38 protein-coding genes, 1 tRNA gene and 5 pseudogenes are annotated in these 42,150 nt (G+C 63.1%); 23 read left to right on the top strand and 21 right to left on the bottom strand.

Translation table 11 applies throughout. The features are described from left to right. Nucleotides 1-498: 498 nt before the first annotated feature. The 4 genes and pseudogenes from AC0L2Z_RS21030 to AC0L2Z_RS21045 all read right to left on the bottom strand — a co-directional run. Nucleotides 499-651, bottom strand: a pseudogene (locus AC0L2Z_RS21030) (IS5/IS1182 family transposase); the annotation flags it as partial. A gap of 110 nt (nucleotides 652-761) precedes the next feature. Beyond that, nucleotides 762-2,662, bottom strand: a pseudogene (locus tag AC0L2Z_RS21035) (tetratricopeptide repeat protein). Nucleotides 2,663-2,972: 310 nt separating this feature from the next. Then, complete coding sequence (locus tag AC0L2Z_RS21040) at nucleotides 2,973-3,791, bottom strand: alpha/beta fold hydrolase (protein ID WP_473629197.1); 819 nt, start codon at nucleotides 3,789-3,791, stop codon at nucleotides 2,973-2,975. 1,105 nt (nucleotides 3,792-4,896) lie between these two features. Further along, a tRNA-Ser gene (locus AC0L2Z_RS21045) sits at nucleotides 4,897-4,986 on the bottom strand. A gap of 416 nt (nucleotides 4,987-5,402) precedes the next feature. Here AC0L2Z_RS21045 and AC0L2Z_RS21050 point away from each other — a divergent pair. The 3 genes from AC0L2Z_RS21050 (at nucleotide 5,403) to AC0L2Z_RS21060 (ending at nucleotide 7,637) form a co-directional block, all read left to right on the top strand. Next, the gene (locus AC0L2Z_RS21050; protein WP_128173521.1) at nucleotides 5,403-5,720 is read left to right on the top strand and encodes a hypothetical protein; all 318 of its coding nucleotides are present in this window, start codon (nucleotides 5,403-5,405) and stop codon (nucleotides 5,718-5,720) included. Nucleotides 5,721-5,798: 78 nt separating this feature from the next. Beyond that, nucleotides 5,799-6,461, top strand: a complete 663-nt coding sequence (msrA, locus tag AC0L2Z_RS21055) for a peptide-methionine (S)-S-oxide reductase MsrA (RefSeq protein WP_473629198.1) — start codon at nucleotides 5,799-5,801, stop codon at nucleotides 6,459-6,461. Nucleotides 6,462-6,647: 186 nt separating this feature from the next. Then, a complete protein-coding gene (locus tag AC0L2Z_RS21060) occupies nucleotides 6,648-7,637 on the top strand; it encodes a BMP family lipoprotein (protein ID WP_128169914.1) in 990 nt (329 codons plus the stop codon). A 67-nt stretch (nucleotides 7,638-7,704) separates the two neighbouring features. Here the strand turns inward: AC0L2Z_RS21060 and AC0L2Z_RS21065 are convergent, their stop codons facing one another. Continuing rightward, nucleotides 7,705-7,914 (bottom strand): SlyX family protein, encoded by a 210-nt coding sequence (locus AC0L2Z_RS21065; RefSeq protein ID WP_473629199.1) that lies wholly within the window; start codon nucleotides 7,912-7,914, stop codon nucleotides 7,705-7,707. 163 nt (nucleotides 7,915-8,077) lie between these two features. On the opposite strand from AC0L2Z_RS21065, the gene AC0L2Z_RS21070 reads away from it, so the two are divergent. The 6 genes from AC0L2Z_RS21070 (at nucleotide 8,078) to deoA (ending at nucleotide 14,359) form a co-directional block, all read left to right on the top strand. After that, nucleotides 8,078-9,610 carry an ABC transporter ATP-binding protein gene (locus AC0L2Z_RS21070; protein ID WP_473629200.1) on the top strand — a complete coding sequence of 511 codons (1,533 nt, stop codon included), beginning with the start codon at nucleotides 8,078-8,080 and terminating at the stop codon, nucleotides 9,608-9,610. Beyond that, the gene (locus AC0L2Z_RS21075) at nucleotides 9,607-10,746 is read left to right on the top strand and encodes an ABC transporter permease (protein ID WP_287064698.1); all 1,140 of its coding nucleotides are present in this window, start codon (nucleotides 9,607-9,609) and stop codon (nucleotides 10,744-10,746) included. Before AC0L2Z_RS21070 ends, AC0L2Z_RS21075 begins: the two co-directional genes overlap by 4 nt. A 1-nt stretch (nucleotide 10,747) precedes the next feature. Next, a complete protein-coding gene (locus tag AC0L2Z_RS21080; protein WP_023797500.1) occupies nucleotides 10,748-11,719 on the top strand; it encodes an ABC transporter permease in 972 nt (323 codons plus the stop codon). Between the two features lie 78 nt (nucleotides 11,720-11,797). Further along, the gene (gene cdd / locus AC0L2Z_RS21085; RefSeq protein ID WP_128173524.1) at nucleotides 11,798-12,190 is read left to right on the top strand and encodes a cytidine deaminase; all 393 of its coding nucleotides are present in this window, start codon (nucleotides 11,798-11,800) and stop codon (nucleotides 12,188-12,190) included. A gap of 31 nt (nucleotides 12,191-12,221) precedes the next feature. After that, entirely contained in the window at nucleotides 12,222-13,040 is an 819-nt protein-coding gene (locus AC0L2Z_RS21090) for a purine-nucleoside phosphorylase (protein WP_128173525.1), read from the top strand. Further along, nucleotides 13,040-14,359: a thymidine phosphorylase gene (gene deoA / locus AC0L2Z_RS21095; protein ID WP_473629201.1), complete on the top strand. Its 1,320-nt coding sequence runs from the start codon at nucleotides 13,040-13,042 to the stop codon at nucleotides 14,357-14,359. The genes AC0L2Z_RS21090 and deoA overlap by 1 nt, the downstream gene beginning before the upstream one ends. 60 nt (nucleotides 14,360-14,419) lie before the next feature. Here deoA and AC0L2Z_RS21100 read toward each other — a convergent pair whose 3' ends face one another. The 3 genes from AC0L2Z_RS21100 to AC0L2Z_RS21110 all read right to left on the bottom strand — a co-directional run bounded on the left by AC0L2Z_RS21100 (nucleotide 14,420) and on the right by AC0L2Z_RS21110 (nucleotide 16,886). After that, a complete protein-coding gene (locus AC0L2Z_RS21100) occupies nucleotides 14,420-14,971 on the bottom strand; it encodes a TIGR02281 family clan AA aspartic protease (protein ID WP_473629202.1) in 552 nt (183 codons plus the stop codon). Nucleotides 14,972-15,081: 110 nt separating this feature from the next. Further along, the gene (upp, locus tag AC0L2Z_RS21105; RefSeq protein ID WP_029348092.1) at nucleotides 15,082-15,711 is read right to left on the bottom strand and encodes a uracil phosphoribosyltransferase; all 630 of its coding nucleotides are present in this window, start codon (nucleotides 15,709-15,711) and stop codon (nucleotides 15,082-15,084) included. A gap of 200 nt (nucleotides 15,712-15,911) precedes the next feature. Continuing rightward, complete coding sequence (locus tag AC0L2Z_RS21110) at nucleotides 15,912-16,886, bottom strand: adenosine deaminase (protein ID WP_473629203.1); 975 nt, start codon at nucleotides 16,884-16,886, stop codon at nucleotides 15,912-15,914. Between the two features lie 148 nt (nucleotides 16,887-17,034). Between AC0L2Z_RS21110 and ubiE the strand changes: the two genes are divergently transcribed. The 6 genes from ubiE to coaBC all read left to right on the top strand — a co-directional run bounded on the left by ubiE (nucleotide 17,035) and on the right by coaBC (nucleotide 21,636). After that, nucleotides 17,035-17,811, top strand: a complete 777-nt coding sequence (gene ubiE / locus AC0L2Z_RS21115; RefSeq protein WP_473629204.1) for a bifunctional demethylmenaquinone methyltransferase/2-methoxy-6-polyprenyl-1,4-benzoquinol methylase UbiE — start codon at nucleotides 17,035-17,037, stop codon at nucleotides 17,809-17,811. Nucleotides 17,812-17,881: 70 nt separating this feature from the next. Next, nucleotides 17,882-19,456, top strand: coding sequence for a 2-polyprenylphenol 6-hydroxylase (gene ubiB / locus AC0L2Z_RS21120; RefSeq protein WP_287123322.1), 1,575 nt, complete (start codon nucleotides 17,882-17,884; stop codon nucleotides 19,454-19,456). Between the two features lie 72 nt (nucleotides 19,457-19,528). Next, a complete protein-coding gene (locus AC0L2Z_RS21125; RefSeq protein WP_473629205.1) occupies nucleotides 19,529-19,738 on the top strand; it encodes a FitA-like ribbon-helix-helix domain-containing protein in 210 nt (69 codons plus the stop codon). Nucleotides 19,739-19,740: 2 nt separating this feature from the next. Then, complete coding sequence (locus AC0L2Z_RS21130) at nucleotides 19,741-19,995, top strand: FitA-like ribbon-helix-helix domain-containing protein (RefSeq protein ID WP_023797510.1); 255 nt, start codon at nucleotides 19,741-19,743, stop codon at nucleotides 19,993-19,995. Continuing rightward, entirely contained in the window at nucleotides 19,992-20,399 is a 408-nt protein-coding gene (locus AC0L2Z_RS21135; protein WP_473629206.1) for a type II toxin-antitoxin system VapC family toxin, read from the top strand. The genes AC0L2Z_RS21130 and AC0L2Z_RS21135 overlap by 4 nt, the downstream gene beginning before the upstream one ends. 19 nt (nucleotides 20,400-20,418) lie before the next feature. Next, the gene (coaBC, locus tag AC0L2Z_RS21140) at nucleotides 20,419-21,636 is read left to right on the top strand and encodes a bifunctional phosphopantothenoylcysteine decarboxylase/phosphopantothenate--cysteine ligase CoaBC (protein ID WP_473629207.1); all 1,218 of its coding nucleotides are present in this window, start codon (nucleotides 20,419-20,421) and stop codon (nucleotides 21,634-21,636) included. A 217-nt stretch (nucleotides 21,637-21,853) separates the two neighbouring features. Here coaBC and AC0L2Z_RS21145 read toward each other — a convergent pair. The 5 genes and pseudogenes from AC0L2Z_RS21145 to rpsU form a co-directional block, all read right to left on the bottom strand. Beyond that, a pseudogene (locus tag AC0L2Z_RS21145) lies at nucleotides 21,854-23,276 on the bottom strand (MFS transporter); the annotation flags it as partial. Nucleotides 23,277-23,554: 278 nt separating this feature from the next. Then, nucleotides 23,555-23,749: a DUF992 domain-containing protein gene (locus AC0L2Z_RS21150; protein ID WP_473629216.1), complete on the bottom strand. Its 195-nt coding sequence runs from the start codon at nucleotides 23,747-23,749 to the stop codon at nucleotides 23,555-23,557. Nucleotides 23,750-23,783: 34 nt separating this feature from the next. Beyond that, nucleotides 23,784-24,028 (bottom strand): annotated as a pseudogene (locus tag AC0L2Z_RS21155) (DUF992 domain-containing protein); the annotation flags it as partial. A 164-nt stretch (nucleotides 24,029-24,192) separates the two neighbouring features. Further along, a complete protein-coding gene (locus AC0L2Z_RS21160; RefSeq protein ID WP_473629208.1) occupies nucleotides 24,193-25,041 on the bottom strand; it encodes a tetratricopeptide repeat protein in 849 nt (282 codons plus the stop codon). Nucleotides 25,042-25,194: 153 nt separating this feature from the next. Then, complete coding sequence (gene rpsU, locus AC0L2Z_RS21165) at nucleotides 25,195-25,461, bottom strand: 30S ribosomal protein S21 (RefSeq protein WP_023797519.1); 267 nt, start codon at nucleotides 25,459-25,461, stop codon at nucleotides 25,195-25,197. Between the two features lie 406 nt (nucleotides 25,462-25,867). Between rpsU and AC0L2Z_RS21170 the strand changes: the two genes are divergently transcribed. Both AC0L2Z_RS21170 and AC0L2Z_RS21175 read left to right on the top strand, forming a co-directional pair. Further along, nucleotides 25,868-26,377 (top strand): ferritin-like domain-containing protein, encoded by a 510-nt coding sequence (locus AC0L2Z_RS21170; RefSeq protein WP_023797520.1) that lies wholly within the window; start codon nucleotides 25,868-25,870, stop codon nucleotides 26,375-26,377. Then, nucleotides 26,364-26,807 carry a DUF6766 family protein gene (locus tag AC0L2Z_RS21175; protein ID WP_023797521.1) on the top strand — a complete coding sequence of 148 codons (444 nt, stop codon included), beginning with the start codon at nucleotides 26,364-26,366 and terminating at the stop codon, nucleotides 26,805-26,807. Before AC0L2Z_RS21170 ends, AC0L2Z_RS21175 begins: the two co-directional genes overlap by 14 nt. Nucleotides 26,808-26,895: 88 nt before the next feature. Here AC0L2Z_RS21175 and AC0L2Z_RS21180 read toward each other — a convergent pair whose 3' ends face one another. Then, nucleotides 26,896-27,282, bottom strand: coding sequence for an SET domain-containing protein (locus AC0L2Z_RS21180; protein ID WP_128169930.1), 387 nt, complete (start codon nucleotides 27,280-27,282; stop codon nucleotides 26,896-26,898). 83 nt (nucleotides 27,283-27,365) lie between these two features. Further along, nucleotides 27,366-28,124, bottom strand: a complete 759-nt coding sequence (locus tag AC0L2Z_RS21185) for an SDR family oxidoreductase (RefSeq protein ID WP_287230340.1) — start codon at nucleotides 28,122-28,124, stop codon at nucleotides 27,366-27,368. Nucleotides 28,125-28,383: 259 nt separating this feature from the next. Here AC0L2Z_RS21185 and AC0L2Z_RS21190 point away from each other — a divergent pair, with 259 nt between their 5' ends. From AC0L2Z_RS21190 to AC0L2Z_RS21210, 5 genes are all read left to right on the top strand, one after another. Further along, nucleotides 28,384-29,637, top strand: a complete 1,254-nt coding sequence (locus AC0L2Z_RS21190) for a sarcosine oxidase subunit beta (protein ID WP_473629209.1) — start codon at nucleotides 28,384-28,386, stop codon at nucleotides 29,635-29,637. Nucleotides 29,638-29,725: 88 nt separating this feature from the next. After that, the gene (locus AC0L2Z_RS21195) at nucleotides 29,726-30,022 is read left to right on the top strand and encodes a sarcosine oxidase subunit delta (protein ID WP_023797525.1); all 297 of its coding nucleotides are present in this window, start codon (nucleotides 29,726-29,728) and stop codon (nucleotides 30,020-30,022) included. Then, on the top strand, nucleotides 30,019-33,009 hold the full coding sequence (locus tag AC0L2Z_RS21200) for a sarcosine oxidase subunit alpha (RefSeq protein ID WP_128173537.1): 2,991 nt from the start codon (nucleotides 30,019-30,021) through the stop codon (nucleotides 33,007-33,009). Before AC0L2Z_RS21195 ends, AC0L2Z_RS21200 begins: the two co-directional genes overlap by 4 nt. Then, entirely contained in the window at nucleotides 33,002-33,583 is a 582-nt protein-coding gene (locus tag AC0L2Z_RS21205) for a sarcosine oxidase subunit gamma (protein ID WP_473535379.1), read from the top strand. The genes AC0L2Z_RS21200 and AC0L2Z_RS21205 overlap by 8 nt, the downstream gene beginning before the upstream one ends. A gap of 51 nt (nucleotides 33,584-33,634) precedes the next feature. Continuing rightward, on the top strand, nucleotides 33,635-33,865 hold the full coding sequence (locus AC0L2Z_RS21210) for a hypothetical protein (protein WP_473629210.1): 231 nt from the start codon (nucleotides 33,635-33,637) through the stop codon (nucleotides 33,863-33,865). A gap of 36 nt (nucleotides 33,866-33,901) precedes the next feature. Here the strand turns inward: AC0L2Z_RS21210 and AC0L2Z_RS21215 are convergent. Beyond that, a pseudogene (locus AC0L2Z_RS21215) lies at nucleotides 33,902-34,027 on the bottom strand (TetR/AcrR family transcriptional regulator); the annotation flags it as partial. A gap of 206 nt (nucleotides 34,028-34,233) precedes the next feature. Between AC0L2Z_RS21215 and AC0L2Z_RS21220 the strand changes: the two are divergent. Beyond that, complete coding sequence (locus tag AC0L2Z_RS21220) at nucleotides 34,234-34,773, top strand: hypothetical protein (protein WP_473629211.1); 540 nt, start codon at nucleotides 34,234-34,236, stop codon at nucleotides 34,771-34,773. A gap of 167 nt (nucleotides 34,774-34,940) precedes the next feature. On the opposite strand, the gene AC0L2Z_RS21225 is transcribed toward AC0L2Z_RS21220, so the two are convergent. From AC0L2Z_RS21225 to AC0L2Z_RS21245, 5 genes are all read right to left on the bottom strand, one after another. Beyond that, nucleotides 34,941-35,435, bottom strand: coding sequence for a MaoC family dehydratase (locus AC0L2Z_RS21225; protein ID WP_268929563.1), 495 nt, complete (start codon nucleotides 35,433-35,435; stop codon nucleotides 34,941-34,943). A 26-nt stretch (nucleotides 35,436-35,461) separates the two neighbouring features. Further along, a complete protein-coding gene (locus AC0L2Z_RS21230) occupies nucleotides 35,462-36,277 on the bottom strand; it encodes an SDR family oxidoreductase (protein ID WP_023797533.1) in 816 nt (271 codons plus the stop codon). Between the two features lie 346 nt (nucleotides 36,278-36,623). After that, nucleotides 36,624-39,755 (bottom strand): efflux RND transporter permease subunit, encoded by a 3,132-nt coding sequence (locus tag AC0L2Z_RS21235; RefSeq protein ID WP_473629212.1) that lies wholly within the window; start codon nucleotides 39,753-39,755, stop codon nucleotides 36,624-36,626. Further along, a complete protein-coding gene (locus AC0L2Z_RS21240; protein ID WP_128171160.1) occupies nucleotides 39,755-40,915 on the bottom strand; it encodes an efflux RND transporter periplasmic adaptor subunit in 1,161 nt (386 codons plus the stop codon). The genes AC0L2Z_RS21235 and AC0L2Z_RS21240 overlap by 1 nt, the downstream gene beginning before the upstream one ends. A 299-nt stretch (nucleotides 40,916-41,214) precedes the next feature. Continuing rightward, the gene (locus AC0L2Z_RS21245; RefSeq protein ID WP_473629213.1) at nucleotides 41,215-41,643 is read right to left on the bottom strand and encodes a CBS domain-containing protein; all 429 of its coding nucleotides are present in this window, start codon (nucleotides 41,641-41,643) and stop codon (nucleotides 41,215-41,217) included. Between the last annotated feature and the right edge of the window lie 507 nt (nucleotides 41,644-42,150).

A 42,150-nucleotide genomic window follows, 5' to 3' on the forward strand; every position in this document is an offset into this window, starting at 1 on the left:
GGGCATCGTCTAAGGAATCTACGAGCCCCCCGCCCGAATTATTCCGAGTGACCACATTCCGACGCTCGACATTCGTTAGAAGGCGAAAACCGCGGATGCTCCCCAAGCGTTGCGGACTTTAGATGGGCCCGCCGGCCCGCTCCAGTTCATGGGCGACAACCTCAGGCTGACGTTTCATGTCAAACAGTGCTCGACTTATGACGGCGGCACAGAAAACGCCGCAGGGTGACGGAAAAAAATAACGTCAACCTCATGAACCTAGCGCCTCGGTGTCATGCTCAGTCGAAGCGGACGGGTTGCCAGTCTCGATCGCCAGCGGTGAGGGGCTGCGCAGTCTGTCGCATGCACGGTGCCGGCGGTGGCGCACCTGAAGGCAAGCGGAACGGCAACTATCGCAACGGAGGCAGGACCAAACGCACAATCGCAGCCTTGGCGGTTGTCCAGGCAATGGCCCGGATATGCGGCAGACGATCGATGATCTATCGGATTAACTGGGAACTAGGGCGTGGACTCGTTAACGCGCAGCCATACCCGGATTGACGCAAGTTGAATGAAGGCAAGGTAGTTGGCCGCGAGCTTGTCGTAGCGTGTTGCCACTCGCCGACACTGCTTGATCTTGTTGAAGAACCTTTCGACCAGATTTCGAGCCCGTTAGAGCTACGGGCTGAAGCTGAGCGCGTCTTTCCGATTGCTCTTTGGAGGGATATTCGCCCAGGCTCCATGCTGGAGGACAAGATCCAATCGGCGTCTGGGAAGCACGACTATCCTGCTTCGCATTCCGGCAGCCGCACAGGTTTGGCGGGCTTCGCAAGCACCTCCGGTTTGGCGCAGGGAGGGAAACCAGCTAGCGGCATTGTCTCTATGAACCGACTGCGCTCCATTGTGCTCAGGCCGGATTCATTGATCATGCTCTCGACAGTCAGGTCCGGGTGCTGCTCGAGAGTTTCCACAACCGAAGCATTTGCCTCATCGGTTCGACCCAGTGCCGCGAGGGAGCTGCTACGCACCACCCAATTCCACTTTTGGTAGTTGTTACGCGTCATGCGCTCCAGCGTCTTCAGCGCGTCCTCATACCGGCCCACCATAAAATAGGCATTGGAGAAGAAGTTGGACGTCCACATCGGGTAGTTCGGGTCGAGCCGGATGACTTGGTCGACCATTTGAGCGCCGCGTTCGGGTTCACCGAAATGCGCTGCAAAGCCGGAATAGAAAGTCAGGATTTCGGACGAACCAGAAGCTAGGCGAAGGGCCGTATCCATCTCAGCCTTGGCGCGGGCGATGTCGCCCTGATCTGCAAGGCTCATACCAAACACCGCGTGTGCTTCAGCGTCGCTCGGGTCAAGCCGCACCGCGCGTTCGGCCACCTCGGCAGCCGCCTTGAAGTTGCTCTCGGGATTGAAACCAAACACAGCCAATAGAGCATGAGCATGGTAAAGTTCTACCCAAGCCCGGGCCAGCCCCGGATCCAGCTCGACGGTTGAGAAACGTGATGGCCGCCTCCTCATCCGCTTTGGTGAGCTTTTCAATCTTCTCCGTCCCGAGCAGATAGTACTCATAGGCATTCAGGTTTTCAGGCCGTTTACGTTTGGCTGCAGCCCGCCCGGCTTCTTGAATTAGTCCCACTCCGCCGCCGAGGCGGTTGGTGACCTGCTCTGCGATTTCGGTCTGAACGGCGAAGACGTCCTCAGTGGGCCGATCCCAACGCTCCGACCAAAGATGGTTGCCAGTTTTCGCATCGATCAACTGCGCAGCGATCCGCACCCGGTCACCTTGGCGTTGAATCGAGCCTTCTAGTACATAGCCAACGTGGAGGACACTCGCGACCTGACGGGCATCAACCGCCTTTCCTTTGTAAACTTCCGTCGAATTCCGCGCGACGACCTCGAGTTCGGGAAACCGGGCTAGGTCGGTAATGATGTCTTCGGTCAAGCCGTCGGCCAGACGCCCGGTCGCATCGTCGCCGCCATAATTGGCGAAGGGCAGAACTGCGACCGAAGGCTTGGCCCTCAAGGGTGCGGGCTGAAAAAAAACGACCAAGCGCCGGTTAAACCCAGCACCAGGATCGCTACCGCTGCGATGGCAGCCCAGTGCGGCATGATCTGGCGAAACGGCCGGCGCACTCGTTTGCCGTCGAGTCTCAGTCGGTAGATCCGAACCGGGCGGCTGATGTTCTTTACCCGCTGCTCGCTCAGGAAATCGAGAGGGCGTCGAGCTTGCCCTGCAGATGATCGTAGGCTGTGCCGGACACCATCACGCCTCCCGGCTCGGCGAGTTGCTACAACCGCGCTGCGACATTGACGCCATCGCCATCGCCATAGACATCGTCATCCACCAGGGCGACATCGCCAAGATTGACGCCGATACGGAACACGGCGCGCTCAGCCTCGGGCAATCCGGCATTGCGCGTCCCCGACGCTGTCTGGATCTCCACGGCACATGCAACCGCATCGACGACACTATCGAACGCGACCAGCGCGCCGTCGCCCATCAGCTTGATGATACGGCCATGATGCCGGGCAATGGCGGGATCGATGACCTCGGTGCGAACCGCCCTTAACCGCGCAATCGTGCCGGCTTCGTCGGCCTCCATCGCTTTCGAATAGCCTGCCATGTCCGCAGCGAGGATCGCCAGCAGCTTCCGGTCGAGCGGGGGAACATTCATGAGCGCGCCCCTGCATGAACATGTAACGTGCGCGGAGTCTACACCCCTCGAAGTGCCATGGCGAGCACGCTGCCAAATGGGCATGACCGCTGTTGCACTTCGCGTCATTTTACGGCGACGCAGCAATTCGCGGCAACAGGGAGCGTCGCTTTTGACGGCAGGGCGCCGCTTCAGATCGGCCTTCGCAGTTAGCAGAGATAGCACCGTTTGCTCTGAAGACTACAGCGGCAATGCGGTAGCATGCTGGCCTCTCATCATGCGCATTGCCCGTCCCCTTGTCACCGACCGTCTTTCGTCGCGCGGTTCTGGCCTAGTTCAGCTCTGCCAGGAACGCGTTGATCGCGTCAGCACCTTGCTTTGGCTGCTGGCACATCCACCAATGACCCGCCCCTTCCAGAACGGCAACCTTTGCCCCGGCGCGCTCGGCAGAACGGCGCGCGAGCGTCTCGCCGCCGCAATAGGAATCTTCCGTCGCGATCAGCGCCAGGCCGGGTTTGGCGGCTGCCCGCGGCAAGCCGGTTCCGAGTTCGCGCATCACCGGTTGAGCGGCTGATCTGTACAGTCCCAGGATTGCCCTGCCCATCTCCGCGTTCGTACCCGCCGCCACCTTTTCAGCAATCGCCGAGGTCATACCCAAGCTATCGTACTGCTTGGCTCTGGCCTCGGCCGGCATGCCGACCATCTGCGCAACCGCCTGCTCGCCGATTTCCGGCGTCTGCCAGGCCTGCGCCAGGTCGTGCCAGACGTAATCCGGGTCGAGCACGCCCAGAACATCGGCCGTCCAAGACCGTATTAGGTCCGGGCGGTCCATTGCTATGCGCATGACATGTCCCCCACCCCAGTCATGCCCCACGAGATCGATCGGTTGCGCCAACTTCTCGAGTTCGCCGGCAAGCCAGTCGCGATAAGCATCAATGGAACAGTCGAAGCCGGCAGGGATGACGGACCCAAATCCGGGTGGAGACAGCCGAACAATGTCATCGTCGCGCAGATGCGGGACGAGATCGTCCCAGATCGCCTCCGTTTCCGGAATTCCATGAACGAGAACGATGGTCATCCCAAGCTTCTTCCCCAAAGAACATCTGTCGCCCAACCGCCTGCAGTCGAATACGCTGCCGCTGGCAAGCAAAGAATTGCGCTGCGGGCGAACACCTGCGAGCGCCTCGCGCTCGTCCGGCCTTCCCGCACTGTCCTGCCCACAAGGTCGATTGGACCCTACTATGGAACCAGAAAAAAATGTGCACAAGGGTCGAATGCCGCTTGGCAACTTTGGGTCAGGAGCGCTGGTCCCGGCCCAAAGTACGCTTTCCGGTAGCGTATTGGGTTCACAAAGGGCGGTTTAGGGCTTGATTAAGCCGTTCGTCGCGGTTGTCGGGAGTGGCGGCATCGGGTCAAATCCCCTGGTTCCGGTGAAGGTCCGCTTCCGGGAGCAAATTTGAGCCGGGAATGTCCGACTAGGGTCAATTCGCGACCTTCTCCCAGTAAGTTGAACGTCTGCAATCTTCGTTGCGGAGCCAGAAGCCGACCTTCCGCTGTCGGCCCAAAACGCGACGTCCGAGTGGTGGCTTGGCGATGTCAGGTGAGGGGCGGGCGCAAGCGACTTCTTCAGTCTCACGCCAGCGCCGCCGCCGTTCTCGGGGATGAACTCGACACCGGCCGAGACTAGCGCTCGTTCGATCGCAGCCAAAGCATCTTCCGAACCGCCGTATCGGCATGTCTCGAAGTTCGAATCGTGTTGCGGTGAACTCCGGCGGCCTTCGAAAGGTCAGACAGTGCTCGACAACTTCGTGGAGTTTCTTCGAAGGACCGGCAGAGCGTCACTGAACGGCGGCAAACTCTGCCGCTGCCTCACGGTGGCGGGCCTTTTAATGGCGCCATAGGAACAAGAGAGAGGCGATCCGGTTTCAGGAGGATGGAGGAAACTGGATATGCAAAACAAAATCAAAGAGCCACCACCGAGGCCCGACCCGAAGAAGAAGACACCTGTTCGTCGCCCCGACAAAAAAGCATCGCCAGAGCCTGAACATGTCGATCCGCCACCGCGAGATGTGCGAGAGGCACCGGCGCCAAATCCAAACGGGCGATAAGAATTCCTAACGGCCGGCACCCACGACCAAGTCGCCCCCTGCCTCACGGTGGCGGGCTTCATCGTTTGTGAACGTTAGGAACGGAGTTAGGAACTGTAAGTCTGCAACTTGCAAAGCGCAATGAAATCAATTTGATAGAGTATCATCTGGCGGAGAGAGCGGGATTCGAACCCGCGTTACGGTCTCCCGTAAACACACTTTCCAGGCGTGCGCCTTCAACCACTCGGCCACCTCTCCGTCCTGGCATTTTCGCTGCGGCCGGTTTCGCCGCGCGGGTTGGGGAGATGCCGTCTCCTTGTTGGGGGATTCCCGGTCCGGAACTTCGCACCGTAGGCGCCGTCAACCAGCGGACACCTTTTCCCCACACCTGAGCCGTCAAAGCAACAGGCGCGGGGCTCATCTAGTCGATCCGGTGCCGAATGCCAAGACATAACAGCACTGCATTCGCTTTGTCGGATGCTCTGTCCATACCGCCAGCGCTGCCTTGGCACGCCGATCGCCGCGATCGGCGTCGTCGTCTCAACCGACCGACGCTCAGCGGCGAAAACCGGCGGCGCAGGTTCAACTTCGCGTGTCGCGATTGCGGATAAAGCGCGCAGATCCTATTTATCAGTCCGATATAGATATTTCTGAAAAGCTTGCGGGGAGGTAGGATGTTCCGCTTCGTCTTCCGTCTTGCCGCAATGGTTGCGCTTTCGGTTTCGGTCATCATGGCGGTAGTCGACGCGACGCGCTCTGTGGCGGCCTCCGCCCTGGTCATGACCCCGCTCAACACGAGTTGGCTCGCCGTCGCGCCGGATACGCGAAGCGCCTTCGAAAGCTTCGTCCGCGACAGGCTTGGTCCGCTGCTGTGGGACGGTGCCATCGCCTGGGTGCTCAACCAGCCCGGTTTCGCGGTGTTCGCGGTGCTTGCCTTCGTTCTCTACATGATCGGCTACCGGCGGGAGCGGGCAACCGGGCGGTTCGCCTAGACTTGATAATTTGTTGTTAAGGATCTTCTGGCGTCCCCAACCAAGGCGTCCCCAACCAAAGAGAAAGGGAGACTGCACATGTTTCTCAGCGACATGCTGAACAAGAAGCTCAACCTGCCGAAACCTGCCGAGGCGCTGCCGGGCCGCGCCAATCCTATCCCGACGGCATCCAATCACTTTGTCTCGAAGCGGCCGCTGAAGGGTCCCTATCCAGGCGGGCTGGAGAAGGCGATGTTCGGGCTGGGCTGCTTCTGGGGCGCGGAACGCCTGTTCTGGCAGGTCGAGGGCGTCTGGGTCACGGCCGTCGGCTATGCCGGTGGCGTAACCCCCAATCCGACCTACCAGGAAACCTGCACCGGTTTGACCGGTCATGCCGAAGTCGTGCTGGTCGTCTACGACCCGAAGATCGTGTCCTATGCACAGCTTCTGAAGCTGTTTTGGGAAAGCCATGACCCGACGCAAGGCATGCGCCAGGGCAACGACGTCGGCACCACCTACCGCTCGACGATCTACACCTTCGCTGATGCGCAATACCAGGCGGCGATCGCCTCGCGCGACGGCTACGAGGCCTCGTTGCGCGGCGCTGGGTGCAGCAAGATCACCACCGAGATCGCGCCGGCGCCGGAATTCTACTTCGCCGAGGAAGACCACCAGCAATATCTGGCGAAGAATCCCTACGGCTATTGCAATCTGCAGGGCACTGGCGTCACCTGCGCCATCCCGGCTGGCGTCTCCGCCTGAGGCCTTGGCTGGACGATGATCCCGGCTTTTCCAACAGGTCAAAATTCCGCGTGAATTTTGCTTCGGGCCGTGCCAGATTGGCCCGAAGCGGGAGGAAGACACTCCTGTCTGATGTCGCATGCCTGCCGGAGAACCGGGCAGGCAGGCGGTGCATAACGGAAAAATAACCGACAGGGTGTGGATCACATGAAACGTATCGTTCTCGGCCTCCTGGCCGCAACTGCGATGGTTCTTCCGGCCTTCGCCGCGGACATCCAGCCAGCACTTCTCTACGATCTCGGCGGCAAGTTCGACAAGTCGTTCAACGAAGCGTCCTACAACGGCGCCGAAAAGTTCAAGGCCGAAACCGGCATCGCCTATGTGGAATTCGAGGTCTCGAACGCGACCCAGCGCGAGCAGGCGCTGCGCCGTTTCGCCGAGGATGGCCGCAATCCGATCGCCATGGCGGGCTTCTCCTGGGCAGATGCGCTGGAGAAGATCGCCGTCGAGTTTCCCGAGACCAAATTCGCCATCATCGACATGGTCGTCGACAAGCCCAACGTCCGCTCCGTCGTCTACAAGGAGCAGGAAGGCTCCTATCTCGTCGGCGTGATGGCGGCGATGGCCTCGAAGACCAAAAAGGTCGGCTTCATCGGCGGCATGGACATTCCGCTGATCCGCCGATTCGGCTGCGGTTATGTCGGTGGCGCCAAGGCGGCCGGCGCGACCGATGTCATCCAGAACATGACCGGCGACACGCCGGCAGCCTGGAACGATCCGGCCAAGGGCGGCGAGATCGCCAAGACGCAGATCGACCAGGGCGCCGACGTGATCTACGCAGCGGCAGGCGGCACCGGTGTCGGCGTGCTGCAGGCAGCAGCCGACGGCGGCAAGCTCGGCATCGGCGTCGATTCCAACCAGAACGGCCTGCAGCCCGGCAAGGTGCTGACCTCGATGGTCAAGCGCGTCGATGTTGCCGTCTACAACACGTTCATGGACGCCAAGAACGACAAGTTCACCGGCGGCATCAACGATCTCGGCCTCAAGGAAGGCGGCGTCGACTATGCCATGGATGACAACAACAAGGCACTTGTCGACGACGCGATGAAGGCCGCGGTCGAAAAGGCCAAGGCCGATATCATCGCCGGTACCATCAAGGTGCACGATTACATGTCGGACAATGCCTGCCCCTATTGACCGCGAGATTGCCGATCTGCTCGACGCCGCCGGGTGAAAACCCGGCGGCTTTTTCTTATCCGCAAGCTCACCAGTGCGGCGGCTTGGTCACCGGCACGTCGGGCCCGGCCTGATCCTCCAGCGCCAGGAAGCGGTCGGCCAGCGCATCGAGCTTGCGCTGCATTCGCTCGATCACCTTCCACTGCTCGGCGATCTGGCCGGACAGTTCCTCGATGGTCTTCTCCTGCTCGGCGGCGCGGATTTCCAGCGTCGTCAGCCGGTCGTCGGGCATGGTCATTTGAAATCCTCGATCCAGGCGATTGTGCAGGCTGCGGCCACGTTCGAAATTGACAAGCGCGCGGGGATTTGTCGAGAGTGAACGCTGCTCCGGCAATTGGCACGGGCGGGGCGTCATGCTAGGCGTTTTGACCAAGCGATAAAAATACGATGGGAAAGGCTGCATGGCGCAAGCCGCAATCGAGCTGATCGGCATCAACAAGAGTTTTGGCGCCGTGCGCGCCAATCGCGACATCAATCTGGAGATCGCGCGCGGCACCATCCACGGCATTGTCGGCGAGAACGGCGCCGGCAAGTCGACGCTGATGTCGATCCTTTATGGGTTCTACCAGGCCGACAGCGGCGAGATCCACGTCGGCGGCCAGCCGGCGTCGATCAAATCGCCCAACGACGCCATCGCGCTCGGCATCGGCATGGTGCATCAGCATTTCATGCTGGTCGACAATTTCACGGTGCTGGAAAACGTCATTCTCGGCGCTGAAAGCGATGCGCTGCTGAAGAAGAGCATCGCCAAGGCGCGGTCCGAGCTGGAACGGCTCGAGCGCGAATATGGGCTGGAGGTCGATCCCGATGCGATCATCGAGGAGTTGCCGGTCGGACTGCAGCAGCGTGTCGAAATCCTCAAGGCGCTGTATCGCGGCGCCGAGATCCTGATTCTCGACGAGCCGACGGGCGTGCTGACGCCCGCAGAAGCCGACCATCTGTTCCGCATCCTCAGGCAGTTGAAGGAGCAGGGTAAAACGATCGTGCTGATCACCCATAAGCTGCGCGAGATCATGGCGATCACCGATACGGTCTCGGTCATGCGCCAGGGCACGATGGTGGCGACACGGGAAACCACGAAGACCACGGTCGGGGAACTGGCCGAGCTGATGGTCGGGCGCCGCGTGCTGCTCAGGGTCGAGAAGGGCGAGGCTGAAGCCGGCGGGGTCAAGCTCGCGGTGAGGAACCTGACGGTGAAGGATTCGCGTGGCGTCACCATGGTCGACGACGTCTCCTTCGATGTGCGCGCCGGCGAGATCGTTGGCATCGCCGGCGTCGCCGGCAACGGGCAATCCGAAATGCTCGAGGCGATTTCCGGCATCAGGCGCGCCGTCTCGGGCTCCGTCATGCTCGACGGCAAGCCGATCGATCTGACCGGGGCCGCCGATCCCGGCGAACTGCGCGACCGCGGCCTCGCCCATGTCCCGGAAGACCGTCATCATGTCGGGCTGGTGCTGGCCTTCGAGGAGAACGAGAATTCGATACTCGGCTATCACGACGATCCGCGATACCTGAAGGGACCGTTCCTCGACATCGACGCGATCCGCGACGACGCGAGGGACAAGATCGCCAAATACGACATCCGCCCGGCGGACTGCCGTCTCAAGACCGCGAATTTCTCCGGCGGCAACCAGCAGAAGATCGTGCTGGCGCGGGAAATGGAACAGGACCCGGGCGTGCTGATCGTCGGCCAGCCGACGCGCGGCGTCGATGTCGGCGCCATCGAATTCATCCACAAGCGGCTCATCGCCATGCGCGATCAGGGCAAGGCGGTGCTGGTGGTGTCGGTCGAGCTCGACGAGATCCGTTCGCTCTCCGACCGCATCCTGGTGATGTTTGCCGGCCGCATCGTCGGCGAGCGCGGCCCCGAGGCCAGCGAAGGCGAGCTTGGACTGCTGATGGCCGGCGTCGAGCACCGGGAGGCGGCGGAATGAGCACGCCTTACGCCAAGCTGCCGGCCTGGGCGGATTACGGGCTGATCCCGGTGATCAATCTCGCCGTTGCCTTCGTCGTCGCCGGCCTCGTCGTGCTTCTGGTGGGCGAAAATCCGTTCCGCGCTGCCGCCGTCCTGATCGAGGGCGCCTTCGGCCGTGGGCAAGGCATTGCGTTCACGCTGTTCTACGCCACCACCTTCATCTTCAGCGGGCTGTCGGTGGCGGTTGCCGCGCATTGCGGCCTGTTCAACATCGGTGGCGAGGGCCAGGGCTATATCGCCGGTCTCGGCATCGGCATCGTCTGCCTGGCCTTCGACAGCGTGCTGCCATGGTGGCTCACCTTTCCGCTGGCGATCATTGCCGCTGCGGCGATGGGGGCGCTGTGGGCGCTGATCCCGGCCTATCTGCAGGCCAGGCGCGGCTCGCACATCGTCATCACCACCATCATGTTCAATTTCATTGCCGCCAGCGTCATGGTCTACGCGCTGGTCGGATTCTTGAAGCCGGCCAATTCGATGGCGCCGCAGACACGCACCTTCCTCGACGGCGCGCAACTGCCGAAGCTCAACTGGGTCATCGAATTGTTCGGCGCCAAGATCCGCTCGGCGCCGTTCAACATCAGCTTCCTGCTGGCGCTGGCCATGGCGTTTCTGGTCTGGATGCTGATCTGGCGCACCAGGCTCGGTTACGAGATGCGCACCTACGGCCACAGCGCGAAAGCGGCGCGCTATGCCGGCATTTCGGAAACCCGCATCATCATCGTCGCCATGATGATTTCGGGCGCGCTGGCCGGCATGATGGCGCTCAACCCAACGATGGGCGACCAGCACAATGTCGCGCTCGAATTCGTTTCGGGCGCCGGTTTCGTCGGCATCGCAGTAGCGCTGATGGGGCGCCTGCACCCGGTCGGCATCGTGCTCGCCGCAATATTGTTCGGCATGCTCTACCAGGGCGGCGCCGAGCTCGCCTTCGAAATGCCGGCGATCAGCCGCGACATGATCGTCATCATCCAGGGCCTGGTCATCCTGTTCGCCGGCGCGCTCGAGCATATGTTCCGGCCCTATGTCCAGGCGCTGTTCGCCTCGCTCAGCCCGAGATCTGTCGGCATCGAAGCGATCAAGGGGAAGGGTGCCTGAGATGGATCTGTTCAACGCCATCATCCAGGTTCTGGACTCGACTATCCGCCTGTCGGTGCCGTTGCTGCTCGCATGCCTCGCCGGTCTCTATTCGGAGCGGGCCGGCATTTTTGACATCGGGCTCGAGGGCAAGATGCTGGTCGGCGCCTTCGCCGGTGCTGCCTCCGCCTCCGTCTTCCATTCCGCCTATATCGGCCTCGGCATGGCCATCCTCATCTCGGTCGCTTTTGCGCTGGTCCACGGCTTTGCCTCGATCACCCATCGCGGCAACCAGATCGTCTCCGGCGTGGCGATCAATTTCATCGCCGCCGGATCGACGATCATGCTCGGCCAGGCCTGGTTCCAGCAAGGTGGACGTACGCCGGCTCTGGCATCGGATGAGCGGTTCGGGGCGATCGTCTGGCCCGGCGCGGACGCGCTCAGGGGCGTGCCGATCCTCGGACCGATATATTCGGAACTGATCTCCGGCCATTCCGTGCTGGTCTATGTCGCGTTCCTCGCCGTGCCGTTCACCTGGTGGGTGCTGTTCCGCACCCGTTTCGGCTTGCGCATGCGCGCGGTCGGCGAGAACCCGGCCGCGGTCGACACCGCCGGCATCTCGGTCGCCTGGCTGCGCTACCGGGCGTTGATCTGCACCGGCGTGCTCACCGGTATTGCCGGCGCCTATCTGTCGATGGTGCAGAATGGCGGCTTCGTTAAGGACATGACTGCCGGCAAGGGCTACATCGCCCTGGCCGCGCTGATCTTCGCCAAGTGGAAGCCGGTCAACGCCATGTTCGCCTGCCTGTTGTTCGGCTTCCTCGACGCGCTGTCGATCCGCCTGCAGGGCACGCCGCTGCCGCTGATCGGCAAGGTGCCGGTGCAGCTCATGCAGGCGCTGCCCTATATCCTCACCGTCATCCTGCTCGCCGGCTTCATCGGCAAGGCAATTCCGCCGCGCGCCGGCGGCGTGCCCTATGTCAAGGAACGCTAAGCGTGATTTCGAACCGCAGGTCAGCGTCAGCGAAATGTAGAAGCCGGTTTTCGGACAAGATCATGCAATGGAAAAACAATGTCGCATGATCTGTTCGAAGCGGCCAAGGCCGCCATGGCCAAGGCCTATGCGCCCTATTCGAAATTCCCGGTCGGGGCGGCACTGCGCACCGAGGACGGCCGCGTCTTTACCGGCGCCAACGTCGAGGTCGCGTCCTATCCGGAAGGTTGGTGCGCCGAAACCACCGCGCTCGGCCACTTCATCATGGCCGGCGGCGGCAGGATAACGGAGATCGCTGTCATCGCAGAGCGCATGGCTAAATGCTCGCCCTGCGGCGGCTGCCGGCAGCGGCTGGCCGAATTCTGCCGGCCGGAAACCAAACTCTATCTTTGCGACAATGCCGGCGTGGTCGAAACTGTGACCATGGGCGAGATGCTGCCCTACGGCTTTCAGGGCGAAATGTTGAAATGAAGAGCTTGGTTGAAATGAAGAGCTGGTTGACATGAAGGAAGCGCTTGATCGTCTGGTCGAAAGGCTGGACGGGCTGGCGCCCGCCACCGCGCTGGTGCTGGGTTCGGGCCTTGGCGGGCTTGTCGACCAGGTCGAGGATCCTGTCCGCATTTCCTATGGCGAATTGCCGGGCTTTCCCAGAAGCGGCGTCACCGGCCATGCCGGCGAGGTGGTGGCGGGACATTTTGCCGGCACGCCTGTGCTGATGCTGTCCGGCCGCGCTCACTACTACGAACACGGCAACGCGGCGGCGATGCGGCCGGCGCTTGAAGTGCTTGCCGGCCTCGGCATCTCGCAACTGATCCTCACCAATGCCGCCGGCTCGGTCGATCCGGGCATGGGGCCGGGCTCGGTGATGCTGATCACCGATCACATCAATTTCTCGGGTTCCAATCCGCTGATCGGCGAGCCGAGCGACCGCCGCTTCGTCGGCCTGACCGAAGCTTATGATGCCGGTCTTCGCTCAGCGATCGAGACGGCCGCGAAGGCGACGGACACCGCGCTGCACAAGGGCGTCTATATGTGGTTTTCGGGGCCGTGCTTCGAGACGCCCGCCGAGATCCGCATGGCGCGCGTCATGGGCGCCAATGCCGTCGGCATGTCGACCGTGCCGGAGGTCATTCTCGCCCGTTTTCTCGGCCTGCGCGTCGCCGCCTGCTCGGTCATCACCAATCTCGCCGCAGGGATGACAGGGGCGGAGCTTTCGCACCAGGAGACCAAGGACATGGCGCCGATTGGCGGCGCGCGGCTGGCGACGATCCTCCAGCGTGTGTTCCAGGATGGGTTGCCGGAGCGTAAGGTCCCGGCCTGATGCTTCCCCAGGAAATCATCCGCAGCAAGCGCGACGGCCACAAGCTGTCGACGCAGGAGATCGCCAGCTTCATCGAAGGCGTCACCGCCGGCACCGTCTCGGACGGGCAGGTCGGGGCCTTCGCCATGGCGGTGTTCTTCAACGGCATGAGCCGCGACGAGGCGGTGGCGCTGACCCTGGCGATGCGCGATTCCGGCGGCGTGCTCGATTGGTCGGACCTGCCAGGCCCGGTCACCGACAAGCATTCGACAGGCGGCGTCGGCGACAATGTCTCGCTGTTGGTGGCGCCGATCGTCGCTGCCTGCGGCGCTTATGTGCCGATGATTTCCGGCCGCGGCCTCGGCCATACCGGCGGCACTCTGGACAAGATGGACGCCATCCCGGGCTATACCAGCCAGCCGGATGTCGCGGGATTCCGCAAGGCAGTGCTCGAAGCCGGCTGCGCCATCATCGGCCAGACCGCCGATCTCGCGCCCGCCGACCGCCGGCTCTATGCGATCCGCGACGTGACGGGAACCGTCGAATCGGTGCCGCTGATCACCGCCTCGATCCTGTCGAAGAAACTGGCCGCCGGCCTGCAGTCGCTGGTGCTCGACGTAAAGGTCGGCAACGGCGCCTTCATGGAAAAGTCGCGCGACGCAACGACACTGGCGAACAGCCTGGTCGAAGTCGCCAACGGCGCCGGCCTGAAGACCTCGGCGCTGGTCACCGGCATGAACGAGCCGCTGGCGTCGGCAGCCGGCAACGCGGTCGAGGTGCGCAATGCCGTCGATTTCCTCACCGGCCGCTTCCGAGACCGGCGCCTGGAGGATGTGACGCTGGCACTGGCCGCAGACATGCTGCAGTCGGCCGGGCTGGTCTCGTCCAACCAGGACGGCATGCGGCGCGCCGCCGAGACGCTTGCCGGCGGCGGTGCCGCCGCCGTCTTCGCGCGCATGGTGGCGGCGCTCGGCGGTCCGGCCGACTTCGTCGAGAACCCGGAAAAACACCTGCCGAGGGCGGCGATGGAGTTTGCGGTCAAGGCGACCGAAAACGGCTTCGTCACCGGTATCTCCACCCGCGACATCGGGCTTGCCGTCGTCGGGCTGGGCGGCGGGCGCATCCGGCCGGACGACAGGATCGACCATGCGGTCGGCATCACCCGGCTGCTGCCTGTCGGCGCGGAGGTGCGGGCCGGCGAGGCGCTGGCGCTGGTCCATGCCCGCAATGCCGGAGATGCCGAGGCGGCCGCCGCCGCCGTGCTTTCGGCCTATACGATCGGCGCTTCGAAGCCGCCCGCGGAAAAAACCGTCATCCGGCGCATCCTGCCGCGCGGTTGAAGTTTTTTTATTGGACCATGATCTTTCCGAAAACCGGTTTCCACTTTTCGGGATCATGGTTCACTGGACGAGAAGCAGCGCGCCGTTCTCGACCTGGTATTTTTCCAACCTCTGGAGAAAGCTCAGGCCGATCAAATTGGTGCGCAGCGCCTTGTCGTCGAGCACGACCGCCTGGACGCCGTCGAGCGTGATCTTGCCGATCTGCAGCCGATCGACGGTCACCAGCGCAGCCTTGATCGCGCCGTTGGCGGTGTTGACCTGGTGCTTGAAATCCGACGCGTTCAGCGAAACGCCGATCCTGCGCGCCGTCGAACTGTTGATGGCGACCAGCGTTGCGCCGGTGTCGATCATGCCGTCGACCGTTCGACCGTTGAGCTTGAACGCCGACGTGAAATGCCCGCGCGAATCCGCCGGGATCACGACCTTGCGGCCGAGCGGCTGCGCCGGCCTGTCGGGAACCGTGGCCAGGTTCAGGTCCGTTTCGACCGCTGGGTTGGCGCCGACCGCCGATTTCAGCAGGCCTTCGAACATCTGCGGATTCGACTGGTAGAGCATCGGGAACGACGCCGATGCTACGGCGAGCACGCCAAGGATGAGAAGATTGCGCAGCATGGACCGGCCTTCGTGAAGACCCATGCTTATCGCGGCATGGTGTTTGCCGCTTTAACAGATGCGGAAAGCGGTCGTTTGCGTAAACGATCGGTAAACGAGCGGCGCCACGGTCATTTGGTCCCGTACATGCGGTCGCCAGCATCGCCGAGGCCTGGCATGATGTAGCCCTTCTCGTTGAGCTGGCGGTCGATGGAAGCGGTGAAGACCGGGACATCGGGATGCGCCTTGATGAAGCGCTCGAGGCCTTCTGGCGCCGCCAGCAAGCAGAGGAAGCGGATGTTGGTGGCGCCGCGCCCCTTCAACTTGTCGATCGCCGCGATCGCCGAATTGGCGGTCGCCAGCATCGGATCGACGACGATCACCAGCCGGTCGGCGAGATCGCTCGGCGCCTTGAAGAAATATTCGACCGCTTCCAGCGTTTCGTGGTCGCGGTAGAGACCGATATGGGCGACGCGCGCCGCTGGCACCAGGTCGAGCAAGCCTTCGAGCAAGCCGTTGCCGGCGCGCAGCACCGAGGCGAAAACCAGCTTCTTGCCCTCCAGCGTCGGCGCTTCCATCGTCTCGATTGGCGTTTCGATCGTCGTCGTCGTCAGTTCGAGGTTGCGGGTGACCTCGTAGCCGAGCAGCAGCGAGATCTCGCGCAGCAGCCGCCGGAAGCCGGCCGTCGAAGTTTCCTTCTTGCGCATGATGGTCAGCTTGTGCTGGACAAGCGGGTGGTCGACGACGGTGACGCCCTGCATGGTGGTCTCCTAGCTGCGCAGGTGAAAAGTGAGTAGTGAATAGTGAATAGTGAATAGTGAATAGGTTTGCGAGTCTTGGTTCCGACAGTCCTTGGTTCAGCGGAAAAACTCACGGTTGACGGACCGAAGCGCCGGGCGCACCATTCACCATTCACCATTCACCATTCACCATTCACCATTCACCATTCACCATTCACCATTCACCTGCCCTTGACGTCGAGCCGGCCTAGCAGCATTGCCTTGGTCTTCCTGTCGACGAAGGCGGCGTCGATGGCGGTTCTGGTGACGGCGGCGAGCGCCTTGTCGTTCATCGAAAAATGCTCGGCGGCAATGTCGTATTCGCGCTTCAGCGACGTCCGGAAATAGGGCGGATCGTCGGAGTTAAGCGTCACCTTGCAGCCTGCCGCCAACAGGGCCGGAAAAGGGTGATCGGCGAAACTGTCGAACACCCTTAGCGCGATGTTGGAGCTCGGACAGCATTCGAGCACGACGCCTTCATCGGCGATGCGACGGACAAGGTCGGGGTTTTCGATGGCGCGCACGCCATGGCCGATGCGAGCGGGGCGGATGTGATCGAGCGCGGCCTTGACGCTCTCCCAGCCCATCAGTTCGCCGGCATGGACGGTGATGCCAAGGCCGGCCTCGCGGGCGATTTCGAAGGCCCTGACATAGTCCTCCAGATCGCCCATCCGCTCGTCGCCGGCGACGCCGAAGCCGGTGACCAGCGGATGCCCGCAGCGGACGGCGAAGCGCGCCGCCTGCTCGATCGATTCGACGCCGGCATTGCGCACGCCGGTGACGATCATGCGGCCCTCGATGCCGGTCTTGGCCTTGGCGCGCGCCATGCCTTCGCCGAGCGCGTCCGTATAGGCCCTGGGCGACAGCCCGGCCTTCCCGGCGTGGTCCGGCGAGGTGAAGATCTCGGAATAGATGGCGCCGTCGCGGGCGAGGCTGGTCAGATAATGATCGGCCAGCCGCGCATAGTCCTCTTCGGTGCGGAACAGGTCGGAGGAGAAGTCATAGGCGGCGAGGAAGGAGCTGAAATCGTGCCAGACGAAAGAGCCGTCCTGAATGTAGGGCGAGGTGTCCTTGCCGTATTTCTGCGCCTGGCGGATGACGAGTTCGGGCGCCGCTGCCCCTTCGATATGGCAGTGCAGTTCCGCTTTCAAAGGCATGCAATCATCCCGTCAGGTCAGTCCAGGACATGGAGCCATAAGCATGATTCCACGACCGGGAAGCGCGGCCGAACACCGCGCCTTAAACAATAGCGTCGGCACCATCGATCGGCTATGGTCCCGCCGGTTTTATGGCGGATCAAAAATAATGTCGGTTGAGAGAACCACGGACGTTGGCGGCATGGAAACCTCCTATGGTTTCAAGCGCGTAGGGGCAGGCGAGAAGCAGTCCCTGGTCAACGACGTTTTCCACAAGGTGGCGAACCGCTACGATCTGATGAACGACCTGATGTCGGGCGGCCTGCATCGGCTGTGGAAGGACGCCATGGTCACATGGCTCAATCCACCGAAACGACCGGGCTGGAGCGTTCTCGACGTTGCCGGCGGCACCGGCGACATCGCCTTCCGCATCGTCGAGGCGAGCGGCAGGAACGCCCATGCCACGGTTCTCGACATCAACGGCTCGATGCTCGCCGTTGGCCGCGACCGGGCCGAGAAAAAGGGGCTGACGGCAAATACCGGTTTCGTCGAGGCCAATGCCGAGGAGCTGCCTTTCGCTGAGGCCAGTTTCGACGCCTACACGATCGCTTTCGGAATTCGCAACGTGCCGCGCATCGATGTGGCGCTTGCCGAAGCCTTTCGCGTGCTGAAACCCGGTGGGCGCTTTCTCTGCCTCGAATTTTCCGAGGTCGACATGCCGCTGCTCGACAGGGTCTACGAGGCGTGGTCGTTCAACGCCATCCCCAGGATCGGCAAGGCGGTGACCGGCGAAAACGAACCCTATTCCTATCTGGTCGAATCGATCCGCAAATTTCCCAATCAGCAGAATTTTGCCGCGATGATTTCCCGCGCCGGTTTTGAGCGCGTGTCTTTTCGCAATTATGCCGGCGGCATAGCTGCGCTTCATTCGGGCTGGAAGCTTTGAGGCTGGCCCGTATTTTTTATACGCGACCTGCCCTTCGCCGGTCTAGAAAACCGGCAGGACAAGCGCAGTCATGAGCAATGTCGGCGCTGGTTTCAGGCTCGTACGGGCCGGCTGGGTGCTGGTCCGCGAAGGCGTCGTCGCGGCGTTGCCGGGCGATGAGCTGTTCGGCCTGCCGAAATTCGGATGGCGGGTGGCACGGCTGTTCACCCGCCGCCGCGCGCTTGCCTATGAACGTGGCGATCGGCTGGCCAAGGCCGTCGTCCGGCTCGGCCCATCCTATGTCAAGCTCGGCCAGTTCCTGGCGACACGGCCCGATGTCGTCGGCAACGACATAGCGCTCGATCTCGCCATGCTGCAGGACAAGATGCAGACATTTCCGCAGGCCGAGGCCATTACGGCGATAGAGGCCTCGCTCGGGCGCAAGGTCGGCGAGCTCTACGCCAGTTTCGGCGAGGCGGTCGCCGCGGCCTCGATCGCTCAGGTCCATACCGCCGAAACCTTGCAGAACGGCGTCGGTTCGCGGGTGGCGGTGAAGGTGATCCGGCCGGGCGTGCGGCGCCGTTTCTTCCGCGATCTCGAAAGCTATTTCCTCGCCGCCCGTCTCCAGGAAAAATACATCCCGTCGTCGCGCCGGTTGCGGCCGGTCGAGGTGACCCAGACGCTGGCGCAGACCACCAAGATCGAGATGGATCTGAGGCTTGAGGCGGCAGCGCTTTCGGAGCTCGGCGAAAACACCAGGGACGATCCCGGCTTTCGCGTGCCGACGGTCGATTGGGAACGCACCGGCCGCGACGTGCTGACCATGGAATGGGTCGACGGCATCAAGATGAACGACATTGCCGGCCTCACTGCCGCCGGCCACGATCTGAAGGCGATCGCTGCCAATCTGGTCCAGTCGTTCCTGCGCCATACGCTGCGCGACGGTTTCTTCCACGCCGACATGCATCCGGGAAACCTGTTCGTCGAGCCCGATGGCACCATCGTCGCAGTCGATCTCGGCATTGCCGGTCGGCTCGGCAAGAAGGAGCGCCGGTTCCTCGCCGAAATCCTCTACGGCTTCATCACCCGCGACTATCTGCGCGTCGCCGAAGTGCATTTCGAGGCCGGCTACGTGCCGCGCCAGCATAACGTCGCGGCATTCGCCCAGGCGATCCGCGCCATCGGCGAGCCGATCCACGGCCAGCCGGCCGAAACCATCTCGATGGCCAAGCTCTTGGCGCTTCTGTTCGAAGTCACCGACCTCTTCGACATGGCGACGCGGTCCGAACTGGTGCTGCTGCAAAAGACCATGGTGGTGGTCGAGGGCGTTGCCCGCACGCTCGACCCGGCATTCAACATGTGGAAGACGTCAGAACCGGTGGTCGGAGGCTGGATATCAGGCAATCTCGGCCCGCGTGCCCTGCTGGCCGACGCACGCGACGGCGCCAGCGCGTTGCTGGCGCTGGCCCGCCAGGCGCCGGACCTCGCCGCCCGCACCGAGCGGCTGTCGCGCGAGATCGATCTGATGGCCGAACACGGGCTGCGTTTCGATGAAAGGACGGCGCACGCCATCGGCAAGGCCGAGGCGCGCCACACCCGCTCAGGCAGGCTGGCGCTGTGGGTGATCGCGCTGACGCTGGTCTTTATCGCCTCGAAGCTGCTCTGACTGCAATGACAGCAGTGCTGTCATTGCAGTCATGCTCCGGTGTCGCTATATTAGGTTCGCGGGAGCGCGATCATGGCCCGGATTACTGTTCGCAATGTGGATGAGAGTGTCATGCGGCGACTGCGTGAGCGTGGCGCCGCGCGTGGCGTTTCCATGGAGCAGGAGGCGCGGGACGTGCTCGCCGCATCCGTAGGGCTTCCGACCACCAAAGGTTTCGACTCGTCGGGCATTGCAGCCGACGACGAAGCCAAGTTCAGACCGACCACACGGGGGCAAGGGTAGTTATGGGCACCCTGACCATTCGCAATCTCGACGACGATCTGAAGCAAAAGCTGCGCGAGCGGGCTGCCAGACATGGCGTGTCAATGGAGCAGGAGGCAAGAAATCTCTTGCTGAAGGATGTGGCAGTCACCAAAGAACGTGACGGGGATTTTGTTACGGCGGAGGAAATCCTCGAATTCGGCCGACGACTGCAACAAGCGGATTTCGATCAGAAGAAATTCACTGATGACCTCTGGTCCTTCATCGAGGAGGAATGACCGTGGTGGTCGACACCTCAGCGATCGTGGCCATCCTGAAGCAGGAGCCCGACGCTCCGGCGATCGCTCAGCGCCTCGCCGGAAATCAGCGGATACTGATGAGCGCCGCAACCCTGATGGAATGCGGCACAGTAATTCTCCGCCGCTATGGCGCGGCTGGCACGGCCGAGTTGACGGGCCTTCTTGCTAGACTCAAAGTCACAATCGTCGCGCTCTCAGCCGAACATGCGCAAGCCGGAATTGAAGCCTATGCATTGTATGGCCGAGGTACTGGCCATCGCGCCAATCTCAACATGGGCGACTGCTTCGCCTACGCCTTGGCCAAGACGCGAAACCTGCCGCTGCTTTTCAAGGGCGACGATTTCATTCATACCGACATCGAACCGGCGCTGAAGCCGGCATGACATCGGACAAGAACTGGGCATGACCCTCTCCGGCAAGCGCATCCTGCTGATCATCGGCGGCGGTATCGCCGCCTACAAGGCACTCGACCTGATCCGCCGGCTGCGCGAGCGGGGTGTTGTGGTGCGCGTGGTGATGACCGCCGCGGCGCAGGAATTCGTCACCACGCTGTCGGTCGGGGCGCTGTCGGCCGACCACGTGCTCACGGATTTGTTCGACCGCAATGACGAGCACGATGTCGGCCACATCCGCTTGTCGCGCGAGGCCGATCTTGTCGTCGTGGCGCCGGCTACCGCCGACCTGATGGCGAAGCTCGCCAACGGCCATGCCAACGACCTTGCCTCGACCGTGCTCATTGCGACCGACAAGCCGGTGCTGATGGCGCCCGCCATGAACCCGAAAATGTGGTCGCATCCCGCGACCCGGCGAAACCGGGCGACGTTGCGGAAGGACGGGGTCGCATTCGTCGGCCCGGCAAAGGGCGAAATGGCCGAGAGCAACGAGGCGGGCGAAGGCCGCATGGCCGAGCCGCTGGAAATCGTCGCTGCGATCGAGGCGCTGCTCGATATCAGTCCGAAGCCGCTGGCAGGCAGAAAGATCATCGTCACCTCAGGGCCGACGCATGAGCCGATCGACCCGGTGCGCTATATTGCCAACCGTTCGTCCGGCAAGCAGGGCCATGCCATCGCGGCGGCGCTGGCAAGGCTGGGCGCCGATGTGCGCCTCGTCTCCGGTCCGGTCGGCATTGCCGATCCGGCTGAGGTCACCACGTTGCATGTCGAAACCGCCAACGAGATGAAGGACGCGGTCGAACAGCTTTTGCCGGCGGACGCGGCGGTGTTCGTCGCGGCGGTTGCGGACTGGCGCAGCGAGACTTCGGCCGGCGAGAAGATAAAGAAGGTGGCGGGCGAGGGGCCGCCGGCGCTGCAGATGATCGAAAACCCTGACATCCTTGCCGGTGTCGGCCATCACAGAAAGCGGCCCAGCCTGGTCGTCGGCTTCGCCGCCGAGACGCAGGATCTCGTCAGGAACGCCGAGGCCAAGCTCAGGAAAAAGGGCGCCGATTTCATCGTCGCCAACGATGTATCCCACGAAAGCGGGGTGATGGGCGGCGACCGCAACAAGGTGCGGATCGTCTGGAAGGCCGGTGTCGACGAATGGCCCGAGATGAGCAAGGACGAGGTGGCGACGCGGCTCGCCGCCTTGATCGCCGAACGGCTGAAGACGATCGTCGTCTAGTCAATCTCCCCCCTTGTGGGGGAGATGGCCGGCAGGCCAGAGGGGGGCGCTGTCCCGCCGACGTTTCGAAAGATCGTGTCCCGCAGCGGCGCTCGAAATAACAGGATCCCAGGAATCTGCGCTGTCTCGTATAGGTAGGTTAAGCCCACGTTTGGCGATCCTTCGCGCCCCCCTCTGCCCTGCCGGGCATCTCCCCCACAAGGGGGGAGATTGGCAGCTCCGCCGGCCGTGGGGTTGCCGGCCCCGAGATCCTCAGCGCGGCAAGGCATCCCAGAATCCCGAGAGGCACGAAGGCGAGGAACAGCCAGGTGGCGACATTCGCCGCCGCCTCGCGGTTCAGGCCTTCGGAGAAACCGCTGGGGTTGGCGACGATGCCGGTCAACGCGGCACCGACCGCATAGCCGATGCGCTGCATGGTCGGCACGGCGGCGGAAGCGATCGTTTGTTCGCCGTCCCTGGCCGATGCGACGATCACCCGTGTGACGAAGGGCCAGGCAATGCCGAAGCCGCCGCCTTGCAGCAAGGCGCAAAACAGGATTAGCGAAATCGAACCGGCCGGCACGGCATAGGCGAAACCGGCGATGCCCGTCGCGATCATCAGCGCGCCGCCGGTGATGATCAGTCTCTCCCGGCGGCGCATTGGCGACGAGGATCGACAGGATCGACCAGGCGATCGATTCGGCGGCGATGATATAGCCGGTGGTCAGGATCGGAATGCCGTGCAGGCTGGTCAGAAGCAGTGGCCCGTAGACGGCGAAGGAACAGGTCGCCACCGAAAACGCGGCGACCATGGTCATGCCAGCACCGACCGGCGAGCGCCATGAGAACAGCCGCGACGGGAACAGCCGCGAGCCCGGCTTCAGCGCATCGATGCGGACGAACAGCGCGAGCCCGATCAGGCCGAGGATGAGCAGCAGGGACGAGCGCAGCAGGGCAATGTCGACACCGGCCGTGGCGATCAGCAAGACGCTGACGGCAAGGCAGCCGAGCGCGGCAAAGGGGAAGGGCGGCGCGGTTCCAGTGATCGCCCGCGGCCGGGTCGCCTCGGGCGTGTCGAGCACGATGAAGCTCGCCAACGCCATGGCGGTGCCGCCAAGCGTGAAGACGCCGAAAGCCCAGCGCCAGGAGAGCAATTCGGTCATCAACGCACCGAGCACCGGCCCGCTGAAGGCGGCGACGCCCCAGATCGCCGACATAACGCCGAAAAGCTGCGGCCAGATGGCGCGTGGAAACAGCCGCTCGACCGAGACGAAGGCCAGCGACACCAGCGCGCCGCCGCCAAATCCCTCGATTAGGCGCCCGGCCAGGAACAGCGGCATCGACGGCGCGATGGCGCAGACCAGGGCGCCGGCCGCGTAGAGCAGGGCGGCAACCACCATGTTGGTGCGCAACGCGACATAGCTCACCAGCCGTCCGGCGGCAGCGCCGGCGACGATGGCGCCGAGCTCGTAGATCGCCAGCGACCAGCCGACCAGCTGAACCCCGGCGAGTTCGCCGACCATCGCCGGCATCACCGTTGCCACCATGGTTTCGTTGGTGGCGTGCAGCAGGATGCCGAGGCTGATGAAGCAGAAGCGCGCCAGATCGCCGCTCGCCCACAGCGCCCGCCAGTCGACCCTGTTTGTGCTGGTTTCGATCACCCCGCCCTCCCGAACTTTCGTATACGCCGATTAAAGAAATGGTGGAGCGCTCTTCGTCTCCAAATGGCACTTCGGGGATGGGTTGTAAAACCTCAACCGCAGTTGAGCTCAAGCGGTTTTTCGCGGGTGCGCTGAGGGTGCTGATGAAGGCGGGATGTCAAGATTGGCGATCATGGCGTCAGCGATGATCTTCCCTCGCACGGCGGTTCCCCAAAAGTCGTGCGGCGCGGAACAGTTCTATCCTGTTCCGCGCCGCATGCAGAGCTACGCTATGGCGTTCATTTGAAAGAGTGGATCAGTTGCAGTGAGGTGACGGCGACTGCCAGGTTGACGCCGGTTTGCGCCTGTACGTTTAGAGGCTGCAGCGAGAAGGCGCTGTTCAGCCCGCCGACCAGAAGGTTGGCGCCGCCGCCGGTTACCACGCTGGCCTCGGCGTTGACGCCAATAATAGCTGCCGGCAAGATCGCCGGCATCACGGTTGCGGGTGGCCGCCAGAACCGCCCATATCAATTCGCCCTGGTGGGTCTTGCCGACGTCGACGCCGAGCTTGGAAATGACCCCGGTATAGGCTTCGGGGGACCGCCATGATGAGGGCGAAAGGTGCAGGCCACGCCTTTGCTGGATGTGACGATATAGCCGGTGCCGCCGTCGATGGTGCAGTCGAGCACGCCGAGCTGTAGCCTGCCCGCGCTGGCAGGGGCGGCGAGAACCGTAGCGGCGAGGGCGGCGGCACAGGCGAGTTTCTTGATCATGGGAGGGGTCCTTTCGCGAATAGCCTTGAACAACGGCTAAGCGTCGCGAGCGTTCCGCCGAGAACTTGGCGCGATCAAGGCGGGCGTCAATGCACAGTCGTTGAAGGTTTCGAAGCCATGCCAAACGGCAGGCCCGCCATATCAGGCCGAAAAGCCGCCGTCGGTCAGGCGGCGCTGGTACGCGCCAGGCCGTCCTTGGCCGGCTGGTAGGTGGGGCTGAGGCGCACGGCCTCGCGATAGGATTTTGCCGCCTTGGCCTTGTCGCCGCGCCGCTCGTAGATCAGCGCCTGGTTGGACCAGGCCTCGGCATTCTTGCCGTCGAGCTTGATCGCCATGTTGATGTCGGCGAAGGCGTTGTCCTCGTCGTTCGTCGCGAGATAGGAGAGGCCGCGGCCATTGTAGGGATCGGCGGCGTCCGGCGCCAGCGAGATGGCGGTCGAGAAATCCTCGATGGCGAAAGCGTGCTGGCCCTGGCTCTGATAGATCAGGCCGCGATTGTGATAGGCGCGCGCATCTGTCGTGTCGAGCTGGATGGCCTTCTGGAAATCGTTGAACGCTTCCTGGATGCGGTTGGCTTTGCGGTAGAGATTGCCGCGGCCGATATAGGCTGCGTCATAATCGGGATTGATCTGGATCGAGCGGTTGTAGTCGGAAAGCGCGGCCGCCTGATCGCCGAGGAAGCGCTGGATGAGAGCGCGGTTCGAATAGGCTTGGTAGAAATTCGGATTGAGCTGGATGGCGGTGTTGAAGTCCTTGAGCGCCGCCTGATACTGGCCGCCGCGGCCATAGGCCGAGCCGCGCACATTGTAAGCTTCCGGGTCCTGAGGACTGCGCTGGATAACGGCCGATAGCGAGGAGATGTTCTCGGCCGACCCTTGCGCCCTGTCGATGTTGGTGAATTCGCCGGTCGGGGCTGCTGTCTGGCAGCTGGCGAGCGCCAGCCCGGAAAGCAAGGTTGCCGTCAGGGCGAAGCCGCGCATTGCGGTTCTGCGCTCCACGCTAATTGCGTTCATGTCTGCTCTGTCCTCACTGCCCGCCCGCGCCGTCAGGTCTGTTCCCTCTCCGAACCGGTCCTCTGCGAACTGGTCGAATTCAAAACAAAAAGGTGGCGGCGATTATACATCGCGCCACCCTTGGTATCCTTCGAAAAGGACGAAAAATTGACGTCAGAACCGCGGCGGACGCGGCGCGCCAGCAGCACCAGCCGCCACCGGGCGCGGCGTCATCGGCAGCAGGCCTTCGCGTTGAGCGCGCTTGCGGGCCAGCTTGCGGGCGCGTCGAACGGCTTCCGCCTTTTCGCGGGCGCGCTTCTCGGAAGGCTTCTCATAATGTCCGCGCATCTTCATTTCGCGGAAGATGCCTTCGCGCTGCATCTTTTTCTTGAGCGCGCGAAGCGCCTGATCAACATTGTTGTCGCGGACGAGTACCTGCACGGGCAATCCTGTCTTTCGGGTTTGTTAACAACAGGCAAGTGGCCATAGTCGCTTGCCTCCGCGGCGGTCTACACCACGAATTGTGGCGGCTGATAGCAGAATCACGCCGCTCTGTCCACTGCCGAAACGAAAAACCCGCCTCGGCGGCGGGTCGTCGGCGCAATCAGCACCATGCGCAAATCATTAGCATAACTGCCGTCAGAAAGCAAGGAATTACGACCCTTGGTAGTAGATTTGCCTTATCGGGCGGGCTCTCCGCGCCGATGAGAGCATCGTTGACGTTTTCTCAGCCACCGATAAGACCTGCTGCCTCCATCCGGCAAAACGGTCCGCCCGGCTTTATCGACGAAGGAACAAACCTCGTTCCCCATGGTTGTTTCGCATACGTAAGCACAGGAGAAAACCGATGTCAGAGACCCGTGAATGGCTCGTCCAGTGGCTCAGGGACGCGCATGCGATGGAGGAGCAGGCCGAAACCATGCTGAACGGCCAGCTGAGCCGGCTGGAGAGTTATCCCGAACTCCGTGAGCGCATCAGCCTGCACCTCAACGAGACGAGAGGGCAAGCCGCGCGCCTCAGGACCTGCCTGGAACAAGTGGGCGAAGATACGTCCACGCTGAAGGACGCCGGCGGCAAGCTGCTGGCGATGGCACAGTCCCTAAGCGGCGTCTTCGCCGGCGACGAGGTGATGAAGGGCTCACTGGCGAGCTACACCTTCGAGCACATGGAGATCGCATCCTACACGATCCTCATCGCAGCCGCCGAATCCCTAGGCGAAACAGAAGTCGCCCGGGCCTGCGAAGAAAATCTGCGTGAGGAGGAGGCGATGGCCGAGTGGCTGAAAAACAAGCTGCCCGCGACGACGGAGCAGTTCTTGGCTCGCTCGGGGTCGGACAGCGACAATGCCAAACGATGAGGACGACAGGCCGGCGGCCAAGGTGACACCACCTTCGGTGTGGCGGGCTTACAGCTATGCCTGGATTACCCTCGGCTTCTTCATCATTTCGATCGTCGGCCACTGGGTTTTCGGCTGGTTCGCCTATCTCGACGAGCAGCGAGCGCTGAGCCAACCGCCAGAGTTCGGCGGCTATCTGATCGAGATGAGCCGCGACACGCTCGAGAACTGGCAATCGGAATTCCTGCAGCTGCTCTGGCAGGTCGGTGGCCTGGCGTTCCTGCTCTTCGTCGGTTCGCCGCAATCGAAGGAGAGTACCGACCGGATGGAGGCCAAGATCGACGCGCTTCTCAGGCTTGTCGATCCGAAGAAAGGCAAGGAGGCGATTCGCGAGCTGGACCTGCAGTATGACGGCCGCCACACCGACGAGCCGCACGCCCACCGGAACTGATCTGGGAATGGAAATGTGGCCCGGAGCCGCTCACCACTCCGGGCCCGATTAATGGTCCTTGCATTCGCAAGCGGCGACAGGCGCTCCTCTATGCCGTGGCCAAATGAAGCCGCTCGAAATCTTCGAAGAACTCGCCGTAATCGCAGGTTATTTCCTCGCCCGCCGCTATGGCGCGGATCGCGGTTGCCCCACCATGCCGAGAAAAATCCGTGTTCGGCCTTTCGGAATGGTTCATGAAGCGGCCATTGTCGACCTCATAGACGATGAATCCGGGCCGGTCCGGGCTTGGATAGGCATATCTGTCGAGCAATTCCCTGAGGTGCGGCGGCGCGGCCCCATATTTTTCCAGCGGGATCAGCCGATCGAAGTCGGGATCGAGCCGCCAGATCGACGCTCCCTTCCTGATCGGCTCGGCGGCGAACACGCCGACGCCCTCGATTGCGCTAGCAGCGATGTAGGTCCTGATCAGCAGCATGTTCTAGGCCTGTCTTCGAACAGAAGTGTCCGAACAAATCGCCAAATCGCACCGGAAAGCAAGACCGCTTTTGCGAGATTGCCTCACGTCCGATTGATCGAGACCCCGCCATCGGCAAACAGCGCAGTTCCAGTGGTGAAGCTCGATGCGTCGGAAGCCAGATAGAGCGCCGAATGGGCGATCTCCTCAGGCTCGGCGACGCGCTTCAAGGCATGCAGGTTTTCGACGAAGGCTCGCGATTCAGGTGTCTTGAACGTTGCCGAAGGCGTGTCGGTGCCGCCCGGCAGGAGCGCGTTGACCCGCACGCCTTTGGCGCCATTTTCGGCGGCAAGCACCTGCGTCAATCCGATCAGCCCGGCCTTGCTTGCGGCATAGCTGGTCATGCCGGGCATGCCGACGGTATGGCCGACAAAGGTAGAGGTGAAGATCAGCGATCCGCCGCCGCGTTCGACCATCGCCGGGACCTGATATTTCGCGCCGAGGAATGCGCTGGTCAGGTTGGTGTCGAGCGTCTCTCGCCAGCCTTCCAGCGACAGCTCCGAGATTGGACCCATCTTGCCGGTCGAGCCGGCGTTGTTGAAGGCGATATCCAGCCCGCCGAATTTCTCGACCGCCAGGTCGACAAGGGCTTTGGCATAGGCTTCGTCGCGAACGTCGCCGGCAAGGGCGATCGCCGTGCCGTCGGCTTCCTCGATTTCCGCGACGAGCGCGTCCAGCTCTGCCTGGCGACGGGCAGCGACGACCACCTTGGCGCCTTCCTCGGCAAAGAGTTTTGCCGTGGCGCGGCCGATGCCGGAACTGGCGCCGGTGACGATGGCGATCTTGTTGGCGAGTGCGAGCATTTTTGCATCCTTCTTTCGCGCCAGCTTTCGCCGGCAATCGGATGCTTGGTCGCAGATCGAGGCGGCACGAGCCACCCGATACCTGAAGGCGTCCGGATGCGTCGTTCGGCTCGTTGCTCGACAGGTCTTTTTGGCCGTGGCGCAAAACGGCAAGCGCCGTCGCAAACAGCGCAAGGGTGGCAGCGCTGTTTCGCTAGTGATACACCTCGCGCGCCGGGGCTCGATTGGATGTCCGGCCGCTATCTGCGAGGCTGGAACGTTGAAGAAATACTCGGTATTCGCCATCGCCCGCGAGGCCATGCGCGGCCACAAGGGCTGGGAGGAACAGTGGTCCTCGCCAGAGCCGAAGAAGGAGTACGACGTCATCATCGTCGGCGCCGGCGGCCATGGCCTGGCCACCGCCTATTATCTCGCCACGGTGCACGGCATCACCAATGTCGCGGTGCTGGAAAAGGGCTGGCTCGGCGGCGGCAATACCGGCCGCAACACCACCATCATCCGCTCCAACTATCTCTATGACGAGAGCGTCGGCATCTACGACCATGCGCTGAAGCTGTGGGACGGGCTCAGCCAGGAGCTCAACTACAACGTCATGTATTCGCCGCGCGGCGTCATGATGCTGGCCCACAATGTGCACGACATCCAGGTCTTGAAACGCCACGTCCATGCCAACCGTCTGAACGGCATCGACAATGAATGGCTGACGCCGGAAGCCGCCAAGGAATTCTGCCCGCCGCTCAACATTTCGCGCGATGCCCGCTATCCGGTGATGGGCGCGACCCTGCAGCGTCGCGGCGGCACCGCCCGCCACGATGCGGTCGCCTGGGGCTATGCGCGCGGTGCCTCGGCGCGCGGCGTCCACATCATCCAGAATTGCGAGGTCACCGGCGTCAAGCGGGCGCCGAACGGTTCGGTCACCGGCGTCGAGACGACGCGCGGCTTCATCGGCGCCAAAAAAGTCGGCGTCGTTGCCGCCGGCCATTCGTCCGTCATCATGGACATGGCCGGCGTGCGGATGCCGCTGGAAAGCTATCCGCTGCAGGCGCTGGTTTCCGAGCCTGTCAAGCCGGTCTTCCCCTGCGTGGTGATGTCGAACACGGTGCACGCCTATATCTCGCAGTCCGACAAGGGCGAACTGGTCATCGGCGCCGGTACCGACCAGTATATCTCCTATTCGCAGACCGGCGGCCTGCACATCCTGCAGCACACGCTCGACGCCATCTGCGAGATGTTCCCGATGTTCACGCGCATGAAGATGCTGCGCTCGTGGGGCGGCATCGTCGACGTGACGCCCGACCGTTCGCCGATCCTGGCCAAGACGCCAGTGCCCGGCCTCTATGTCAATTGCGGCTGGGGCACGGGCGGCTTCAAGGCGACGCCGGGCTCGGGCCATGTCTTTGCCCACACCATCGCCAGGGACGATCCGCACCCGATCAACGCGCCCTTCACCATCGAGCGCTTCCGCACCGGCCGCCTGATCGACGAGGCGGCGGCGGCGGCGGTGGCACACTGATGATTGCCCGCTTTGTGATGTTGGGACAGAGGCTTTGCGATCAACCCGCCGGCGCCTGCGTCGGCCACGGCGAATTGTAGGAACAACCATGCTTCTCATCCGCTGCCCCTATTGCGAGGAAGAGCGTCCGGAACTCGAATTCCGCAACGCCGGCGAGGCACATATCGCGCGTTCGGCGGATATGGCCGCGACAAGCGACGACGATTTCGAAAAGTTCTTCTTCATCCGCTCGAATCCCAAAGGCATCATCTATGAGCGCTGGCGGCACATGCATGGCTGCGCGCGGTTCTTCAATGCCGTGCGTGACACCGTCAGCGACAGGTTCCTGATGACCTACAAGGCCGGCGAGCCGAAGCCGGCGAAGCTGCCGGGAGCCTCCGAATGATCGCGACGTTCCGCATTCCCGGCGCCGGGCGCCTCAAGCAGGCAGAGACCGCGCGGTTCAGCTTCGACGGCCAGTCCTATGCCGGCGTCGAAGGCGAAACGCTGGCCTCGGCGCTGCTCGCCAACGGCGTCCATCTGGTCGGCCGTTCGTTCAAATATCACCGGCCGCGCGGCTTCCTGTCCGCCGGGGCGGAAGAGCCCAACGCGCTGGTTGAGATCAAGCGCGACTCGGCCAGGAGGACGCCAAATGTCCGTGCCACCGTGCAGGAGCTCTATGACGGGCTGACGGCACAGTCGCAGAACCGCTGGCCGTCATTGGCCTTCGACGTCAGCGCGCTCGGCGACATCGCCTCGCCGCTGCTTTCGGCGGGCTTTTACTACAAGACCTTCATGTGGCCGAAGTCCGCCTGGAAGAACTTTTACGAGCCCAGGATCAGGGCTGCGGCAGGGCTTGGCGTCGCTCCCGACCAGCCGGATCCCGACCACTATTCGGCGCGTTTCGCACATTGCGACGTGCTGGTGCTGGGCGGCGGTGCTGCCGGCATCGCCGCGGCAGTTGCCGCGGCCGAAACCGGCGTGCGCGTCATCCTTGCCGACGAGCAGCCGGATTTTGGCGGCAGCCTGCATTTCGAGAGTGGCGCCAGGATCGACGGCCAGGATGGTTTTGCCTGGGCGCAAGGTGCAGTCGCCAAGCTCAAGGCCATGGACAATGTCCGCGTGCTGTCGCGCACCACGGCCTTCGGCTATTACGCGCAGAATTTCGTCGGGCTGGTCGAGCGCGTCAGCGACCATCTAAAGAATGCCGGCCGCGAGCTGCCGCGCGAGCGGCTGTGGCAGGTCCGTGCCAAACGCGTCGTGCTGGCGACCGGTGCCATCGAGCGGCACATGGTGTTTGCCGACAACGACCGGCCAGGCATCATGCTGGCGTCGGCGGCGCGCACCTATCTCAACCATTTTGGCGTCGCGGTCGGCAGGAATGTCGGCGTCTATACGGTCAATGATTCCGCCTATGCGGCGGCGATCGACCTGAAGAAGGCCGGCGTCGGCGTGGCGGCGATAGTCGACCTGCGCGACAACCCGACCGGATCGGTGATCGACGAGGCGAGGGCGCTTGGAATCGAGGTCAATTTCGGCCGCGCGGTGATCCGCGCCGGCGGCAAATTGCGGGTTTCGTCGATGACCGTTCAGCCGAAGAATGGCGGCGGCGAGCGCACCATCCCGGTCGACGCCATCCTGATGTCGGCCGGCTGGACACCGTCGGTGCATCTGTTCTCGCAATCGCGCGGCAAGGTCGCCTTCAATGACGAGACCAAGCGTTTCGTGCCCGGTACCTACGCGCAGGATTGCGTGTCGGTCGGCGCCTGCAACGGCACGGACGGACTGTCGGCGACGATCGACGAGGCCTATGCGGCGGGCGCCAAGGTGGCCAAGGATGCGGGCGTCAAGAATGCCGGCGCCAAGCCGAAGGTCGACGCCAGCGAGAGTTGGTCGCGTGGCATGCTGGGCGCGGCGCCCGGCGCCGGGCCGGACACGACGGTAAAAGCCTTCGTCGACTTCCAGAACGACGTCACCGCCAAGGACATCCGCCAGGCGGTGCATGAAGGCATGCGCTCGATCGAGCACGTCAAGCGCTTCACCACCAACGGCATGGCGACCGACCAGGGCAAGACCTCGAACATGCACGGCCTGGCGATCGCCGCCGAGACGCTGGGCATGCCGATCCCGCAAGTCGGCCTGACGACGTTCCGGGCGCCTTACACGCCGGTCACTTTCGGTTCGATCGTCGGACACGCGCGGGGTCCGCTCTTCGACCCGACCCGCAAGACGGCGATCCATCCGTGGGCCGAGCGCCAAGGTGCAGTGTTCGAGGATGTCGGCCAATGGAAGCGCGCCTGGTATTTTCCCAAGGCAGGCGAGGACATGCACGCCGCCGTCGATCGCGAGTGTGTCACGGTGCGCAAGACGGCCGGCCTGTTCGACGCCTCGACGCTGGGCAAGATCGAGGTGGTCGGGCCGGATGCGGCGAAGTTCATGGAACTGCTCTACACCAATCCGTGGGAGAAACTGGAGCCCGGCCGCTGCCGCTATGGCATCATGCTGCGCGAGGATGGTTTCATCTATGACGACGGTGTCGTTGGCAGGCTTGCACCCGACCGTTTCCATGTGACGACGACGACCGGCGGTGCGCCGCGAGTCATGAACCATATGGAGGATTACCTCCAGACCGAGTTTCCGCATCTCAACGTCTGGCTGACCTCGATCACCGAGCAGTGGGCGGTGATCGCCGTGCAGGGACCGAAGTCGCGGGAGATCATCGCGCCGCTGGTCGAGGGCATCGACATGTTGGACGGGGCGCTGCCGCATATGTCGGTGCGCGAGGGCAGGATTTGCGGCGTGCCGACAAGGCTGTTCCGCATGTCGTTCACCGGCGAGCGCGGCTTCGAGGTCAACGTGCCGGCCGATTACGGCCAGGCCGTTTGGGAAGCGCTGTGGGCCGAGGGCCAGAAGCACGGCGCCTGTGCTTACGGTACCGAAGCGATGCACGTGCTGCGTGCCGAAAAGGGTTACATCATCGTCGGCCAGGACACCGACGGTACGGTGACGCCCGGCGATGCCGGGCTCGAATGGGCGGTCGGCAAGAAGAAGACCGATTTCGTCGGTATCAGGGGCATGGCTCGGCCCGACCTGGTCGCCAAGGGCCGCAAGCAGCTTGTCGGCCTGAAGACCAAAGACCCAAAAGTGGTGCTAGAAGAAGGCGCGCAGATCGTCGGCGATCCGAAGCAGGCGATCCCGATGACGATGATTGGCCATGTCACCTCGAGCTACTGGTCGGAAAATTGCGGCCGCTCGATTGCGCTGGCTCTGGTTGCCGGCGGCCGCGACCGGATGGGCGAGACGCTCTACGTGCCGATGCCCAATGCGACGATCGAGGTGGAGGTCACCGGCATGGTGTTCTTTGACGACAAGGGGGAGCGCCTCAATGGCTAAGGCTGCCGCGAAGGAATCTGCCGCCGCTGCGCCGTCGGTCGAACGCCGGCCGGCTCTCGCCGGTCAGGAGCTTTCCGTAACCGGCGTTACGCTTGCTGTGTTGCCGCCGGCGCAGCGTATTTCGCTGCGCGCGCCGGACGCCTCGGTCGCGGCGCTTTCGAAGGCGCTTGGAGTGAACCTGCCGCGGAAGCCCAAAACCTCGGCGGCAAATGCCGGGCGCACGGCATTGTGGCTTGGGCCGGACGAATGGCTGGTCATCGACGAGGTGGGAAAAGACCCGCTCGCCGATTGCGCCGAGGTCACAGTGCTGCATTCGGCGGTCGGCATCTCGCATCGCAACGTCGCCATCTCGGTTATCGGTCCAGCGGCGGCGGCGACGATCAATTCAGGCTGTCCGCAGGATCTGTCGCTGGACGTCTTTCCGGTGGGCGCGGCCTCGCGCACCATCCTGGGCAAGGCCGAGATCGTGCTATTGCGCATCGCAGCCGACGCGTTCCGGGTTGAATGCTGGCGCTCTTTTTCCGATTATGTCTTTACTTTCCTGTCGGAGGCGGCCGGCGACGCAGCGGCTTAGGAATGTTCGCTGGGCTCGACCGTTTGCCGGAGCAAGTCGGGGAGAATGTCGATGCCGTCGAAATCCGCGCCGAATCCAGCGGCTCAGAAGACGCCGGCCGTGCGCTCGTTCGAACACGAGCAGCACAAAAAAACAAACATTGAAGAGGAACTCGAGGAAGGGCTCGAGGACACGTTTCCGGCCAGCGATCCGGTGTCGATCACCGGGACTTCGATTCCCGGCGCTCCTGCAAGACCTGGCAAGGCCAAGATCGTGGCCGGAATGAAGAAGCGCAGGAAATAACATTCATCAGGCTCCGGCGAGCCGGGTCGCCGGCCATGAGAGCAGGCGGTAGGTGAGGCCTTCATAGCCTTCTTCCTGGACGAGCTTGTGCGCGGCGTCGACAAGTTCGGAGCGCAGTTCGGCCTTTTGTTTCTCGCGGCGTGCTTGGACGCTAAGCGGCAATTTTCGCCTGCCTTCTGTTTGTGGCTGGCTAAATTATATACGCTGTACGGAATCGGACAAGGCGCGGTCAAAAATCGGCGTCCTTCTCAGCCATTGTCGCCTAAACATCGATCGCAAGTGTTACCCGGGCAGAACGACGCGACATCGGACTGTTACAACCAGAGGTTAGCTGCGGCCCGGCCAAGAGATTTTGTTGCTAGGGCGAGATGACCATGACCGAGCTTTCTTCCGTTGCGCCAAACGCAGACCCACTTTCTCACGATGCCATGCTGGCCCTCAGGCGGGTGGTCATGGTTGCATGGTTGGCGATCGCGCTCGGATTCGCCATGGAGGCGCTTACTCTGGCTGGCAGGCTTGCAGCGGGTTCTCACCCGGCTACCACCCTGATCCTGATCGAATTGGCGCAAGGCGTGACGTGGGCGTTCTTCGTCTGCGCCGGTCTCAGCCTCGGCACGGCGATCGCCAAGGTACGAGCCTCGCTCGGCGGCCTGATCGCTGCAATCTCGGCACCACTGGCGATGGCCATCGCCAAGGGGTCGCAAACGGTCATGGTAACTGCTCTTGATGCGGCCACAAAACCGGCCACCCTCTCGCTCACCACGCTGGGCGTGCTGCGGGCGATCGAATACGGCCTGCTCGGCTGGATCCTGGCCTCGCTGGCGTCGAAGGAAAGGCCCGTCCGATCCATTTCGCGCTGGCAGGCACCGCGATCGGCGCGGTGTTCGGCGGCGGAATCACGGTCCTGACGATTGAGACGGCCGCGGTGAACGGCGTTGCGCTTGAATTGCCGCGGGCGATCACAACCGGGCCTCAACGAGATCGTGTTCCCGATCGGTTGCGCGCTGGTCGTCTACATCGCCCTGCAGGTCGGCCGGCACATGAAGATGATCTCTGGCGAGGTTCGTTGAGCCGTTCAGGCCGCTTCTGGCTCGCGCTCGATCAATGTCAGCGTCAGCCAGCGCGCGGTCAGCGCCGGCTTTTTCGAGCCCTCGATCTCGATCGTCACGTCATGCGCGGTCTGCACCCACCCCGACGGCCTGACCTTGACGTCGGCCAGCACGAAACGGGTGCGGATGCGCGCGCCGGTCTTCACCGGCGCCAGGAAGCGCAGCGAGTCAAAACCATGGTTGACGCCCATCTTGCTGTTTTCGAGCGGCGGCATGGTCTCGAAGGTCATCGCCGATAAAAGCGAAAGCGACAGAAAACCATGCGCGATGGTGCCACCGAACGGCGTCTCGCGCTTGGCGCGCTCCGGGTCGCAATGGATGAACTGGTGGTCGTCGGTGGCGTCGGCGAACTGGTCGATCATGCGCTGCGAGACCACCCGCCACGGCGACACGCCGACCTCCTTGCCGACGCTGGCCAGAAGCACATCGAGACTGATCGGTTCCACGCTGATGTCCTCCATTTCAACCGTCCGGAGCGCGAGCGGCTTCATTCCTTGAACAGTGTCAGCCCATGCTGCACCGACTGCCCGCCATCGATCGGCAGGATGGCGCCGGTGACATAGCTGCCGGCACGGCTGCACAAATAGAGCGTTGCGCCGGCAATGTCATCCGACGCGCCGATGCGACGAAGCGGAACATGGCCGCCGACTTGTCTTGCCTGTTCCTCGCTCGCGGTGGCAAAAGCTGTCATACGGCTCTGGAAGGGGCCGGGGGCGAAGGCATTGACGGTGATGCGGCGGGCGGCGAACTCGATCGCCAAGATGCGCGTCAGATGGTGAACAGCAGCCTTTGAGGCAGAGTAAGAGTAGGCGTCGTCGGCCAGCGGCTGCGTGCCCATCACCGAACCCAGATTGATCACCCGGGCCGGATCGGCATCGCTGGCGGCGGCATCGAGCAGCGGCAGAAGCTCGCGCGTCAGTTGGAAGACCGCAGTGACGTTGACGCCGAACACCCTGGCCCAGGCATGGTAGGGAAAACTTTCCAGCGGCGCCCCCCAGGAGACGCCGGCATTGTTGACCAGGATGTTCAGCCGCTCGGTCCGCGCCTTGACCTCGTCGACCAGCGCCGCGATGCCAGCCTCGCTGGAGACATCGCCGGCAAAGCCTTCGGCCCGGCCGGTGCCGCCGAGGCCGTTCAGTTCATCGGCAACCCTGATGCAGTCCTCACCCTTGCGCGAGGCGATCATCACGGTGGCGCCGGCACTGACCAAAGCGGTCGCCGCCATGCGGCCGATGCCGGTCGCAGCCCCGGTCACCAGCGCGGTCTTGCCGGCCACCGAAAACAGCTCGTCCAGATAGCTCATCGCAATTCCTCCGCGCGCCCGTGCCTCGCCCAGCAAAAGGCTGCCATGGTCAGGGCCGCAAATCTCTTCAGGCAATGATAGTGCCCAATTTGTATTGGAGATCAACTTGTTGAAGTCGGCGCCGCCCCTTATCGCCCTGCCGGGCACTTCTCCCCGTATAGTGACGGGGAGAAGGAGCTGATCGCAACGCCGGCGCCCTTCTTGCGACGCCAGTGATTGGCGAAATCGGTGACGAGAGCCCCTCTCCCCGTCCCTATGCGGGGAGAGGATGCCGGCAGGCAGGTGAGGGGCAGCGCAAACGCTCGGAATAAGCGGTCACCGGTCTAAGCTGAAGCGATTGTCCTGCCTACTCAGCCGGCTCGACATTGGTGTAGGCGGCTTGTTCGAGTTCGCGCTTCAGCCGTGACGCCTCTTCCACCTTCGGCGTGACGAAGCGGCCGAGCAGGAGATAAGCGACCGGCGTCAGGAACAGCGTCGAGACGGTGGCCAGACCCAGGCCGCCGACGATCACCCAGCCGAGCGCGATCCGCGCCTCGGCGCCGGCGCCGCTCGCCAGCACCAGCGGCACGCCGCCGAGCACGGTGCAGATCATCGTCATCATCACCGGCCGCAGCCGGATGGTGGAGGCCTGCTCGATCGCCTCACGCACGCCGAGCCCGCGGTCTCGCAACTGATTGGCGAACTCGACGATCAGGATGCCGTTCTTGGCCATCACGCCGACCAGCAGCACCAGGCCGATCTGGCTGTAGGCGTTGAGGCTGGTGCCGCTGAGCAAAAGGGCAAAGATCGCGCAGGCGAGGCCGAGCGGCACCGTCGCCATGATGATGACCGCGCTGACGAAGCTCTCGAACTGAGCGGCGAGCACCAAAAGGATGATGACTAGCGAGAAGCCGAAGATGGTGATCATGGCGCTGTTGGTCTCGCCCAGCGTCGCCGCCTCGGCCAAGGGGACGATGCGGCTGCCCGGCGGCAGAAGCGGCGTGGCGATTGCCTCGGCACGGGTGAGCGCCTGGCCGAGCGCGAAATCGCCGCTGAGGTTGGAGGTGATCGCCACCGACGGCTGCTGCTGCTCGCGGGTCAGCGAGGGCGGTACGGCGCGCTCGGTCAAAGTGGCGATGGTCGACATCGGCACGAAGCGGCCGTCGGCCGTCTTCAGGAAGATGTTCTCCAAATCGGTCGGATCGTTGATCGGGTTGGTCGTCGAGACGAGCTTCACGCCGTAGCTGCGATCGGCGATATAGACGTCGACGACATCATTGCCGTCGAGCATGGCCTGGAAGGAATCGGCCAGCTTGGTGATGTCGATGCCGAGGTCGGAAGCGCGCTCGCGGTCGATGGCGACGGAAAGCTGGGGCTGCGTCGGGTCGACGGAGAGCCGGGGCGACTGGAAGCGGGCGTCCTTCTGCATCTCGGCGATGATCTTCACCGCAGCGTCGCCGAGCGCCGCACGGTTGTTGCCGACCAGCGCGAACTGCAGGCCGTTGCCGGCGCCGCGAATCCCGAGGCTGTTGGGCTGCATCGGAAAGACGCGCACGCTCGGCACCTGCCGGGTGAGCCGTCTGATGTCGGCCATGATCTGCTGCTGGCTGCGGGTGCGCTCGTCCCATGGCGCCAGCGTCATCACCATGAAGCCGGCATTGTAGGCGCCGTTGCGGCCGGCGCTCTCGAACGTATTGCGGATTTCGCCGGAATCGCGCAGCGGCTCGATCAGTTTTTCGATCTTCTGCATCTGCTGCGTCGTGTAGTCGAGGCTGACGCCTTGCGGCGCATCGACGCGCATCAGCACGACGGCACGATCCTCGGTCGGCGTCAGTTCCTGGCGAATCGTGCCGAACAGCGTGAAGGCGGTGGCTGCAAACAGCAGCGCGACCAGGAGCACGATCCACGGCGCATCGAGGCAGGTGCGCAGGCAGCGCCGGTAGAGCCTGTTCAGCGCGCCGCCGATGCGGGCGCCGATGCCGCTGCCGCCTTCGTGATGAAGCGGCGCGACCGACAGCATGCGCGAGGCAAGCATCGGACAAAGGGTCAGCGCCACGACGGCGGACAGAAGCACCGATATGGCGAGAACGAAGCCGAATTCGCGAAACAGGCCGCCGGTCTGGCCGGGCAGGAAGGAGATCGGCACGAAGACGGCGACCAGCGTCAGCGTCGTGGCGATGACGGCGAAGAACACTTCCTGGGCGCCAAGCACGGCCGCGGCGCGTGGCCCCATGCCTTCGTTGCGTCGTCGCACGATATTTTCCAGAACAACGATGGCGTCGTCGACGACCAGGCCCGTCGCCAGCACCAGGGCCAGCAGCGTCAATATGTTGACCGAGAAGCCGGCAAGATAGATGGCGGCGATCGTCCCGATCATGGCGACCGGCATCGCAAGCCCAGGAATGAGCGTCGCGCGCCAGTCGAGGAGAAACACATAGATGACGATCAGCACGATGGAGACGGACAGGCCGAGTGCGATCTCGACCTCATGCACCGCGCCGTTGACGAAGACCGCATCGTCGCTGGTGACCTTGATCGACATGCCCTGAGGCAGATCCGCCTGCAGCGCGGCGACGGCGGCCCTGACGCCGGTCGAAATATCCAGCGTGTTCGATTCCGCCTGGCGGATGATGCCGAGACCGATGCCGGTCTTGCCGTTCGATCGCAATGTGGTCTGACCGATGTCGGGGCCGAGCGTGACGGTGGCGACGTCGCGGATGCGGGTCGTGCCGCCGATTATGATGTTTTCGAACTCCTCCGGCGTGGTCACGTCCGCCGTCGGACGCACGATCAGATCCTGGTTGGTCGTGGTGATCGAGCCGGCAGGCGAGTCGAAAGCGACCGAGGCCAGCGCTGTCCTCAGGTCGGCGACGGTGAAGCCCAGGCCGGCGAGCTTGTTCTGATCGACATCGATGCGAAATATCTTGTCGCGGTCGCCATAGACCTGGACGTCGGCTACGCCAGGCACGGCGGCAAGCTCGTCCTCGATCTGGTCCTGGACCAGCACCGTCATGTCCTGCACCGACATGGTGTCGGAGGTGACAGCCAGCCGCATCACCGGCTCGGAATTGGCATCGGCCTTGACGATGCGAGGCGCATCCGCCGTATCCGGCATCTGGTCGGCGACGCGGCCGACGCCATCGCGCACATCGGAGGCGGCGACGTCGAGGTCGACGCCGTCGTTGAATTCGATGGTGACGCGGCTTGTGCCGAAGGACGAGGTGGACGAGATCGACTTCACACCAGAGACGCGGGCGACCGCGCCCTCAATCACGTCGGTCAATTCGCGGTCGACGGTCTCGGCTGCAGCGCCTTCAAAGGTCGTGTTGACGGTGACGACGGCGCGATCGACATCCGGCAGTTCGCGGATTTCGACACCGTAAAAGGCAGCAAGGCCGGCGACCGCGATCAGCGTGTTCAAAACGAAGGCCATCACCGGCCTGCGGATGAACAGCGCGGTGAATCCTGTGTCGCTGGCTGCGTTGTTGGTTGCGGTCATCAGCCGTCGGCGTCCGCGGCGCGCAGTTGTTCGCCGGCGATGCGGACCTCGCCGCCTTCGCTAACACTCTGGGTGCCCTCGGTCACCACCATGTCGCCGCTGACGATCGGGGCATCGATCAGCACGGTCTCAGTGTTGCGCTGGATGATGCGCACCGCAACCCGCTTGGCCTTGCCGTCCACGATGGTCCAGATATAGGCGCCGTCCGAACCCCATTGTATCGCCAGCGGACTGACCGCAGGATAGCTGTCGCCGGGGAACTTCATGGTGATCTGGAAGGACATGCCGGCACGCAGCGAATCGGCCGGATTGGCGATCTTTGCCTTGACCAGAAGGGTACGACTGGCTTCATCGATGTGGTTGTCGATGGCGGAGACCGTGCCGGTATAGGCTTTGTTTGGGTTGGCGATTGGCGTCGCCGACAATTGCGCGCCGACTTTGACGACGGCGGCGAAGCGCTCCGGCACCCAGAATTCGACCAGTATGCTGGAGCGGTCGTCAAGGGTGGCGACCGCCGACTGGCTGGTCACATAGTTGCCGGCTGATATCGGCAGGATGCCGACGACGCCGGCGATCGGCGCGACGATCGAGCGGCGCTGCAAGGCCAGTTCCGCATCGCGAAGCGCCAGCTTGGCATTGGCCAGCACCACCTCGGCATCGGCAACAGAGACCGCCGTCGCAGCGTTGGAAGCCCGCAACGATTTGACCCGGTCGAGCTTGGCCTGCGCGTCCTGCAAGGCAACCTTTGCGCGGTCCTGTGCAATCACCTCGGTGTCGGAATCGAGGGTGGCAATGATCTGTCCTTTTTCGACATGGGCGCCGGACTCGACCAGAAATTCGACCAGGCGGCCTGAACTGTAGGGATTGACCGTCACCGAGGCGTAGGCTCGGCCGGTGCCGATTGCCCGCAGGCGATCATTGATGACGGCCGTGGCCGCCGGCAATGCGACGATAGTCGCCAGTTGGCCGGCGTCGCTGCGGCGGCCCGCTTGCCCGGCGTTGTCGACGGCGCTCGTCGCTGTCGGAGGCGTCGCGGCATCAGCCCATTCGATGCCCCAGCGCGCCAGCACATCCGGCGCGCCTGGAAAAAAGCGAACCCAGGCGGCCGCGGCCGCGACGAGGATCACAAATGCAAAAACAATCTGTTTCCAGGCGGCCATCGGCACTCCGGTTGGCAAAGATACCGTCTACCCTTCCCAAGCTGAAGTAGACGCGACAGCACCCTCCGACACAGGGGATGGCCCGTCGATATCAAAGCTTTATGGCAATTCTCCCGCTCGCTTGCACATTAAATCGGTGTAACGTTGGTAAGAGCCCCGGTTGGCTCACCGGCCGATCGGCGCGGGCGGCAGAGATCACCAATGCGCTCGCCGTTTCGATCGCCGCCTCAGGGCCATGCCGACGACGCCGCTCGGCAGGTCGTCCATCGGATCCCGTCTGCTTGCCCGCGGAAATTTTTTTACGTCGCGTGTGCGCCGCCGGGCACGACGACGCCGGACATCGCGATTCCGGCGGTTGCCGGATCTTCCTTCAGCGCCGCGTCCGCGAGCGAGACCACGCCCACCAGGCGCTTGTCGCGATTGAGGACAGGCAACCGCCTGACCTGGATATCACCCATGTTCTGGACGACGTGCTCGATATCTTCGTCCTCGAAGCAGTATTTGACATCCTCAGTCATCACGTCGCGGACCATCGCGTTGCCGTCTTTGCCTTCGGCGACCGCACGCACGACGATGTCACGGTCGGTGATCGTTCCGACGAGTCGGTCGTTTTCTCCGACGGGGAGGAATCCGACATCGTCAACCGCCATTCGTTTCGCGATTTTCTGCAGTGACTCGTCAGGACTGGCGAGATGGACGTTGGGGGTCATTATCTCAGCGACTTTCATGGTGAATCTCCCTGTTCGTGCCCAGAACAGCACCACCGCCTGCGGTCGTAGAGCGATATTGGCCTGGAAGACTTGCTGAGGACCTCAGGCCTGTCGCGCTGCGACGCTCGCTCGGCGGTCCCGTTCTTCGCTGATGGAACTAAAAGCCGGGCCGAATGGTTCCAGCCGTGATGCTTGAATTTTCCTGTTTTGTTCCCATATTAAGCTCACAGGACCGGAGACGGCTCCGCCGCATGGGGACAGGTGAGTTCTTGGTCCCGTGCGGTTCAAATTTTCATGGTGAGAACCTTCGGATCGTGGCGATCCAGCCGGTCTACCGGAAGTTGTCCAGCCCGGAGACATAGGTAACAAATCGTACCTAAGACATGGTTGGTGCACCCTGAACTGAGACGCCAAAGCGAAACAGTTCTCCGCAAAAAAGATTGAAATGGTTGTTGACACTTTGGATGGGCGCCGACTATATACGCCTCACCAACGAGGGCGGCGCGCCGCTGGCGACGAAGAAGT

It is taken from the genome of Mesorhizobium sp. WSM4850, from assembly GCF_055811735.1.

Excerpts from the sequence above, each read along its gene's own strand:
- AC0L2Z_RS21185 (WP_287230340.1), bottom strand. The coding sequence starts at position 28,124 with ATGCTCGCACTCGCCAACAAGATCGCCATCGTCACCGGCGCCAGTTCC.
- coaBC (WP_473629207.1), top strand. The coding sequence starts at position 20,419 with ATGACCCTCTCCGGCAAGCGCATCCTGCTGATCATCGGCGGCGGTATC.
- AC0L2Z_RS21245 (WP_473629213.1), bottom strand. The coding sequence starts at position 41,643 with ATGAAAGTCGCTGAGATAATGACCCCCAACGTCCATCTCGCCAGTCCT.
- AC0L2Z_RS21110 (WP_473629203.1), bottom strand. The coding sequence starts at position 16,886 with ATGCCTTTGAAAGCGGAACTGCACTGCCATATCGAAGGGGCAGCGGCG.
- msrA (WP_473629198.1), top strand. The coding sequence starts at position 5,799 with ATGTTTCTCAGCGACATGCTGAACAAGAAGCTCAACCTGCCGAAACCT.
- AC0L2Z_RS21225 (WP_268929563.1), bottom strand. The coding sequence starts at position 35,435 with ATGGAGGACATCAGCGTGGAACCGATCAGTCTCGATGTGCTTCTGGCC.
- AC0L2Z_RS21220 (WP_473629211.1), top strand. The coding sequence starts at position 34,234 with ATGACCATGACCGAGCTTTCTTCCGTTGCGCCAAACGCAGACCCACTT.
- upp (WP_029348092.1), bottom strand. The coding sequence starts at position 15,711 with ATGCAGGGCGTCACCGTCGTCGACCACCCGCTTGTCCAGCACAAGCTG.
- AC0L2Z_RS21075 (WP_287064698.1), top strand. The coding sequence starts at position 9,607 with ATGAGCACGCCTTACGCCAAGCTGCCGGCCTGGGCGGATTACGGGCTG.
- AC0L2Z_RS21195 (WP_023797525.1), top strand. The coding sequence starts at position 29,726 with ATGCTTCTCATCCGCTGCCCCTATTGCGAGGAAGAGCGTCCGGAACTC.
- AC0L2Z_RS21180 (WP_128169930.1), bottom strand. The coding sequence starts at position 27,282 with ATGCTGCTGATCAGGACCTACATCGCTGCTAGCGCAATCGAGGGCGTC.
- AC0L2Z_RS21240 (WP_128171160.1), bottom strand. The coding sequence starts at position 40,915 with ATGGCCGCCTGGAAACAGATTGTTTTTGCATTTGTGATCCTCGTCGCG.
- AC0L2Z_RS21090 (WP_128173525.1), top strand. The coding sequence starts at position 12,222 with ATGAAGGAAGCGCTTGATCGTCTGGTCGAAAGGCTGGACGGGCTGGCG.
- AC0L2Z_RS21135 (WP_473629206.1), top strand. The coding sequence starts at position 19,992 with ATGACCGTGGTGGTCGACACCTCAGCGATCGTGGCCATCCTGAAGCAG.
- AC0L2Z_RS21235 (WP_473629212.1), bottom strand. The coding sequence starts at position 39,755 with ATGACCGCAACCAACAACGCAGCCAGCGACACAGGATTCACCGCGCTG.
- AC0L2Z_RS21205 (WP_473535379.1), top strand. The coding sequence starts at position 33,002 with ATGGCTAAGGCTGCCGCGAAGGAATCTGCCGCCGCTGCGCCGTCGGTC.
- AC0L2Z_RS21100 (WP_473629202.1), bottom strand. The coding sequence starts at position 14,971 with ATGCTGCGCAATCTTCTCATCCTTGGCGTGCTCGCCGTAGCATCGGCG.
- cdd (WP_128173524.1), top strand. The coding sequence starts at position 11,798 with ATGTCGCATGATCTGTTCGAAGCGGCCAAGGCCGCCATGGCCAAGGCC.
- AC0L2Z_RS21070 (WP_473629200.1), top strand. The coding sequence starts at position 8,078 with ATGGCGCAAGCCGCAATCGAGCTGATCGGCATCAACAAGAGTTTTGGC.
- AC0L2Z_RS21175 (WP_023797521.1), top strand. The coding sequence starts at position 26,364 with ATGCCAAACGATGAGGACGACAGGCCGGCGGCCAAGGTGACACCACCT.
- AC0L2Z_RS21050 (WP_128173521.1), top strand. The coding sequence starts at position 5,403 with ATGTTCCGCTTCGTCTTCCGTCTTGCCGCAATGGTTGCGCTTTCGGTT.
- deoA (WP_473629201.1), top strand. The coding sequence starts at position 13,040 with ATGCTTCCCCAGGAAATCATCCGCAGCAAGCGCGACGGCCACAAGCTG.
- AC0L2Z_RS21200 (WP_128173537.1), top strand. The coding sequence starts at position 30,019 with ATGATCGCGACGTTCCGCATTCCCGGCGCCGGGCGCCTCAAGCAGGCA.
- AC0L2Z_RS21170 (WP_023797520.1), top strand. The coding sequence starts at position 25,868 with ATGTCAGAGACCCGTGAATGGCTCGTCCAGTGGCTCAGGGACGCGCAT.
- ubiE (WP_473629204.1), top strand. The coding sequence starts at position 17,035 with ATGTCGGTTGAGAGAACCACGGACGTTGGCGGCATGGAAACCTCCTAT.
- AC0L2Z_RS21150 (WP_473629216.1), bottom strand. The coding sequence starts at position 23,749 with ATGCCGGCGATCTTGCCGGCAGCTATTATTGGCGTCAACGCCGAGGCC.
- AC0L2Z_RS21065 (WP_473629199.1), bottom strand. The coding sequence starts at position 7,914 with ATGACCATGCCCGACGACCGGCTGACGACGCTGGAAATCCGCGCCGCC.
- AC0L2Z_RS21160 (WP_473629208.1), bottom strand. The coding sequence starts at position 25,041 with ATGAACGCAATTAGCGTGGAGCGCAGAACCGCAATGCGCGGCTTCGCC.
- AC0L2Z_RS21060 (WP_128169914.1), top strand. The coding sequence starts at position 6,648 with ATGAAACGTATCGTTCTCGGCCTCCTGGCCGCAACTGCGATGGTTCTT.
- AC0L2Z_RS21210 (WP_473629210.1), top strand. The coding sequence starts at position 33,635 with ATGCCGTCGAAATCCGCGCCGAATCCAGCGGCTCAGAAGACGCCGGCC.
- AC0L2Z_RS21080 (WP_023797500.1), top strand. The coding sequence starts at position 10,748 with ATGGATCTGTTCAACGCCATCATCCAGGTTCTGGACTCGACTATCCGC.
- AC0L2Z_RS21230 (WP_023797533.1), bottom strand. The coding sequence starts at position 36,277 with ATGAGCTATCTGGACGAGCTGTTTTCGGTGGCCGGCAAGACCGCGCTG.
- ubiB (WP_287123322.1), top strand. The coding sequence starts at position 17,882 with ATGAGCAATGTCGGCGCTGGTTTCAGGCTCGTACGGGCCGGCTGGGTG.
- AC0L2Z_RS21130 (WP_023797510.1), top strand. The coding sequence starts at position 19,741 with ATGGGCACCCTGACCATTCGCAATCTCGACGACGATCTGAAGCAAAAG.
- AC0L2Z_RS21125 (WP_473629205.1), top strand. The coding sequence starts at position 19,529 with ATGGCCCGGATTACTGTTCGCAATGTGGATGAGAGTGTCATGCGGCGA.